The sequence below is a fragment of the Streptomyces asoensis genome (assembly GCF_016860545.1).
Classification (GTDB): domain Bacteria; phylum Actinomycetota; class Actinomycetes; order Streptomycetales; family Streptomycetaceae; genus Streptomyces; species Streptomyces asoensis.
The window spans coordinates 2221464-2276676 of sequence record NZ_BNEB01000003.1 but is presented as its reverse complement, the minus strand read 5'-3'; the positions used below and the strand labels follow the sequence as shown (position 1 = coordinate 2276676).

At 73.4% G+C, this 55213-nt stretch carries 55 protein-coding genes and 1 riboswitch (2 of these 56 only partly in view); of the genes, 24 read left to right on the top strand and 31 right to left on the bottom strand.

From position 1 onward, the window contains the following. From Saso_RS22900 to Saso_RS22865, 8 genes are all read right to left on the bottom strand, one after another. Positions 1–1004: the 5' portion of an acyl-CoA mutase large subunit family protein gene (locus Saso_RS22900; protein ID WP_189920408.1), read on the bottom strand. 577 nt of this gene lie to the left of the window's left edge; the window shows 1004 of its 1581 coding nt (coding positions 1–1004); the start codon lies at positions 1002–1004; the stop codon falls past the left edge of the window. Positions 1005–1507: 503 nt separating this feature from the next. Continuing rightward, positions 1508–2794 carry a hypothetical protein gene (locus tag Saso_RS22895; protein WP_189920410.1) on the bottom strand — a complete coding sequence of 429 codons (1287 nt, stop codon included), beginning with the start codon at positions 2792–2794 and terminating at the stop codon, positions 1508–1510. Beyond that, entirely contained in the window at positions 2794–3453 is a 660-nt protein-coding gene (locus Saso_RS22890) for an RNA polymerase sigma factor (protein ID WP_189920412.1), read from the bottom strand. The genes Saso_RS22895 and Saso_RS22890 overlap by 1 nt, the downstream gene beginning before the upstream one ends. 387 nt (positions 3454–3840) lie before the next feature. After that, entirely contained in the window at positions 3841–4773 is a 933-nt protein-coding gene (locus tag Saso_RS22885) for a hypothetical protein (RefSeq protein ID WP_189920413.1), read from the bottom strand. Positions 4774–4866: 93 nt separating this feature from the next. Continuing rightward, positions 4867–5499: an RNA polymerase sigma factor gene (locus tag Saso_RS22880; protein WP_189920415.1), complete on the bottom strand. Its 633-nt coding sequence runs from the start codon at positions 5497–5499 to the stop codon at positions 4867–4869. A 138-nt stretch (positions 5500–5637) separates the two neighbouring features. After that, complete coding sequence (locus tag Saso_RS22875; RefSeq protein ID WP_229901187.1) at positions 5638–6096, bottom strand: hypothetical protein; 459 nt, start codon at positions 6094–6096, stop codon at positions 5638–5640. 55 nt (positions 6097–6151) lie between these two features. Beyond that, positions 6152–6703 carry a hypothetical protein gene (locus Saso_RS22870; RefSeq protein ID WP_189920417.1) on the bottom strand — a complete coding sequence of 184 codons (552 nt, stop codon included), beginning with the start codon at positions 6701–6703 and terminating at the stop codon, positions 6152–6154. A 143-nt stretch (positions 6704–6846) separates the two neighbouring features. After that, entirely contained in the window at positions 6847–8520 is a 1674-nt protein-coding gene (locus Saso_RS22865; RefSeq protein WP_413790181.1) for a beta-N-acetylhexosaminidase, read from the bottom strand. Positions 8521–8715: 195 nt separating this feature from the next. On the opposite strand from Saso_RS22865, the gene Saso_RS22860 reads away from it, so the two are divergent. The 5 genes from Saso_RS22860 (at position 8716) to Saso_RS22840 (ending at position 12917) form a co-directional block, all read left to right on the top strand. Then, entirely contained in the window at positions 8716–9252 is a 537-nt protein-coding gene (locus Saso_RS22860; protein ID WP_307822244.1) for a 2-oxo-4-hydroxy-4-carboxy-5-ureidoimidazoline decarboxylase, read from the top strand. Between the two features lie 247 nt (positions 9253–9499). Further along, a complete protein-coding gene (gene sdhC, locus Saso_RS22855) occupies positions 9500–9880 on the top strand; it encodes a succinate dehydrogenase, cytochrome b556 subunit (protein WP_189920421.1) in 381 nt (126 codons plus the stop codon). Between the two features lie 5 nt (positions 9881–9885). Continuing rightward, positions 9886–10368: a succinate dehydrogenase hydrophobic membrane anchor subunit gene (locus Saso_RS22850; protein ID WP_189920423.1), complete on the top strand. Its 483-nt coding sequence runs from the start codon at positions 9886–9888 to the stop codon at positions 10366–10368. A gap of 33 nt (positions 10369–10401) precedes the next feature. After that, positions 10402–12156, top strand: coding sequence for a succinate dehydrogenase flavoprotein subunit (sdhA, locus tag Saso_RS22845; protein ID WP_189920425.1), 1755 nt, complete (start codon positions 10402–10404; stop codon positions 12154–12156). After that, positions 12156–12917 (top strand): succinate dehydrogenase iron-sulfur subunit, encoded by a 762-nt coding sequence (locus Saso_RS22840; RefSeq protein ID WP_189920427.1) that lies wholly within the window; start codon positions 12156–12158, stop codon positions 12915–12917. The genes sdhA and Saso_RS22840 overlap by 1 nt, the downstream gene beginning before the upstream one ends. A 76-nt stretch (positions 12918–12993) precedes the next feature. Here Saso_RS22840 and Saso_RS22835 read toward each other — a convergent pair whose 3' ends face one another. The 3 genes from Saso_RS22835 to Saso_RS22825 all read right to left on the bottom strand — a co-directional run bounded on the left by Saso_RS22835 (position 12994) and on the right by Saso_RS22825 (position 14471). Continuing rightward, positions 12994–13257 (bottom strand): TM2 domain-containing protein, encoded by a 264-nt coding sequence (locus Saso_RS22835; RefSeq protein ID WP_189920430.1) that lies wholly within the window; start codon positions 13255–13257, stop codon positions 12994–12996. A gap of 223 nt (positions 13258–13480) precedes the next feature. After that, complete coding sequence (locus Saso_RS22830) at positions 13481–13906, bottom strand: DUF2752 domain-containing protein (RefSeq protein WP_229901188.1); 426 nt, start codon at positions 13904–13906, stop codon at positions 13481–13483. Continuing rightward, the gene (locus Saso_RS22825) at positions 13899–14471 is read right to left on the bottom strand and encodes a TM2 domain-containing protein (protein ID WP_189920432.1); all 573 of its coding nucleotides are present in this window, start codon (positions 14469–14471) and stop codon (positions 13899–13901) included. Before Saso_RS22825 ends, Saso_RS22830 begins: the two co-directional genes overlap by 8 nt. A gap of 139 nt (positions 14472–14610) precedes the next feature. On the opposite strand from Saso_RS22825, the gene Saso_RS22820 reads away from it, so the two are divergent. From Saso_RS22820 to Saso_RS22805, 4 genes are all read left to right on the top strand, one after another. Continuing rightward, positions 14611–15048, top strand: coding sequence for a VOC family protein (locus tag Saso_RS22820; protein WP_189920434.1), 438 nt, complete (start codon positions 14611–14613; stop codon positions 15046–15048). A gap of 94 nt (positions 15049–15142) precedes the next feature. Beyond that, positions 15143–15559: a hypothetical protein gene (locus Saso_RS22815; RefSeq protein ID WP_189920436.1), complete on the top strand. Its 417-nt coding sequence runs from the start codon at positions 15143–15145 to the stop codon at positions 15557–15559. Continuing rightward, a complete protein-coding gene (locus Saso_RS22810; protein WP_372442467.1) occupies positions 15556–16074 on the top strand; it encodes a thiol-disulfide oxidoreductase DCC family protein in 519 nt (172 codons plus the stop codon). The genes Saso_RS22815 and Saso_RS22810 overlap by 4 nt, the downstream gene beginning before the upstream one ends. Positions 16075–16084: 10 nt before the next feature. Beyond that, positions 16085–16879, top strand: a complete 795-nt coding sequence (locus Saso_RS22805) for a TetR/AcrR family transcriptional regulator (RefSeq protein ID WP_189920438.1) — start codon at positions 16085–16087, stop codon at positions 16877–16879. 42 nt (positions 16880–16921) lie between these two features. On the opposite strand, the gene Saso_RS22800 is transcribed toward Saso_RS22805, so the two are convergent. Continuing rightward, on the bottom strand, positions 16922–19327 hold the full coding sequence (locus Saso_RS22800; protein WP_189920583.1) for an MMPL family transporter: 2406 nt from the start codon (positions 19325–19327) through the stop codon (positions 16922–16924). A gap of 166 nt (positions 19328–19493) precedes the next feature. Here Saso_RS22800 and Saso_RS22795 point away from each other — a divergent pair, with 166 nt between their 5' ends. Both Saso_RS22795 and Saso_RS22790 read left to right on the top strand, forming a co-directional pair. Beyond that, complete coding sequence (locus tag Saso_RS22795; protein ID WP_189920440.1) at positions 19494–20219, top strand: response regulator transcription factor; 726 nt, start codon at positions 19494–19496, stop codon at positions 20217–20219. Beyond that, positions 20216–21676 (top strand): sensor histidine kinase, encoded by a 1461-nt coding sequence (locus tag Saso_RS22790; protein ID WP_189920442.1) that lies wholly within the window; start codon positions 20216–20218, stop codon positions 21674–21676. The genes Saso_RS22795 and Saso_RS22790 overlap by 4 nt, the downstream gene beginning before the upstream one ends. Before the next feature lie 12 nt (positions 21677–21688). Here Saso_RS22790 and Saso_RS22785 read toward each other — a convergent pair whose 3' ends face one another. The 4 genes from Saso_RS22785 to Saso_RS22770 form a co-directional block, all read right to left on the bottom strand. Next, positions 21689–22120 carry an ATP-binding protein gene (locus Saso_RS22785; RefSeq protein ID WP_189920444.1) on the bottom strand — a complete coding sequence of 144 codons (432 nt, stop codon included), beginning with the start codon at positions 22118–22120 and terminating at the stop codon, positions 21689–21691. 119 nt (positions 22121–22239) lie between these two features. Then, positions 22240–23793, bottom strand: coding sequence for an ABC transporter substrate-binding protein (locus Saso_RS22780; RefSeq protein ID WP_189920446.1), 1554 nt, complete (start codon positions 23791–23793; stop codon positions 22240–22242). A 195-nt stretch (positions 23794–23988) separates the two neighbouring features. After that, positions 23989–25233 carry a metallophosphoesterase gene (locus tag Saso_RS22775; protein ID WP_189920448.1) on the bottom strand — a complete coding sequence of 415 codons (1245 nt, stop codon included), beginning with the start codon at positions 25231–25233 and terminating at the stop codon, positions 23989–23991. A 2-nt stretch (positions 25234–25235) separates the two neighbouring features. Continuing rightward, entirely contained in the window at positions 25236–25475 is a 240-nt protein-coding gene (locus tag Saso_RS22770; RefSeq protein ID WP_189920450.1) for an SCO4848 family membrane protein, read from the bottom strand. On the opposite strand from Saso_RS22770, the gene Saso_RS22765 reads away from it, so the two are divergent. Continuing rightward, on the top strand, positions 25414–26931 hold the full coding sequence (locus tag Saso_RS22765) for a D-alanyl-D-alanine carboxypeptidase (RefSeq protein WP_189920452.1): 1518 nt from the start codon (positions 25414–25416) through the stop codon (positions 26929–26931). The genes Saso_RS22770 and Saso_RS22765 overlap by 62 nt on opposite strands. On the opposite strand, the gene Saso_RS22760 is transcribed toward Saso_RS22765, so the two are convergent. From Saso_RS22760 to Saso_RS22750, 3 genes are all read right to left on the bottom strand, one after another. After that, complete coding sequence (locus Saso_RS22760; RefSeq protein ID WP_189920454.1) at positions 26885–27802, bottom strand: YihY/virulence factor BrkB family protein; 918 nt, start codon at positions 27800–27802, stop codon at positions 26885–26887. The two genes, Saso_RS22765 and Saso_RS22760, sit on opposite strands and share 47 nt — an antisense overlap. A gap of 118 nt (positions 27803–27920) precedes the next feature. Then, positions 27921–28874: a decaprenyl-phosphate phosphoribosyltransferase gene (locus Saso_RS22755; RefSeq protein ID WP_189920456.1), complete on the bottom strand. Its 954-nt coding sequence runs from the start codon at positions 28872–28874 to the stop codon at positions 27921–27923. Continuing rightward, positions 28867–29379, bottom strand: coding sequence for a phosphatase PAP2 family protein (locus Saso_RS22750; RefSeq protein ID WP_189920458.1), 513 nt, complete (start codon positions 29377–29379; stop codon positions 28867–28869). Before Saso_RS22750 ends, Saso_RS22755 begins: the two co-directional genes overlap by 8 nt. Before the next feature lie 132 nt (positions 29380–29511). On the opposite strand from Saso_RS22750, the gene Saso_RS22745 reads away from it, so the two are divergent. Beyond that, positions 29512–30897: an FAD-binding protein gene (locus Saso_RS22745; RefSeq protein WP_189920460.1), complete on the top strand. Its 1386-nt coding sequence runs from the start codon at positions 29512–29514 to the stop codon at positions 30895–30897. Further along, on the top strand, positions 30894–31649 hold the full coding sequence (locus Saso_RS22740) for a decaprenylphospho-beta-D-erythro-pentofuranosid-2-ulose 2-reductase (protein ID WP_189920462.1): 756 nt from the start codon (positions 30894–30896) through the stop codon (positions 31647–31649). Before Saso_RS22745 ends, Saso_RS22740 begins: the two co-directional genes overlap by 4 nt. A 27-nt stretch (positions 31650–31676) precedes the next feature. Here Saso_RS22740 and Saso_RS22735 read toward each other — a convergent pair whose 3' ends face one another. The 5 genes from Saso_RS22735 to Saso_RS22715 form a co-directional block, all read right to left on the bottom strand. Further along, a complete protein-coding gene (locus tag Saso_RS22735) occupies positions 31677–32255 on the bottom strand; it encodes a 2'-5' RNA ligase family protein (RefSeq protein WP_189920464.1) in 579 nt (192 codons plus the stop codon). A gap of 198 nt (positions 32256–32453) precedes the next feature. Further along, entirely contained in the window at positions 32454–33467 is a 1014-nt protein-coding gene (gene trpS, locus Saso_RS22730) for a tryptophan--tRNA ligase (RefSeq protein ID WP_189920466.1), read from the bottom strand. A 122-nt stretch (positions 33468–33589) separates the two neighbouring features. After that, entirely contained in the window at positions 33590–35044 is a 1455-nt protein-coding gene (locus Saso_RS22725; RefSeq protein ID WP_189920468.1) for a glycine hydroxymethyltransferase, read from the bottom strand. Between the two features lie 32 nt (positions 35045–35076). After that, positions 35077–35167: riboswitch (ZMP/ZTP riboswitch) on the bottom strand. Between the two features lie 125 nt (positions 35168–35292). Next, on the bottom strand, positions 35293–36480 hold the full coding sequence (locus tag Saso_RS22720; RefSeq protein ID WP_189920470.1) for a glutathionylspermidine synthase family protein: 1188 nt from the start codon (positions 36478–36480) through the stop codon (positions 35293–35295). 57 nt (positions 36481–36537) lie between these two features. After that, positions 36538–36900 (bottom strand): hypothetical protein, encoded by a 363-nt coding sequence (locus Saso_RS22715; protein ID WP_189920472.1) that lies wholly within the window; start codon positions 36898–36900, stop codon positions 36538–36540. A 131-nt stretch (positions 36901–37031) separates the two neighbouring features. Here Saso_RS22715 and Saso_RS22710 point away from each other — a divergent pair, with 131 nt between their 5' ends. Then, complete coding sequence (locus tag Saso_RS22710; protein ID WP_189920586.1) at positions 37032–37904, top strand: DMT family transporter; 873 nt, start codon at positions 37032–37034, stop codon at positions 37902–37904. Here Saso_RS22710 and Saso_RS22705 read toward each other — a convergent pair. Beyond that, positions 37885–38664 (bottom strand): DUF3050 domain-containing protein, encoded by a 780-nt coding sequence (locus Saso_RS22705; RefSeq protein WP_189920474.1) that lies wholly within the window; start codon positions 38662–38664, stop codon positions 37885–37887. The two genes, Saso_RS22710 and Saso_RS22705, sit on opposite strands and share 20 nt — an antisense overlap. A 226-nt stretch (positions 38665–38890) precedes the next feature. Between Saso_RS22705 and Saso_RS22700 the strand changes: the two genes are divergently transcribed. The 6 genes from Saso_RS22700 to Saso_RS22675 are packed head-to-tail and all read left to right on the top strand — an operon-like array spanning position 38891 to position 46953. Further along, complete coding sequence (locus tag Saso_RS22700) at positions 38891–39469, top strand: antibiotic biosynthesis monooxygenase (RefSeq protein WP_229901189.1); 579 nt, start codon at positions 38891–38893, stop codon at positions 39467–39469. Between the two features lie 31 nt (positions 39470–39500). Further along, the gene (locus Saso_RS22695) at positions 39501–41726 is read left to right on the top strand and encodes a chorismate-binding protein (RefSeq protein ID WP_203833539.1); all 2226 of its coding nucleotides are present in this window, start codon (positions 39501–39503) and stop codon (positions 41724–41726) included. After that, positions 41723–43357 (top strand): benzoate-CoA ligase family protein, encoded by a 1635-nt coding sequence (locus Saso_RS22690; RefSeq protein ID WP_189928699.1) that lies wholly within the window; start codon positions 41723–41725, stop codon positions 43355–43357. The genes Saso_RS22695 and Saso_RS22690 overlap by 4 nt, the downstream gene beginning before the upstream one ends. A gap of 35 nt (positions 43358–43392) precedes the next feature. Beyond that, on the top strand, positions 43393–44967 hold the full coding sequence (locus Saso_RS22685) for a class I adenylate-forming enzyme family protein (RefSeq protein ID WP_189928700.1): 1575 nt from the start codon (positions 43393–43395) through the stop codon (positions 44965–44967). Beyond that, positions 44964–46142: an FAD-dependent oxidoreductase gene (locus tag Saso_RS22680; RefSeq protein ID WP_189928701.1), complete on the top strand. Its 1179-nt coding sequence runs from the start codon at positions 44964–44966 to the stop codon at positions 46140–46142. The genes Saso_RS22685 and Saso_RS22680 overlap by 4 nt, the downstream gene beginning before the upstream one ends. A gap of 10 nt (positions 46143–46152) precedes the next feature. Continuing rightward, positions 46153–46953, top strand: coding sequence for an aminotransferase class IV (locus tag Saso_RS22675; protein ID WP_189928702.1), 801 nt, complete (start codon positions 46153–46155; stop codon positions 46951–46953). A 136-nt stretch (positions 46954–47089) separates the two neighbouring features. Here Saso_RS22675 and Saso_RS22670 read toward each other — a convergent pair whose 3' ends face one another. Continuing rightward, entirely contained in the window at positions 47090–47578 is a 489-nt protein-coding gene (locus tag Saso_RS22670; protein ID WP_189928703.1) for a carboxymuconolactone decarboxylase family protein, read from the bottom strand. A 41-nt stretch (positions 47579–47619) separates the two neighbouring features. After that, positions 47620–49038 carry a MocR-like pyridoxine biosynthesis transcription factor PdxR gene (gene pdxR, locus Saso_RS22665; RefSeq protein WP_189928704.1) on the bottom strand — a complete coding sequence of 473 codons (1419 nt, stop codon included), beginning with the start codon at positions 49036–49038 and terminating at the stop codon, positions 47620–47622. Between the two features lie 47 nt (positions 49039–49085). Here pdxR and Saso_RS22660 point away from each other — a divergent pair, with 47 nt between their 5' ends. From Saso_RS22660 to Saso_RS22650, 3 genes are read left to right on the top strand one after another with little or no spacing between them, the layout of a single operon-like run. Beyond that, positions 49086–49604, top strand: coding sequence for a carboxymuconolactone decarboxylase family protein (locus Saso_RS22660; RefSeq protein WP_189928705.1), 519 nt, complete (start codon positions 49086–49088; stop codon positions 49602–49604). Beyond that, positions 49601–50071, top strand: coding sequence for a carboxymuconolactone decarboxylase family protein (locus tag Saso_RS22655; protein ID WP_189928706.1), 471 nt, complete (start codon positions 49601–49603; stop codon positions 50069–50071). Before Saso_RS22660 ends, Saso_RS22655 begins: the two co-directional genes overlap by 4 nt. 14 nt (positions 50072–50085) lie before the next feature. Continuing rightward, positions 50086–50805 (top strand): isocitrate lyase/PEP mutase family protein, encoded by a 720-nt coding sequence (locus Saso_RS22650; protein WP_189928707.1) that lies wholly within the window; start codon positions 50086–50088, stop codon positions 50803–50805. Positions 50806–50814: 9 nt separating this feature from the next. Here Saso_RS22650 and Saso_RS22645 read toward each other — a convergent pair whose 3' ends face one another. The 4 genes in view from Saso_RS22645 to Saso_RS22630 are tightly spaced (at most 1 nt apart) and all read right to left on the bottom strand, a layout consistent with a single transcriptional unit that may run on beyond the window. Then, positions 50815–51771, bottom strand: coding sequence for an ABC transporter substrate-binding protein (locus tag Saso_RS22645; RefSeq protein ID WP_189928708.1), 957 nt, complete (start codon positions 51769–51771; stop codon positions 50815–50817). A gap of 1 nt (position 51772) precedes the next feature. Further along, positions 51773–53719, bottom strand: coding sequence for an ABC transporter permease (locus tag Saso_RS22640; protein ID WP_189928709.1), 1947 nt, complete (start codon positions 53717–53719; stop codon positions 51773–51775). Further along, on the bottom strand, positions 53719–54909 hold the full coding sequence (locus tag Saso_RS22635) for a quaternary amine ABC transporter ATP-binding protein (protein WP_189928710.1): 1191 nt from the start codon (positions 54907–54909) through the stop codon (positions 53719–53721). Before Saso_RS22635 ends, Saso_RS22640 begins: the two co-directional genes overlap by 1 nt. Then, a protein-coding gene (locus Saso_RS22630) for a GMC family oxidoreductase (protein WP_189928711.1) crosses the window boundary here: on the bottom strand, positions 54906–55213 show its final stretch. 1225 nt of this gene lie beyond the right edge of the window; the window shows 308 of its 1533 coding nt (coding positions 1226–1533); its start codon lies beyond the right edge, outside the window; it ends in the stop codon at positions 54906–54908. The genes Saso_RS22635 and Saso_RS22630 overlap by 4 nt, the downstream gene beginning before the upstream one ends.

The following is a 55213-nucleotide window of genomic DNA, read 5'->3' as shown; positions in this document are numbered from 1 at the left end:
GAGTTCGTGTGCAGGGACTGCGTGCCGCCCAGCACGGCCGCGAGCCCCTGGACCGCCACCCGGACCAGATTGACCTCGGGCTGCTGGGCCGTCAGCTGGACGCCCGCCGTCTGCGTGTGGAAGCGGAGCATCAGCGACTTGGGGTTCTTCGCGCCGAACTCCTCCTTCATCACCCGCGCCCAGATCCGGCGCGCGGCGCGGAACTTGGCGACCTCCTCCAGGATGGTCGTGCGGGCCACGAAGAAGAAGGACAGACGGGGCGCGAAGTCGTCCACGTCCATGCCGGCGGCGACCGCCGTACGAACGTACTCGATGCCGTCGGCCAGCGTGAAGGCGATCTCCTGCGCCGGGGAGGCACCCGCCTCGGCCATGTGGTAGCCGGAGATCGAGATCGTGTTCCACTTCGGGATCTCGGCCTTGCAGTACTTGAAGATGTCCGCGATCAGCCGGAGCGAGGGCTTCGGCGGGAAGATGTACGTGCCGCGGGCGATGTACTCCTTCAGCACGTCGTTCTGGATCGTGCCGGTCAGCCGGTCGGCCGGCACGCCCTGCTCCTCGCCGACCAGCTGGTACATCAGGAGCAGCAGGGCCGCGGGGGCGTTGATCGTCATCGACGTCGAGACCTTGTCCAGCGGGATCCCGCAGAACAGCACCCGCATGTCCTCGACCGAGTCGATGGCCACGCCCACCTTGCCGACCTCGCCGCTCGCGATCGGGGCGTCGGAGTCGTGGCCCATCTGGGTGGGCAGGTCGAAGGCGACCGACAGTCCCATCGTGCCGTTGGCGATCAGCTGCTGGTAGCGGGCGTTGGACTCCACCGCCGTGCCGAACCCCGCGTACTGGCGCATGGTCCAGGGGCGGCCGGTGTACATGGACGGATAGACGCCGCGGGTGAAGGGGTACTCGCCGGGCCGCCCCAGCCGCTCGGCCGGGTCCCAGCCCGCCAGGTCATCCGGCCCGTAGACCGGTTCGATGGGCAGTCCGGACTCCGACTCACGCGCCATTGGTGTGATGCCTCCCGCTGAGCAGTACCCGTTGCTTCGACCGACCGGACCGGACCGCCTGCCGGCCGTCCCGCCATACTCCCCGGTTACCCGCCGGTACGTGCCGGTCTTCCGACGGACTGTAGCGGCGCTCGGGCGAGCCGTGGGCGGTGCCGGGCTTTGACCTTCCTCACAGGGTCGGTGACCGGACGTCCGCGCGCTCCGCGACGCACCGGTGAGGCACGCGATGTCCTGGGCGGTGGGCCGGGAGGGGGCGTCGGCCACGGGTCCGCGCGCCGGGGGCGGGACACCCGGCGGGGCCGGGTTGCGGGAGGTTATGGGGCGCGAGCGGGACCGGGGGAACGTGTCCCGCCCGCGCCGAGCGCACGAGCCGAAGGTACGGGGGGAACCCCCGGCTGCATGCAAGGGCCGATGACCAGTCGGCTCACTACTTACTGCGCTCCGGCCGGTGAAAACGTCACACCCGGCGCGCAGAAAGTTTTCGGTACGTGCGAAACCGCAGGTCAGTGCCGGTGCGAGGACGAACCGCCGCCCGAGCCGCCGGACCCACCGGAGCCTCCCGGGCCGCCCGGACCACCGGACGCCCCGTGACCGCCCTGGTGACCGTGGCCGCCCGGCCGGCCGTGGGCGCCGCCCGGGTGACCCGCGCCGCCGGAGTGGCCCGCCCGGCCCGCGTGGCCCGAGCGCCCGGGCGCGATGCCCTGACGGCCGTCACCCGCTCCGCCGCCGTGACCGTCACCGTGTCCGCCGCCGTGTCCGCCGCGGCCACCGTCCTCGTCGTCGTCGGAACCGCCGCCCGACCCGCCCTTGTCGTCGGAGCCGCCCCGGTCGTCGGGGCCGCCGCCATGGCCCTGGCGCCCGTCCTGGTTCTGTCCGCCGCTCCCGCCGGGCCGGCCCGCCGTGCCGTTCGGAGTGCGGTCGTCCCCGCGGGAGTTGCCGTGGGGGGTGCCGTCGAGGACGCCCGCGCAGTACGCGGGCACCCGCCCCGGGCCGCCCGCGCGCTGCTCCAGCGTCCGGCGGCGCTCGGTGTCCAGTCCCCGGCCGGCGCTCAGGTCGCGGCAGGAGGAGGGCACGCCGGACGGCCAGGCGCCGCGGGCCCCGGGAACGGCCGCGGAGCCCTCGCCGGCGCTGCCCCCGCCGGTGTCGCCCCGCCCGGTGGCGCCCGTGCCGCCGGCCGGGGCCGAGGGGCCAGGACCGCCGCTCGGGGACTGCGGAGCGGGCGAGGCGGGGGAGTGGCCGTCCGTCGGCACGGCCGCGGGGACGGACGCCGCGGGACGGGCCGGGCCCGCGCCGTCGAACGGCGTCGGCAGGACACCCGTCGCGGCCGCGATCCCACCCACCATCCCGGCGGTCAGCGCGGCGGCCAGGCCCAGGCGCACCGGCCGGCTCCACCGGCGGCCGGTGGCCGGCGGGGTCCGGGCGCCGATCCGCACCAGCTGGGCTTCGTCGGCGTACACGACCGGGGGCGGGCCGGCGGCGGTCCCGTCCGCCTCACCGACGGCGGCGCCTGCCGTCGTGGGACGGGTGCGGCCCGCGGGACCGGTGGTGCGGGCGAGGTCGGCACGGTCGGCGTGGGCCTTGCGGAAGGCGGCCAGAGCCGCGGCCTCGCCGGGGAGTTCCTCGTCGGCGGGCAGGGGTCCGGCGGCCGAGGCGGCCAGCGCGCCGAGGGTCCGGGAGAGCCGCTCGGCCTCGTCCGCCGCCGGGCCGCCGACGGCCGTGTCCGGTGACTCACCGCGCAGCAGACGCTCCGCCGTTTCCCGGTCGAGCCACCTGTCCCGCTTGTCGGCCATCACATGTCCCTCTGCGTCCGCGCGTGCGTATGCGTCACACCGGCGGACGTCACCGCGCGCGAGCGCGCCGCGCGCTGAGGCGGCAGCGCGTCGAGCACGCCGGCCGTCTCGGGATCCTCGCCGAGCAGTTCGGCGAGCCTCTTCAGACCGCGGTGGGCGGCCGTCCGCACGGCACCGGGTCTCTTGCCGAGCGTCTCGGCGGCGGTCTTGGCGTCCAGTCCCATGACGACCCGCAGGACGACGGCCTCGGCCTGGTCCTGCGGCAGCCGGGCGATGAGGCCGAGGGTGCGGCCGGTGGCGAGCGCCTCGATGGCCTCGCCCGCGGTGTCCGACTCGGCGGCCCGGCCGGTCAGCTCGCTCTCGTCGCCGACGGTCGCCGGGCGGCGGCCCCGCATGCGGATGTGGTCCAGGGCGCGGTTGCGGGCGATCCTGGCGGCCCACCCCCGGAAGCGGTCCGCGTCGCCGCTGAACCGGTCCAGGTCGCGAGCTATCTGGAGCCAGGCCTCGGAGGACACGTCCTCGGCGTCGAGGTCGCCCACGAGCGTGCGGACGTACCCGAGCAGCCGCGGGTGCACCGCGCGGTACACGGTCCGGAACGCGGTCTCGTCCCCGTCCTGTGCCGCGAGCACCGCGGCTGTCAGCTCCGCGTCGTCCCCCACGTCGTGGTTCCTCGGTCGATGGTGCGCGGTCCGCGGACCGCAGGTCGGTGCGGTGGTCTGCCGCTTCGCCGTCCGGCGCGAAAGGCACGTTACGACCTGAAACAGCCGCACGTCCATGTCCGTAGAACATGCAACTAACTCGTGACGCGAGGGGGCGCGTCGTAGGTGTGACAGAAAACGCACTCATGGCGCTGTAGGGAGTACGGGCCGCCGCGCGGCCCGTGCCGCGCGACGGCCGGGGCCTCTCCTGTGGGGGGTGGCGGCCCCGGCCGTTGCCTTGGCGGCAAGCGTTCTCCGCCCCTCGGCCTCTCACCGGTACCGGCATCGCCCCTGCTCGGACGGCTTCCGGGGGCTCGCGCCCCGGCCCGCGCGACCGCCGCCCGCGCCCTAGTGGGCCCCGGCGGCCCCGCCGCTCTCCCGCGCCCCCGTCGAGCCCTGCGGCCCCGTTGCCGGACCGGCCGCGGGCCGGCCGGAGGCGCCGGGCGTCCTGGCGGGTTCGGGACTCTTGACGGCCTTCGGTGTCGTCCGCCCCTGCGGGTGCCCGTCGTCCCCGGCGCTCCGCGAGGCGCAGGCGCCCTTCCCGGTCCGCGCGGCGCCGCCGGTGTCCGCCGCCTCCCGTGCCGCGCAGTACGCCGGGACGTTCTCCTCGCCGCCCGCGGCGGTGACGAGCCGCCGCCAGGCCGTGGCCTCCATCGCCCTGCCCCGCCCCTCGACCTTCGCGTAGGCACGGCAGTGCGCCTCGGTGTCCTGGGCGCCCACGGGCCGGTCGGCGGAAGAGGGCCCGGGCGGGCTCACGGAAGGTCCGGCGGACCGGGACCCGGGCGCGCTCGTGGCCCCGGTCGCCGTCGCGGCCGTCGGCGCTTCGGGGCGGTCCGAGGCAGGGGCGCCGCCGTCGTGGCCGTCCCCGGCGGCGCCGACGGCGGCGAAGGCGGCCCCGCCGAGCGCGAGGCCCGCGACCAGCACGGACAGGGTCGTGCGCAGCGAACGGGCCGGCCGCGGCCCGGTCCGCGGCCGCCAGTCGTCCCTGCGGCGGGTACGGGCCCGGTGCGCGCCCGCGTCCCGGGCGGCCCGGAAGGCGGCGACGGCCAGGCGTTCGCCGTCGCTGCCGTCCGCGGCCGGCGGTACGGCGTCCGGGCCCTCGCCGGGCCCGTGCGGGTCCCCGGGGAGCAGCGCCCGGGCGAGCAGGGCCTCGATGCCCGGCGGCAGGGGCCGCGACGCCCGCGGAGCGCCGTCGCCACCCTCGGGGGCGGCCTCCGGGGGAAGGGGAGGGTGCTCACGCCGGCGGCTGTGGCCCGCGCCGTCGTCCAGCCGTTCACCCATTCCGTTTCCGCCTCTGTCCCGTCCGTCCGATCAGGCCGTCCGGCCTGGTGGCCGCGTCCGTCACTGATCCATACGGTCCACGGCCCGCGCCGTTCATATCGACTCCCCCAGCGTCCGGGAGCCGCCATCCGTCACACTCCCGCCCGCGCCCTCCTCCTCGAGCTGCCGGGCCAGGCGTCTCAGGCCCCGGTGCGCGGCGGTGCGGACGGCGCCGGGGCGCTTGCCGAGCACGCGGGCGGCGGCGGGCCCGTCCAGCCCGACGACCACCCGCAGCAGCACCGCCTCCGCCTGGTCGCGCGGCAGCCCGCGGACGAGTTCCAGGGCGCGTCCGGTGGAGAGCGACTCCAGTGCCTGGTCGTGCGTGCTGTGCGGAGCCGGCAGGTCGAGGACCAGGTCCTGGTCCAGCACCGCCGACCGGGGCCTGACCCGCAGCCGGCGCAGATGGTCCAGGGCCCGGTGCCGGGCGATGGTCGCCGTCCAGCCCCGGAACCCGGCGCCGTCGCCCTTGAACCGGCCGAGGTCCCGGGCGATCTCCAGCCAGGCGTCGGAGGCCACGTCCTCGGCGTCGTCGCCGACGATCCCGCGCAGGTAGCCGAGCAGTGCGGGCTGCACGATCCGGTACGCCACGGCGAACGCGGCCTCGTCGCCGTCCTGGGCCCGCGTCACGGCAGCGCCCAGTTCCCCGTCGTAGGCGTGCGCGCGCCGGGGTTCCCCTCCCTGGCCCAAGACTGTCCTCGTTCGTGCGGAGTTCGTTCCGGCGCGCGACTCCCCCGTCGGACACCGGGTCCGAAGCGGCCACGCCCCCACGGTCATCAGCGTCGGGCTCCACAGAAGTGTCACAGCGCGCCGCCGGGGGGCGTGCCGTTACCGGCGCGGCCCGCGCGTGGCGTCGCGGCACAGCAGCCGCAGGGAGCCGTGGCCGGCGAAGCAGCGGCGGGACTCGTCGAGGGGTTCCCAGAGGCGGCCGTCGGGGGTGCGCACCCAGTGGTCGCCGCCGGACCCCCACCACTCGGCGCCGGTCTCCCGGACGATCACCTCCCCGGCGTACGCGCCGAGTCCGCGCAGCGTGTCCGCCACGGCGGGGTACGGCGAGCCGTCGCGCCGCAGGTCCTCGATCGTCCGGTCGACGCGCCACAGGCTCTGCGGCGAGTGGTCGAGGTGGGCCCGGAGGGCGTCGGGCGCCGCGGCCACCGCCTCCGCCGCCCACCGCACGGGTTTCGCGGCGGCGGAGGGACGGGCGGGGCGGGCGGCTGGGTCGCTGTGCGGGGTCGTCCTGCGCGTCACACTCGAAAGAGCGAGGTCGACGGCGGGGGCGTCACTCATTTCCGGGGCCTTTCCGAGAACGGTGCAGGACCCACCCGTCTTCCCCGCACCCCCCTCACTTACGTCCACGGGCCCGCCGCGAGACCACCGCGCGCAGGACCCGGCGCCCCTCCGTCGTGATGTCGAGGGCCCGGCGCAGGCCGCCCGCGCCATGGCCGGCGAGGACCTCCAGGACGGAGATCTGGCGGCGCAGCTCGGCGGCCACGAGCGGCGGCATGCCCTCGGTGCGGCCCTCGCGGCGGGAGTCGACCGTGGAGGCGTCCTCGGCCGGGTCGAGAAGGCGGTGGATCTGGAGCGAGGCGACGGAGCAGGCGTCGGCCCACAGCCGTACGCCGGCGGCGGAGCGGTCGCCGGGGGCGGCGTCCAGCATCCGGCGGGCGAGGAGAGCGGCCTCGTCGTCCTCGGTGGCCCCGGCCAGCTTGCCGCGCGCCTGTTCCACCAGCCCGGCCCAGTCGGCCGCGTCGGAGTCAGCCGTGAGGTTCCCCCACAGCGGCCGCAGGATCTCGTCGTCACCCCCGAGGAGCGGTACGCACCGGTCCAAACAAGCCAGCCCGCTGGCAGCCAGTCCGCGTTCGTCGGCCTGAGCGATCAGTTCCACCAGGCTCATCCGCGCCTCCCTCGCCAGGGCACCGACCTTACGGAGCCCGCACTTCCCCTTACTGCGTGCGACGGGCCGGGAGTGTCACAGGAGGACTTTTTCGGCCAACTGCGGAGCGGGCGGGAGAGGCGTCCCGCGCGGCCCGCGGGGGCTCAGCCGAGCCGGTTCGCCAGCGCGGTGAACTGCGTCCAGGTCAGCGGCGGCGTGCCCGCGTCCCACAGCTTCTGGGAGGTGGCCCGCAGCGGCACGCGGATGCCGGCCGCGACCTGGGCCTGCGTCTGGGAGTTCGCGAGGTCGCACCACACCGACAGGGAGCCGCCCAGGATCTGGGCGTCGTACCGCGCGGCCACCGGGGTCGTGCCCCGCAGCACCCGCGGGGTCCACTGCTCGTAGATGCGCCGGCCGGTCGGGTAGGCGAAGTCGTTCGGCTCGCCGAGGACGTAGTAGAGGTACTCGTCGTTGTAGTTGAGCACCTTGCGTCCGGCGCTCAGGTACTCGGCCGGCGGGCGGGCGCCGATCTCCTTGCCGGTCCAGTAGGCGACCACGAGGTCGGAGGCCGGCTTGACCGAGGTGCCCCGGAAGAACCCGTCGTTCCACACCCGCATGGTGCGGTCGTGGGCGCGGACGGTGTCGGCGCGGTCGTTGAGCCAGCCGGTGGTGAGGTCGGCGACGCCCGCGCCGGAGCCGTACCGGGCGCGCGCGGCGGCCGCGAGCTGCGGGTAGGAGGTCGCCGGGCTGGACACCGTCAGGGCCTGGTACTCGTCGCCGCCGAGGTGCCAGTAGGCGCCGGGGAAGACGCCCGCGTACTCGTCCAGGAGGTCGTCGAGCAGGTTCGCGGAGGCGTTCTTGGAGATGTCGATCGCGCCGCGGGTGGCGACCCCGCTCGCGTTGCGCAGCTGAAGCTCGGGGTGGGCGGCGAGGACGGCGCCCAGGTGTCCGGGCGAGTCGATCTCGGGCACGACGGTGATGTGCCGGCTCGCCGCGAGGTCGACGATCTTCTTCACCTCGGCCTTGCTGAGGTGCTGGCGGGCGACGATCTCCGGGTGGCTGTCGGACTCGATGCGGAAGGACTGGTCGTCGGAGAAGTGCAGGCCGAGCTGGTTGTACTTGAGGTCGCCGAGTTCGCGCACCCGGTCCTCTATCCAGGCGGGGCTGAAGTACTTGCGCGCGATGTCCAGCGTGAACCCGCGCTGCGGCTTGGCCGGCTGGTCGCGCACGACGCCCTCCGGCGCCGTCCCGCCGCCGTGCACCTCCTGCTTGAGGGTGCGGGTCCCGTAGAACACGCCGGTATCGGTGGGCGCGCTGATGGTGACCCGCCCGCCGCGCACGGTCATGGTGTACGACTCCGGGTTCGCGCCCGCGTCGGCATTGAGCGCCAGACGCAGGTCCCCGGCGCGTACGTCGCTGCGCTGCCCGGCGTACGCGAGCCCCAGCTCTCCGGCTATCAGGCGGCCCTCGTCGGCGAGCGCCGGGGCGCCCACCACGACGCGGCGGGCGGACTGCGGCTTCCAGCCGGGGCCGCGTGCCGGGGTGTGGGCGCGGACGGCGGGGATGGTGCGGGGCGTGGTGGACAGGGCGTAGGACCGGGTGGGCGCGGGGGTCGCGGCCACGGCGGCGGAGGCGCCGCCGTCACCGGCCGCGGACGTCCCCCCGGCCTGCCGGGAGGCGGCGGACCCGGCGGGGGACGGATCGTCGTCGGAGGACGCCCACACACCGACTCCCGCTCCCAGCGCGGCGACCAGTCCGCCGGCCAGCAGGGCCCGCGTGACCACCTGCTGCTGCGGTTTCCTCTGCGGCGCCCGGCGCCGGTGCCTGTGCCTGCTCACTCCGCCAACCGTACGACCCCCGGCCGTCCGAAGCGCGCCGAGCCCGGTGTGACGCGGTCCACGACACATTCCGAAACTCTCTCGTTCGGGTGAAATTCAGGCATCGGTCGGACACGCCATGAGCACTCTCGATAACGTGACGACACACCCTTCACTGCATCCCCTGCCACATCACACGTGACGTGAGGATCCACGCTGCCTGCGCACCGTCTCTCCCCCCTCTCCGGCCGTCTCGCCATACCGGCGCAGACCCGGACCTCCCCCGCACCGCTGCTGGACGGCTTCAACACCGCCGCCGCCGAAGAGGCCCACCACACCCTCCTCGGCTGTCTCGGCAGCCTGCGCTGGGCCCGGCGCGTGGCCGACCACCGCCCCTATCCGACCCTCGACGCGCTGCTGGCCGCCTGCGACGAGGCCGCGTACGACCTGGGGCCGGACGATCTGACGGAGGCGCTGGCCACGGAGTCCCTCCCCGCGCTGCCGCAGGACGCGTACGGCGCGGCGCACATGGCGCTGAACGCGGCGCACGCGGCCTACGAGGCCCGCTTCGGACACGCGTTCGTCATCTGCCTCTCCGCCGTCCCCCCGGGCGAATCCCTCGACCACGTCCTGACGGGCATCCGGTCACGATTGACGAACGATCCCGAGGACGAACGGGTCGTCGCGGCGGAGGAACTGCGCAGGCTGGCCAAGGAGCGGCTGGCGCGCCTCCTCCAGGGCATCGCGGCCTGAACCGCGCGGCCGCACCGCGCCCCTGACCGGCGGCGACGCTCCCGAGGGCGGCGCATCACCGCACAAACCGCCCAGAAGCCGGGAACGCTAACCCAAACGCGTGCCACTTTGATCACACCGGTAGGCCCCCTGTAAGCAGCGGGCCGACGGCTCGATAGCATGCTGGGGGCCGGTGGACCGTACCCGGCCGGGCCCGTCCGACACCCAAGCCGGCAGGCCCCAATCCCCGCTCCCGGAGGGTTCTTCCGTGCCGGCTGGAACGCTGTACCGCGGCCGGGAAGGAATGTGGTCCTGGGTGGCTCATCGAGTCACCGGCGTCCTCATCTTCTTCTTCCTGTTCGTTCACGTGCTGGACACCGCGCTCGTGCGTGTCTCCCCCGAGGACTACGACAAGGTCGTAGCCACCTACAAGACCCCGCTCGTCGCGTGCCTGGAGTACGGCCTCGTGGCCGCGATCCTCTTCCACGCGCTCAACGGCCTGCGCGTCATCGCCGTCGACTTCTGGTCGAAGGGCCCGCGCTACCAGAAGCAGATGCTCTGGAGCGTCGTCGGCCTGTGGCTGGTGCTGATGCTCGGGGCGATCTACCCCGTCCTCGGCCACGCCGCTCGTGAACTGTTCGGGAGCTGAGACCGATGGCCACCACTGAAACCACCGCGGCCGGGATCGGCCCCGTCGAGGGCGGTTCCGTCTACGACGTCGACAACCCCGCGCCCCTCATCGAGGCCCCGCGCAAGCGGACCAAGAAGACCCCGAAGTCCACCCGTGGCAACTTCGAGATGGCCGCCTGGCTGTTCATGCGCCTGTCCGGCGTCGTGCTGGTCGTCCTGGTCCTGGGCCACCTGCTGATCCAGCTCGTGCTGGACGGCGGCGTCTCCAAGATCGGCTTCGCCTTCGTCGCCGGCCGCTGGGCCTCCCCGTTCTGGCAGGTCTGGGACCTGCTGATGCTGTGGCTCGCGATGCTGCACGGGGCGAACGGCCTGCGGACCGTCATCAACGACTACGCGGAGCGCGCGAACACCCGGCTGTGGCTGAAGGGCCTGCTCTACACCGCCACGGTGTTCACCATCCTGCTGGGCACGCTGGTGATCTTCACCTTCGACCCGAACATCCGCTAGGCGCACGGGACCGAGGGACTGAGAGAACCACTCATGAAGATCCATAAGTACGACACCGTCATCGTCGGCGCAGGTGGCGCCGGTATGCGCGCCGCGATCGAGTCGACGAAGCGCAGCCGCACCGCCGTGCTGACCAAGCTCTACCCCACCCGCTCCCACACGGGCGCCGCGCAGGGCGGCATGGCCGCCGCGCTGGCCAACGTGGAGGAGGACAACTGGGAGTGGCACACCTTCGACACGGTCAAGGGCGGTGACTACCTGGTCGACCAGGACGCCGCCGAGATCCTGGCGAAGGAGGCCATCGACTCCGTCCTCGACCTGGAGAAGATGGGCCTGCCGTTCAACCGGACGCCGAACGGCACCATCGACCAGCGCCGCTTCGGCGGTCACAGCCGCAACCACGGCGAGGCCCCGGTCCGCCGGTCCTGCTACGCGGCCGACCGCACCGGCCACATGATCCTCCAGACGCTGTACCAGAACTGCGTGAAAGAGGGCGTGGAGTTCTACAACGAGTTCTACGTCCTCGACCAGCTGATCACCGAGGTCGACGGGGTGAAGCGGTCCGCCGGCGTCGTCGCGTACGAGCTGGCGACCGGCGAGATCCACGTCTTCCAGGCGAAGGCCGTGATCTACGCCTCCGGCGGCACCGGCAAGTTCTTCAAGGTGACGTCGAACGCGCACACGCTGACGGGCGACGGCCAGGCGGCGGTCTACCGCCGCGGTCTGCCGCTGGAGGACATGGAGTTCTTCCAGTTCCACCCGACCGGCATCTGGCGCATGGGCATCCTGCTGACGGAGGGCGCCCGCGGTGAGGGCGGCATCCTGCGCAACAAGGACGGCGAGCGCTTCATGGAGAAGTACGCGCCGGTCATGAAGGACCTCGCGTCCCGTGACGTCGTCTCCCGCTCCATCTACACGGAGATCCGGGAGGGCCGCGGCTGCGGTCCCGAGGGCGACCACGTCTACCTCGACCTCACGCACCTCCCGCCGGAGCAGCTCGACGCCAAGCTCCCGGACATCACGGAGTTCGCGCGCACCTACCTCGGCATCGAGCCGTACACGGACCCGATCCCGATCCAGCCGACGGCCCACTACGCGATGGGCGGCATCCCGACCAACGTCGAGGGTGAGGTCCTCAGCGACAACACCACCGTCGTCCCGGGCCTGTACGCGGCCGGCGAGGTCGCCTGTGTCTCGGTGCACGGCGCCAACCGGCTGGGCACCAACTCGCTGCTCGACATCAACGTCTTCGGCAAGCGGGCCGGCCTCGCGGCCGCCGCCTACTCGCAGAAGGCGGAGTACGTCGAGCTGCCGGAGAACCCCGCGCAGCAGGTGGTCGACCAGGTGGAGCGCCTGCGCGCGTCCACCGGCACCGAGCGGGTGGCGGAACTGCGCCGCGAGCTCCAGGAGACCATGGACGCCAACGTCATGGTGTTCCGCACGGAGCAGACGATCAAGACGGCGGTCGAGAAGCTCGCCGAGCTGCGCGAGCGCTACAAGAACGTCGCGATCCAGGACAAGGGCAAGCGGTTCAACACGGACCTGCTGGAGGCCATCGAGCTGGGCAACCTGCTCGACCTGGCCGAGGTCATGGCGGTGTCGGCGCTGGCCCGCAAGGAGTCCCGCGGCGGCCACTACCGCGAGGACTACCCGAACCGAGACGACGTCAACTTCATGCGCCACACCATGGCGTACCGCGAGGTCGGCGACGACGGCACCGAGTCCATCCGTCTCGACTACAAGCCGGTCGTGCAGACCCGCTACCAGCCGATGGAGCGTAAGTACTGATGGCAACCCCCGTTCTGGACAAGGTCGAGGCGGAGTCCGCGGCCTCCCCGTACATCACGGTCACCTTCCGGGTCCGCCGGTTCAACCCGGAGGTCTCGGCGGAAGCCGTCTGGCAGGACTTCCAGCTGGAGATCGACCCGAAGGAGCGTGTACTCGACGGTCTTCACAAGATCAAGTGGGACGTCGACGGCACGCTGACCTTCCGGCGTTCCTGCGCGCACGGCATCTGCGGCTCCGACGCGATGCGGATCAACGGCAAGAACCGCCTCGCGTGCAAGACGCTGATCAAGGACATCAACCCCGAGAAGCCGATCACGGTCGAGCCCATCAAGGGCCTGACGGTCCTCAAGGACCTGGTCGTCGACATGGAGCCGTTCTTCCAGGCGTACCGGGACGTCATGCCCTTCCTCATCACGAAGGACACCAACGAGCCCACGCGCGAGCGCTTCCAGACCGCCGAGGACCGCGAGCGGTTCGACGACACGACGAAGTGCATCCTGTGCGCGGCCTGCACGTCGTCCTGCCCGGTGTTCTGGAACGACGGCCAGTACTTCGGTCCGGCCGCCATCGTGAACGCCCACCGCTTCATCTTCGACTCGCGCGACGAGGCCGGTGAGCAGCGTCTGGAGATCCTGAACGACAAGGACGGCGTGTGGCGCTGCCGCACCACGTTCAACTGCACGGACGCCTGCCCGCGTGGCATCGAGGTCACGAAGGCGATCCAGGAGGTGAAGCGGGCGCTCATCACGCGCCGCTTCTGACCCCCACGGTTCACGCAGTACGGCGAGGGCCCCGCTCCATCAGGAGCGGGGCCCTCGCCGTACTGCCGCGCCGGTGTCAGCCGCGCAGGACACGGCCCTGCTTGTCGGTGCGGTCGTTGCTGGTGAGGAACAGGATGCCGTCGATCAGCGCCCAGAAGCCGAGGCCACCGCAGGTCAGGAGCTGGGCGACGCCCACGCCGACGGAGCCGACGTAGAAGCGTCCGATGCCGAGGGTGCCCAGGAAGATCTGGAGGATACCGGCGACGATCTTGGACTTGTCGGAGTACGGACGACCCTGGGGGTCGACCCCGTAGGGGGCCTGCGGGGTGGGGACGGTCATGACAACTGCTCCTGGGGTGCTGCGTGAGACCGGGACGGCCTGCTCAGAAAAGGGATGCAGGAAGAACGCGACGCGCAGAACCCGCGCCGACCGCCGTCGACCGATCTCGACCCACGCCCCCGCACAGCTCCGCCGTGCCAGGACGTCCCCCCTGTGATGGTCAGCCTAGGTAAAACGGAGGGTAAAGAGGGAGTACGGATGATCCATCGTTCCTGATCCGTGATCAAAAGCCGTCGACCACGTTGCGGACCACCGACCAGGTCACCGCGACGGCGAGGACCGCCGCCACCCCGCGCGGCCCGAGCCGCGGATGCCAGGAACGGCCGTGCAGTCCGGCCCACGTCCAGCGGCCGAGGAGCACCAGCGCGAACGGCGAGACGAGCAGCAGGACCCGGTTGTCCAGCCAGGCCTGGGCGAAGTGACCGTGCATCAGGTCGTACACCATGCGGGTGCCGCCGCAGGCGGGGCAGAGCAGCCCCGTCAGGAGGCGGAAGGGGCACGCCGGGAGCCAGTGGCCGGGCTCGTGGGGGTCCGTGCGGTAGAGATGGGCGGAGCCGGCGGCACCGGCGGCGAGCACCGCGAGAGGGGCCGCCGCCGGGTGCCGCAGCAGGGCCGGAAGCCTCGCGGGGAGGCGCCCCGGCTCAGCCACGCAGGACCCGCCCGTCCGAGTCGGTCTTGCCGTCGCTCACCAGCAGGATGATGCCGTCGATCAGCGCCCAGATGCCGAGTCCGCCGCAGGTGAACAGCTGGGCGAGCCCGATGCCGACGTCGCCTATGTAGAACCGGCCGACACCGAAGCTGCCCAGGGTCAGCTGGAGCACGCCCGCGACGACCTTCGACTTCTCGGAGTAGGGCCGGCCGAAGGGGTCGTACCCGTAAGGGGCGTTCGGGTCGCCCGTGAAGGAGCCGGGGGGTATGTATCCGGGGGCGGCGTAGCCGGGGCCGGGATAACCGGGGCCCGGGTAACCGGGGCCGCCGGGGTAACCGGGCGGGGCGTAGCCCGGGTGCGGCGGCGGGCCGGACTGGGGGTAGCCGTAGGGGACACCCGACGGACCGGGCTGACCGGGCTGCCCGGCGTCGTACGGACCGCCGGGGCCGGCGGGGCCGGCGGTCGGGTACCCGTAACCGGGCTGCGGCGGCTGCGGCTGATGGGGCGCCTGGGGCTGCTGCGGCGGCTGCTGGGGCTGTTCGGGCTGCTGCGGTGTGTCGGACAAGACGTGTTCCCCCGAGGTCAGGTGATCTGATCATCCGTAGATGGGATGGGTGCAGGACATCTTGCAGGAGAAAAACAGCCACGCCGAGACCGGGGTGCCCCTGACCCGATTCCGGGCCCCGCACGCCTAGCCTGACGGTATGTCAGATGACCTGTCGTACGAGCTGCTCGGATTCGACAACGTACTGCTGCCCGTCGGTGATCTCGGCGAGGCCGCCGACTTCTACCGGCGGGCCGGGTTCACGGTGGCGCTGCGGTTCGACGAGGCCGGGATCGTCCTGCTGAAGGCCGGGGACGAGACGCCGGGGATCCTGCTGCGGCGGGAAGAGGCCCTGGGGCACCGGCCGCCGCCCTGGCCGTCCCCGCGGGTCTGGCTGGAGGTGCCGGACGCGCGCGCGGCGGCCCGGCGGCTGGCCGGGGCGGGCGTGGAGCCGCTGGACCCGCCGTTCTCCACGGCCACCGGCTGGACCGTCGAGATCGCCGACCCCTGGGGCAATGTCCTCGGGTTCACGGACTACCTGAAGCGGCCCGCGCTGGCACGGCGGCAGGGCGCCGGGGCGGCCGCGCCCAGCGGGTGAGCCCCGGCCGCCCCGACCAGTTGAACGTGTTCAAAACAAGCGCTACAGTCGCCTTCGACAGCGTTTTGAACGCGTTCAAGAAATGGTGGGGAACATGGACCGCACGGTCATCGCCTACGTCGTCTACCTGGTCGTCAGCATCGGTCTGACCGTCTGGGTGGCCAGGACCCTCAGCCACAACGGCCGGATCTTCCTCGCCGACGTGCTCCAGGGCGACGAGAAGCTCGCCGACGCCGTGAACCACCTCCTGGTGGTCGGCTTCTACCTGGTCAACCTCGGCTTCGTCGCCCTCTACCTGAGCGGCGACGACACCATCGAGGACACCCGCGGCATCTTCGAGGCCCTGTCGACCAAGCTGGGCGTGGTGCTGCTGGTGCTCGGGGCGATGCACCTGGCCAACGTGTACGTGCTCAACCGGATCCGGCGGCGCGGGGTCATGGAGCGGGAGCAGGTCCCCCCGGTCGCCCCGCAGGGCTGGACCGCCCCCTCGGCGCCCGCCCCCGGGGCGTGAGCGCCGTGCCCGCCGGCCGGGCCGCCGCCGGCCGGGACGCGCACCGCGTCCCGGTCCGCCGGCTCACCGTGCTCTACGACGCGGGATGCTCCCTGTGCGGGTTCCTGCGCGACTGGCTGGGACGGCAGCCGCAGCTGGTGCCGCTGGAGTTCGTGCCCGCCGGGTCCGCCCAGGCGGCCGCCCGCTTCCCCGGCCTCGACCACCGCGCGACCCTCGACGAGATCACCGTCGTCGGCGACCTCGGCCAGGTCTACCGGGGGGCGGCGGCCTGGATCGTCACCCTGTGGGCGCTGCGCGAGCACCGCCCGCTGTCCCACCGGCTGAGCACACCCGCCGGGGCGAGACTCGCCAGGGGAGCCGTGCTCGCCGCCGCCAAGTGGCGCGACGGGCAGGGGCGGACCGCCGGCTGGGGCGGGGGCGTCTACCACCGGGGCGACGGATGGTCGTACGACCCGCGGCAGGGCTGGAGCTACGACCCGCCCACCTGTGCCGACGGGACCTGCCCGACTGGCTAGGCTCCTGTACGTGTCCGCGAACAACGACGGTCCCGCCGAGGCCGATTCCCCGACCGGGTCCCATGAGGCCGCCTCCGCGACCGGAGGTCATGAGGTCCCCGCGTCCAAGTCCGAGCAGACCCGCGCGCTGATCCTGGAGACGGCGATGCGGCTGTTCCAGGAGCGCGGCTACGACAAGACCACCATGCGGGCCATCGCCCAGGAGGCCGGGGTATCGGTCGGCAACGCCTACTACTACTTCGCGGGCAAGGAGCACCTGATCCAGGGCTTCTACGACCGGCTGGCCGCCGAGCACCGCGAGGCCGTCCGGGACGTCCTGGCGCGGGAGACCGGCCTGGAGGCCCGGCTGGCGGGCGTGCTGCGGGTCTGGCTGGACGTGGCCGCGCCGTACCACGAGTTCGCGGTGCAGTTCTTCAAGAACGCCGCCGACCCGGACAGCCCGCTCAGCCCCTTCTCCGCGGAGTCGGAGCACGCCCGCAGGGAGGCCATCGCCGTCCACCAGGAGGTCCTCGAGGGGTCGAAGGCGAAGGTGCCGGAGGAACTGCGCGAGGTGCTGCCGGAGTTGATGTGGCTGTCCCAGATGGGACTCGTCATGTACTGGATCTACGACCGCACGCCGGGGCGCGAACGCAGCTACCGGCTGGCCGGGCGGGGCGCGCGCCTCACCGCGCGGGGTGTGGCGCTGGCCCGCTTCCGGGTCCTGCGGCCGCTCGTGCTCGAGGTGCACGACCTGTTCACGGACTTCCTGCCCGGCATGACCAACGCCCTCCCGGACCCCACCCGCGAACCCCGCAGGAAGAAGTGACCCCCCTGCCCCGGAGCGGGGCTCCGGGGCAGGGGGCCGGTCTCAGGTCACTTCCGCGGCCTCGTCCAGGTGCACGTCGTGGACGAGGGGCTCGGTCGCGACCGTGAGCTGCCGGGTGCGGTCCAGCAGCGGCGGTTCGGCCGTCGTGGTCAGCCGGTAGGTGCCCGGGGCCGGGACCGAGAGGATGTACGAGCCGTCGGCCAGGGAGGTCACCCGGTCGACCTCCCGGCCGTCCGGCGCCACCAGGGCGACCGTCGCGCCCTCGACCGGCTCGCCGCCCGTGCCGCGGACGAAGCCGTGGACGACCGAGGCCGGGCCCTCGCCCGCCGCGGCCGGGTGGGCCGCCTCCTCCTTGGGCTCGACCGCGAGGTGCGGCAGCCGCTTCTCCAGCCAGCCGGGCAGCCACCAGTTGGCGTCGCCCAGCAGGTGCATCGCGGCCGGCACGAGCGCCGTCCGCAGGATGAACGCGTCCAGCGCGACCGCGGCCGCGAGGCCGACGCCCGCCATCGCCGCACCCGAGTCGCCGCTGAGCACGAAGGCGAGGAAGACGCAGACCATGATGAGGGCGGCGGAGTTGATGACCCGGCTGGTCTCCGCGAGGCCGACCCGGACCGCTCGCGCGTTGTCCCTGGTGTGCACCCACTCCTCGTGCATCCGGCTGACCAGGAAGACCTGGTAGTCCATCGACAGGCCGAACAGCAGGGACAGCATGATGACCGGCAGGAAGGCGTTGATCGGCCCCTCCTTGCCCAGCCCGAGCAGGTCCAGGCCCCAGCCCCACTGGAAGACCGCGACGAGGACACCGAAGGAGGCCGCGGCCGCGACCAGGTTCATCACGGCCGCCGTCAGCGGCACCACCAGCGAGCGGAAGGCGACCAGGAGCAGCAGGAAGCCCAGGCCGATGATGGTGGCGATGAACAGGGGCAGCCGGTCGCCGGTGACGGTGGCGAAGTCCTTGGAGACCGCCGTGACCCCGCCGACGTGCGCCTCGGCCCCGGCCGCGGGGACGACGTCGTCGCGCAGCCGGTCGATCAGGGCGTCCGTCTCCTGCGACTGCGGCGAGGTCGTGGGCACGACCTGGATGACCGTGATCCCGCCTGCGGGCGGCAGCGCGGCGACCTGGGCGACGCCCGGCGTGTCCTCGATGCTGCGCGCCAGCGCGGTCGCGTCACCGCCGTCCACCACCACCTGGAGGGGCCCGTTGAAGCCCGGCCCGAATCCCTCGGCGAGCAGGTCGTAGGCCTTCCGCGTGGTCGTCGAGGCGTCGTCGTTGCCCTGGTCGGTGGCGCCGAGACGCAGCGACAGCACGGGGAGCGCGAGAACGGCCATGACGACCAGCGCGGCCGCGGCGATCGTGCGCGGACGGCGCTGCACGCCCTGCGACCAGCGGGCGGCGGGACCGCTGGTGCGCTCCGGCTCCGGTCCGGTGGCCGCCAGCCGGCGCCGCTGCTTGCGGCTCAGCACGCGCGCGCCGAGGAAGCCGAGCAGCGCGGGCAGCAGGGTCGTCGCCGCGAGGACGCTCAGGACCACCGTCAGCGAGGTGCCGATGACGACGCCGTCCAGGAAGCGCAGGTTGGTCACGAGCATGCCGGCGAGCGCGATGCACACCGTGCCGCCCGCGAACAGCACCGCGCGTCCGGAGGTGTTGAGGGCGGTGACCGCCGACTCCTCCGGGTCCAGGCCGCGCAGTACGCCCTTGCGGTGGCGGGTGACGATGAACAGGGCGTAGTCGATGCCGACGCCGAGGCCGATCAGCGAGGAGAGCAGCGGGGCCAGGTCCGGGATGTCGGTGACGTGGCTGAGCAGCTGGGTCGAGAACAGGCCCATGCCGACGCCGAAGACGGCCACGGCGAGGGGCAGCAGCATCGCGTACAGCGAGCCGAAGGCCAGGAACAGCACGACCGCCGCCGCCGCGAGTCCGACCATCTCGGCGAGGCCGGTGGGCGGTTCCTGCACCCGCTGGACGGCCTGGCCGCCCACCTCGACCTCCAGGCCCTCCCGTCCGGCGGCGTGCGCGGTGTCGACGACGTCCTGGACGAGTTCCTTCGGCACGGCGTTGGCCTGCTCGGTGAAGGTGATCTGGGCGTAGGCGATCCGCCCGTCGCCGCTGATCCGCGCCGCGCCGCCGCCGCCGGCGTACGGGCCGGCCACCCCGCCGACGCCCCTCATCTTCGCGATCTCGTCGAGCGCGGGCTGGATCCGGGACCGCACCGCCTCGTCCCGCACCGACCCCTCGTCGACCTTCCACACGACCGTGTCGGTGTCCCCCGCGCTCGCCGGGAACGCCTTCTCCATCAGGTCGTACGCCTTCTTGGAGTCCGTGTCGGGGAGGGAGAAGACGTTCGCGTAGTCCGTGCCCGCCGTCGAGGCCGAGAATCCCAGACCGAACAGCGCCCCCACCCAGAGCAACAGGACCACCAGCCGGTGCCGATAGCACCAGCGTGCCAATGCCGCCACGCTCCATCTCCTTCACCAGATCGTCGGTCCGTCCCCCGGGTCCTGTGCACCAGCATCGACGGCGCCCCGCGTGCGTGGTGCGCGGCACGCTCGACTCTCAAGGAACTCCAAAGCGCGAACCGACCCGGTCGCGGGCGCGGCCGCCGATACTGGGGGCATGACGACGGCTTCCGGCACCGTGCTGGTCGTGGAGGACGAACCGAGCATCGCGGACGTCCTCGCCATCGCCCTGCGCTATCACCGCTTCGAGGTCATGACCGCGGGCACGGTCCGTGAGGCGCTCGCCCTCGCCGACCGCACCGTCCCGCACGCCCGGACGGGCGCGCGCGAGGGGACGCCCATCGACGTGGCCCTGCTGGACGTGATGCTGCCGGACGGCGACGGCCGTGCCCTGGGGCGTGAACTGCGGGCGCGCAGGCCCGACCTGGCGCTGGTGTTCCTCACCGCGCGGGACGCGCCCGCCGAGATAGTCGGCGCGCTCGGCTTCGGCGACGACTACATCACCAAACCGTTCGACATCGACGTGGTCGTGGCCCGGGTCGGCGCCGTGCTGCGCCGCACCCGGCCCTCCGACGTCCTCGCGCGGCGGCCGCCACTGCGCTACGGCGACCTGGAGCTGGACGAGACGACGTACTGCGTGCACCGCGCGGGCCGCTCGGTCGAGCTGACCCCGACCGAGTACGCGCTGCTGCGCTTCCTGGTGCGCAACGGCGGCCGGATCGTGCCGAAGGAGCAACTGCTGCGTCATGTCTGGCAGTACGAGCACACTCCGCCGGAGTCGACGGTCGTCGAGACCTACATCAGCTATCTGCGGCGCAAGCTGGACGTCCTGGGACCGCCCGTGATCACCACGCGGCGCGGCGTCGGGTACGGCCTGGCGTGAGGCGGATCCACCGGCACGGCGTCCACTCCCTGCGCGCCAAGCTGACGGCGGCGAACGTGGCGCTGCTCGCGCTCGGCATCGTCCTGGCGACCGCCGTCAGTCTGATGGGGATGCGGCACTACCTGCTCGGCCAGGTGGACACCGGTCTGACCCGGATGCGCGACTCGGTGGGCAGCGCCCGCCTGACCCTGCGCCAGATCGACTCGCTGTCCGTGCTGAGCGTCGTCAGCGACCGCCTCGTCTCCCGGGTCCCGGACGGCGAGGACACCGGCACACGGCCGGCGCCGGACTCGATCTTCACCGCCGTGGACGGCCGGGGTGCGGCCCTCACCCTCTTCGGCGTCGAGCCCACCGGCGCGCAGCGCGGCCTCGCGGAGTCGGTGCACGATCCGGGCGCCCTCGCCGCCGACGCCGACCCGCACGACGTCAGCGTGCACGGCGACACCTACCGGGTGACCGCGGCCCGGCTTCCCGACGGCACGTACATCCTGCTGGCCACCTCCACGGAGGCCCTCCACCGGGGCATAGCCAAGGCCCTGAAGCTGGACCTCGCGGTCGGCACACTGCTGCTGGCGCTGCTCGCGTGTCTGACGCTGTTCAGCGTGCGGCGGCGGATGCGGCCGCTGGAGGACATGGTGGAGACGTCGTCGGCGATAGCGGAGGGCGATCTGACCCGGCGCGTGCCGTCGAGTCACCATCCGACCCAGGAGGTGGAGCAGTTGCGGCTCGCGCTGAACTCCATGCTCCACCAGGTGGAGACGGCGTACCGCACGCGCGAGCGCAGCGCGACGCAGCTGCGGCGCTTCGTTGCCGACGCCTCGCACGAGCTGCGCACCCCGCTCTCCGCGATCCGCGGCTATCTCCAGCTGTACGAGCAGGGGATGCTGGTGGAGCCGCAGGAGCGCCGGCGGGCCTGGGACCGGATGAACGGCGAGGTGGACCGGATGGGCCGGCTGGTGGACGAGCTGCTGATGCTGGCCCGTCTCGACCAGCGGCCCGAACTGCGGCTGCGGGGCGTCGACGTGAGTGCTCTGGTGCGGGACTCGGCGCAGGACCTGCGGGCGCAGCAGCCCGGGCGGCCGGTCACCGTGGAGGCCGAGGGGGCGGTGGTGGTGCGGGCCGACGAGTCGGGGCTGCGGCAGGTGCTGGGCAACCTGGTGGCCAACGTCCGTACCCACACGTCGGCCGAGGTGCCGGTGCGGCTCGGGGTGGAGCGGGTGGACGGGGTCGTCCGGCTGTCGGTGCGGGACGAGGGTCCGGGGCTGGCCGCGGAGGACGCGGCGCGGGTCTTCGACCGTTTCTTCCGGGCCGGCGGCGGCGCGGGCAGCGGTCTGGGGCTGGCGATCGTGCAGGGTGTCGTGGAGGCGCACGGCGGCGAGGTGGGGGTGCGGACGGCGCCGGGCGAGGGGCTCACCGTGACGGTGACCCTGCCGGTCCGCCCCGCGGAGCCGGCCTGAGGGCTCGCGCCCCTACGCGGTCGCCGTGAGCAGCGCCCACACCGTCTTGCCGTGCCTGCCCGCGCTCCACACGCCCCACGCGGTGGCGAGGTGCTCCACCAGGTGCAGGCCGCGGCCGTGTTCGTCCGTCTCCGCGACGTGGCGCGGCCGGGGTTCGAGCCTGCTCCCGTCGGACACCTCGATGAGGCAGGAGCCGTCGCCGAGGGCGGTGACGGCCACCTCGAACTCCCGCTCCGGGTGGGGCTCCCCCGGGTGCGCGGAGCCCGGCGCGGGGCCGTGGCGTACGACGTTGGTCGCCAGCTCGGACACCACGAGGACCGCGGCGCCGACCGCCGGGTCGTCGGGGCCGTGCCCCCAGGCGGCGAGATGGTCCCGTACCCGGCGCCGGGCGAGACCGACGGACGCCGGGTGCCGCGGCAGCCGGAAGGAGTTGCGTCTCAGCACGTCTGCTCCTCATCCCGGACACCCCTCCGTCACACGGTCCGCTCGGGGTGACTGCCCGGTGGGACGGGGGCGCATGCCGGCTCGCGGGGCCGGGCCCGCGAGCCGGGGTGATCGAGGACTCAGATCCAGTCGAGTTTCCACAGGCGGAAGACGCCGGTGCCGTCCGCCAGGAACTGGCCGCCGCCGACGTCCGCGCCGGTGACGACGTACTCCTTGCGCTGCCACAGCGGGACGACGGGCACGTCCTCGGCGATGACCTGCTGGAGCTTGCGGAAGTCGTCGGCGACCCGGCTGCGGTCGGCCAGCTGCCGGCTGCCGGCGATGTAGCCGTCGACGGTCTTGCTGCTGTAGCCGGTGTTCATGGTGGAGTCGGTGCCGACGAGCGGGCCCGCGAAGGTGTCCGGGTCGGGGTAGTCGGCGACCCAGCCGACGGCGTACGCGTCGAGCTTGCCGGTGGCCCAGCGCTTCTGGAAGTCGGTCCACTCGTATCCCTTGACGTCCACCCGGAACAGGCCGCTCGCCTCCAGCTGCCGTTTGAGTTCCTGGGCCTCGGCCGCCGCGGCGCCGCTGCCCAGGCCGTAGCCGTAGGTGAACTTCACGGGGAGGGTGACGCCCGCCGACTTCAGGAGCTTGCGCGCCTTGGCGGTGTCGCGCTGCGGGTAGCTGTCGAAGAACGAGGTGGTGTGGCCGGTGATGCCGGTCGGGACGAGCGAGTAGAGCGGCTCGACGGTTCCGTCGTACACGCTCGACGCCAGCTGTTCGCGGTCGACCAGCCAGGCCAGCGCCCGGCGGACGTCCGTGTCGTGCAGCGGGGAGCCGGGGCGGGTGTCGAAGTACAGGTTGCGGGTCTCGGAGCCCTCCGCCTCGTAGACCCGCCGGCCGGGGTCGCTGGTGTCGAGGGCGGCCAGGACGGCGGGCGGCAGCTGGCGGGTCGCGGCCTGGATGTCCTCGGCCTTCCAGGCCTTCTCCAGGGCCGCGGGGTCGGGGTAGTAGCGCAGCTCGACACGGGATCCGGTCGACACGGCGCCCCGGTAGCGGGAGTTGGGCGTCAGCTGGGCCTTCTTGCCCTTCACGTACGCGGTCAGCTCGTACGGGCCGGTGCCGTCGACCCGGCTGCCGGCGCGCAGCCCGTCCGCCGGGTAGCGGGTGTGGTCGACGATCGAGCCGGCTCCGGTGGCCACCTTGAACGGGAAGGTGGCGTCCGGCGACGACAGGTGGAAGGTGACGGTCAGGTTCCTGGCGTCCACCGACTTCAGGGTGGAGAACAGGGACGCGGGACCGACGTCCGCGTTGATCTTCTTGACCCGGTCGAAGGAGAACTTCACGTCCTCGGCGGTCACCTTGGCGCCGTCGGCGAAGGTGAGGTCGTCGCGCAGCTCGCAGAGGTACGTGGTGAGCCCGCCCTTCGCGAAGGAGCAGCTCCTCGCCGCGTCCGGCACGGGCGCGGCCCCGCCCGGCACGTACGTCAGCAGCGACTGGAAGACGTTGCTGAACAGCGCCCACGAGCCGGCGTCGTAGGCGCCCGCCGGATCGAGCGAGGTGACGGTGTCCGTGGTGCCGACGTCGATGGTCCCTCCGCCGCTGTCCTGCGACGGAAGCAACTGCCAGCCGCCCACCCCGGCGACCGCGAGAACGAGCAGCGTCACGAGAATCCGCATGCGAACAGATCGCATGGTGGTGTCCTGCCTCCCCAGGCCGCCGAACGGGCCCAGTCCACAGAAGAAGAAGTGCCGCCCCCCTGGCGGCGGGCTCACCTAACCACACGTGTTTCGCACGGGGGAAGAGACTCCGGGCGAGATGGGAAAGAACTTACCGATCCTGTGTTGCGGCCGCGTTTCACAGCCGCCCCAAAGGGTTTTGACTGACCGTCAGGCGTCGGTGGAGGCCAGTTCGACGACGGTGATGTCGGAGGGGGCGCCCACCCGGGTCGGCGGCCCCCAGGCGCCCGCGCCGCGCGACACGTAGAGCTGGGTGTCGCCGTAGCGCTCCAGTCCCGCGACGGTCGGGTTCGCGGCGGCCGCGAGGAGGCTGCCGGGCCACAGCTGGCCGCCGTGGGTGTGGCCGGAGAGCTGGAGGTCGACGCCGTGGCGCACGGCGTCGTGGATCTGGACGGGCTGGTGGGCCATCAGCACGCACGCGCGCGTGGTGTCGCGGTCGTCGAGCGCACGGGCGAAGTCGGGTCCGTGGCCCTCGCTCTCGCCCGCGATGTCGTTGACGCCGGCGAGGTCGAACCAGGGCAGCTCGGTACGGGCGTTCTCCAGGGGGTCCAGACCGAGCCGGCGCACCTCCTCGACCCACTGTTCGGCGCCGGAGAAGTACTCGTGGTTGCCGGTGACGAAGAAGCTGCCCTCCCGGGCCTTCAGCCCGGCGAGCGGGGCCGCCGCCGGGCCCAGGTCCTTGACGCTGCCGTCGACCAGGTCGCCGACGACGGCGATCAGGTCCGGCTGGGTCGCGTTGATCGTGTCGACGACCCGCTGGGCGAAGCCCCGGCCGAGGACCGGGCCCAGGTGGATGTCGCTGACGACCGCGATGCGGTAGCCGTGGGCGCGGCGCGGGAGTCTGGCCAGGGGCACCGTGACCCGCTTGACCCGGGGCCCGCGCAGCACCCCGTACGTCCCCTGCCCGACCGTCCCGACGGCGACCGCGGCCGCCGTGCCCGCCACGACCCGGGAGACGAAGAGCCGCCGCGAGGGGTCCGGCGGGGGCGGCGCGCCGTCCTCGGGGTCCGGCTGCCGCGGGGCGGGCGCCCCCGCCGGCACCGTCTCCGGCTCCGGCCGCGCCACGGGCGTGTCGGCGGCCGCCCGCTTGCGGAGGAAGCGGCGCAGCAGCGGGCGGACGGCCTCGCCCGCGAGCAGCGCCAGCAGGAGATAGACCGACAGGGCCATCCACAGGAAGCCCGGCCAGGCCAGCGTGCGCTGGAGCCAGAAGGGCGCCCCGGTGCGCTCGCCCACCAGGGCGGCGACCGCCAGGATCCAGCCGCCCGCGATGAGCACGGCACCGGCGCGGCGCACCCGTCCGGGGCCGCTGGTGGTGTCGCGGAACAGCCGCCGCCACAGGTAGACGTTCGCCGTGACGAGCACCGCCAGGGCGAGCAGCACGAAGACGATCACCACGGCTATGACGCCTGCCGCAGTGCGCGCAGACCACGCAACCCGATGACCCCGACGACCGTCCCCAAGAGGAAGGAGACGATCGCGAGCGTCAGGTGCACCCAGAAGTACGCCGTGGGGTCGCCGTCGTCGAACGCGAGTCCGCTGCTGTCCTTGATCAGGTTTTTGACGAAAGTGACCCAGATGATCCAGCTCCACACCCCGAAGGCGAGCAGGAACCAGGAGACGGGGCGGCTGAGCTTCATGGGTTCAGTATCACCGGCCGGTGTCCGGTTCCGTGACCGGGGTGGGGAGGGCGACGGGACTTCGCGTCGCGTGCCGGGTACGTTCTCCGTCGTGCCCGCACCCATGATGCAGACCGTCAGGCGATGCCTGCTGGTCACCTCCGCGACCCTCGCGTCCCTCGCGCTCACCGCGCCCGTCTCGCTCGCGGCGCCGAGCCCGTCCCCGTCCCCGGCGGCGTCGGGATCACCGACGGCGTCCGGCTCGCCGTCGGCCGCCGCGTCGAAGCCGGCGTCCCCGTCCGCCTCCTCGTCGGTCGCCCCGCCCGCGGGCATGTCGTCGGTGGGCGGCACGCGGCTCGGACAGGCCGGGACGCAGGTGGCCATCGCCGGGGGCGCGCCGGTGCTGCCCAAGGACCTCACCGCGCGGTCGTGGATCGTCGCGGACGCCGAGTCGGGGGACGTGCTCGCCGCGCACAACGCGCACTGGCGGCTTCCCCCGGCCAGCACCATGAAGATGCTCTTCGCCGACACGGTCCTGCCGAGGTTCCCCAAGGCCACCGTGCACAAGGTCGCGCCGACGGACCTGGCGGGCATGGGGTCGGGCTCCAGCCTGGTCGGGATAAAGGAGGGCGAGTCGTACACGGTCCACGATCTGTGGCTCGGGGTGTTCCTGCGCTCCGGCAACGACGCCGTGCACGTGCTGTCCGCGATGAACGGCGGTGTCACCGAGACCGTCCGGCAGATGAACGAGCACGCCGAGGAGCTCCAGGCGCTCGACACGCACGTGGTCTCCCCGGACGGCTACGACGCGCCCCGCCAGGTGTCCTCCGCGTACGACCTGACGCTGTTCGCCCGGTCGGGACTCCAGAAGGCGGACTTCCGGGAGTACTGCTCGACGGTGACCGCCAAGTTCCCCGGCGAGACGAGGAAGAACAAGAAGGGGAAGACGACCCGCGGGACCTTCGAGATCCAGAACACCAACCGGCTGCTCAGCGGCGACTACGACATCTCCCAGTACCCCGGCATCGCGGGCGTCAAGAACGGCAACACCACCAACGCGGGCGCCACGTTCACGGGTGTCGCCGAGCGCAACGGCAAGGTGCTGCTCGTCACGGTGATGAACCCGGAGAAGACCGACCACAACGAGGTCTACAAGGAGACCGCGGCCCTGCTGGACTGGGGCTTCCAGGCGGCCGGCAAGGTGACGCCGGTGGGTGAGCTGGTCGCGCCGAAGAACACCGCGCAGGCCAGCGCGCAGCCGGGCGCCAACCCGTCCTCGTCCGAGGGCTCGGGGCAGGCGGGCGGCGCCGGTGACGTGTCGGCGAAGCCGGTGGCGGGCGCCGTGACCGAGGACGGCTCGGGCGGGATGTGGATCGCGCTGGCCGTCGCCGGCGGCCTGCTGGTGCTGCTCGCGGGCGGCGGATACCTCGTCAACCGCCGCTGGCCGCTGCCGGACCTGGTACGACGTCGTCGCTGACGTCGAGGTCGCCGGGCTCGTCGGGGACGCTGCCGGTCGCCGTCCAGGCCGCGCAGTACAGGACCAGCTTCGCGGTGAAGTTGATCCACAGCAGCAGGGCGATGGGCACCCCGAACGCGCCGTACATGCTCTTCGCGGCGACGCCTTGGATGTAGCCGCTCAGCAGCAGTTTCAGCAGTTCGAAACCGATGGCCCCGATGAGCGCGGCGACGACGAGACGGCGGCGCGGCGGCTCCACGCCGGGCAGCAGCGTGAGGACGTACAGCAGGAGCAGGAAGTCGGCGAGGACGGCGACGGAGAACGCGGCGACGTGCAGCAGGACGGTGCCCCAGCCCTCCTTGTCGATGCCGGACCGGTCGGTGATCCAGCCGACCAGGGCCGAGGCGACGGTGGAGATGGCGAGGGTGAGCAGCACGGCGCCGCCGAAGCCGACGAGGACACCGGTGTCCTTGGCCTTGCGCAGCACGGGGTTCTCGTCGTCGTCGGGCCGCTCCCACACCGCGCGCAGGCAGTCGCGCATCTGGCCGACCCAGCCGATGCCGGTGAGCAGCAGCACCGCGCCGGCGATGAGGCCGACGGTGCCCGCGTTCTGGACCAGGCCGTTGATGTCCAGCTGGTCGGAGATGCCGGGGACCTGGTCGGCGATCTTCTCCTGGAGCTCGCGCTGCCGGGACTCGCCGAGGGTGGCGGCGACGACGGCCGCGGCCACGGTGATCAGCGGGAAGAGCGCGACGAAGCTGACGAAGGTCATGGCGGCGGCCAGCCGCGTCCACTTCACCCGGTCCAGCCGCTCGTACGACCGCCACGCGTGCGTGGCCATGAGGCGCGCGACCCACGGCCCGACGCCGGGAAGCTTCTTCAGCCAGTCCATGATCCGACTCTGCCCCTGTCCGGAGGAACGACGCGCGTGTCGCCGGCCGGGATGCCGGCGCTGCTCCCGCGCGCTCCCGGGGTACGGGTACCCCGTGAGCACGGTACGCGCGCGTGGTTCACCAGTTGGCCACCGCCAGCGCGTACATGGCGAGCCAGGCCAGGCCGATCAGGGCGAGGGCGCGGTCGCCCAGGACGACCTCCTCGGGCTCGCCCGCGGCGCCCCGGTCGGCGAAGACCGCGTACCGCAGGACCGCCAGGACGAACGCGACCACGGACAGCTGGCGCCAGGGCAGCAGGCTGGTGGGCGCGACACCGCCTTCCTCCAGGGCCCACAGGCAGTAGCCGAGCACGGCGACCCCGGCCGCCAGCTGCCAGACGAAGCGCAGGTAGCCGGTGGTGTACTCGGTGAGCAGCACGCGCGTGGCGCCCGCCGTGCCGGCCAGCTGGACGGCCTCGGAGTAGCGCTTGGCCGCGACCATGAACAGCGCGCCGAAGCCGGTGGTGATCAGGAACCAGCGCGACAGCGGGATGCCGAGGGCGAGCCCGCCCGCCGCCGCCCGCATCAGGAAGCCGGTCGTGACGACGACGAGGTCGACGACCAGGACGTGCTTGAGGGCCACGCAGTAGGCCAGTTGCATGCCGAGGTAGGCGGTGAGCAGGACGGCGACGGCGGGTGTGGTCAGCCGGAGCGCGGCGGCGGGCGCGAGGACCGCGAGGACGCCCGCGACCCCGTACGCGGCGGACACGGGGACCCGGCCCGAGGCGATCGGGCGGTGCCGTTTGGTGGGGTGGGCGCGGTCGGCCTCGGCGTCCCGTGCGTCGTTGACCAGGTAGACGGCGGCGGAGCAGGCGGTGAACAGGACGAACACGAGGACGAGCCGGCCGGCCGTGTGGGGGGAGAAGAGCCGGCCGGCCGCGGCCGGGGCGGCGACCACCAGGAGGTTCTTGACCCACTGCTTGGGGCGGGCGGTCCGCAGGAGACCGCCGGCGAGGGTGCCGGGGCGGCGGCTCGGGGGCCGGGGCGCCGGCGGGCGGTGGGTGCGCTGCCGGTGGAGCAGGGTCTCAGCCACGGCGGTGCCCCTCCCGCATCCAGCGCGCCCCCAGCCGCGCGGTGAGCGCCCCGAGGGCCGCGCCCGCCGCCACGTCGGAGGGATGGTGGACGCCGGCGACGAGACGGGAGAGGCACATCGCGGCGGCGAGCGGCGCGACGGCGTACGCCCCGAGCGTGCCGTAGGCGACGGCGGCGGCCGCCGCGGAGGTGGCGTGCGAGCTGGGGAAGGAGTGGCGTCCCAGGGTGGGCACGAGGGGTTCGACGCGGGTGGGGCGCGGGCGGCGGACGACGCGTTTGACCCCGCTGCTCACCGCGTGCGCGCCCGCGGTAAGCGCGGCGGCACGCAGCCAGGCAGCGCGCCGGGGACGGTCGGCGGCGGCTCCCAGGGCGCCCGCCGCGAGCCACAGGGCGCCGTGTTCGCCCGCCCGGGAGAGGGCGCGCACGGCGCGGGCGACGCGTGGGTCCGCGCCCCGGGCGCGCAGCGCCGTGAGGATCCGGTGGTCCAGATCGTCGAGTTCGTCCATGCGGACCCACTGTTCACGCCGTCGCCCCGGGAACACCGGCAATATTGAGCGACATCCCATTAATCACCCATTTCGGGGAGTGATGCATGTTTCAAAATAAATCGCCCATATAGAGGCGATACGGTCGCCCCCATGTCTGCCGAGACCACCTCCGAGACCGCCCCGGAGATCACCTCCGTCACGGGATGGGGGCGCACCGCCCCCTCCGCCGCGCGCCTGGTCCGCCCCCGGACCTACGCCGAGGCCGTCGCGGCGGTCCGGGACTGCGGCCCGCGCGGGGGCATCCCCCGGGGCCTGGGGCGGGCGTACGGGGACGCGGCGCAGAACGCCGGAGGGTCGGTCATCGACGTGACGGGCCTGGACCGGATCCATGTCGTCGACGCCGGCGCCGGAGTCGTCCTGTGCGACGCGGGCGTCTCCCTGCACCGGCTCATGCAGGTCCTGCTGCCGCTCGGCTGGTTCGTGCCCGTGACCCCGGGCACCCGCTACGTGACCGTCGGCGGCGCGATCGGCGCCGACATCCACGGCAAGAACCACCATGTGTCCGGGTCCTTCGCCCGTCATGTGCTGTCCTTCGAGCTGCTCACGGCGGACGGCACGATCCACACGGTCGACCAGGGCACCGACCTGTTCGACGCGACGACCGGCGGCATGGGCCTGACCGGCGTCGTGCTGACGGCCAGGATCCGCCTCCAGCCGGTCCGCACGTCCCTGATGTCCGTCGACACCGAGCGGGCCCGCGACCTCGACGACCTGATGGCCCGGCTGACCGCGACCGACCACCGCCACCGCTACTCGGTCGCCTGGATCGACCTGCTCGCGCGCGGCGCGGCCACCGGGCGCGCGGTCCTGACCCGCGGCGAGCACGCGACGCCGGCCGCGCTGCCCGCCCGGGCGCGCAGGGACCCGCTCGCCTTCCGCCCGTCCCGGCTGCCGGCCGCTCCCCCCTTCGTGCCGGGCGGCCTGCTCACCCGGACGACCGTAGGGCTGTTCAACGAGCTCTGGTACCGCAGGGCGCCGCGCGCGCGCAGCGGCGAACTCCAGAGCATCTCCGCCTTCTTCCACCCGCTCGACGGCGTCCCGCACTGGAACCGCGTCTACGGCCGCGACGGCTTCGTGCAGTACCAGTTCGTCGTCGGGTACGGCCAGGAGGACACCCTGCGCAGGATCGTGCAGCGGCTGGCCGACCGCCGCTGCCCGTCCTTCCTCGCCGTCCTCAAACGGTTCGGGGACGCCGACCCCGGGTGGCTCTCCTTCCCGCGTCCGGGCTGGACCCTCGCCCTGGACATCCCCGCCGGGCTGCCGGGCCTCGGCGCCTTCCTCGACGAACTCGACGAGGAGGTGGCCGCGGCGGGCGGCCGCGTCTCCCTCGCCAAGGACTCCCGGCTGCGCCCCGAACTGCTCGGCGCGATGTACCCGCGCCTCGACGACTTCCGCGCGCTGCGCGCGGAGCTGGACCCGCGCGGGGTGTTCGTGTCGGACCTCGCCCGCCGGCTCAACTTCCAGGAGTCACCATGAAGGACGCCTTCGGCCTCCCCCAGTCCCTGCTCGTCCTCGGCGGCACGTCCGAGATCGCGCTGGCCACCGCGCGCCGGCTGATCGCCCGCCGCACCCGCACGGTGTGGCTGGCCGGGCGCCCGTCGCCCGCCCTGGAATCCGCGGCGGCACAGCTGCGCACCCTGGGGGCGGACGTGCACACCGTCGCCTTCGACGCGCTCGACCCGGGGTCCCACGAGGCGGTCCTCGGCAAGGTCTTCGCGGAGGGCGACGTCGATCTGGTGCTGCTGGCCTTCGGGGTCCTCGGCGACCAGGCGAACGACGAACGCGATCCGTCGGCGGCGGTGCGGGTCGCGCAGACCAACTACACGGGGGCGGTGTCGGCCGGGCTGGTCGCCGCGCGCGGCCTCCAGACCCAGGGACACGGCTCCCTGGTCGTCCTGTCCTCGGTGGCCGGCGAGCGGGCCCGCCGCTCGAACTTCATCTACGGCTCCAGCAAGGCGGGCCTCGACGCCTTCGCGCAGGGCCTGGGCGACGCGCTGCACGGCACGGGCGTCCACGTCATGGTCGTGCGGCCCGGGTTCGTCCGCACCCGGATGACCGAAGGACGGGAGGAGGCGCCGCTGGCGACCACGCCGGAGGCGGTCGCCACGGCCGTGGAACTGGGGCTGCGCCGCCGCTCGGGGACCGTGTGGGTGCCGGGGGTGCTGCGGCTGGTGATGGCGGCCGTGCGGCACACCCCGCGCGCCCTGCTGCGCCGGCTGCCGGTCTAGGGGCGCGGGCCCGCGGGACGGTGGGCGCTAGCGCGCGGGCAGGGAGCCCCGGCCGACGCGGGCCGTCTGCGGGGGCACGACCGCGCCCCCGAACGCGAAGTCGCGCAGTTTGCGCCAGACGCCGTCGGCGCCCTGCTCGGCGAGGGCGAAACCGGTGCAGGACCAGCCGGCCTCGTAGTGGGCGAGCTCCTCGAAGGCCCGGTCCATCGCCGCCTCGTCGATGCCGTGCGCGACGGTGACGTGCGGGTGGTAGGGGAAGAGCAGCTCGCGGGTCAGCGGCCCGGAGGCGGACCGGATCCGCTGCTGGAGCCAGGCGCAGTTCTCGGCGCCCTGGACGACCCGCAGGTAGACCACCGGCGACATGGGCCGGAAGGTGCCGGTGCCCGACAGCCTCATCGGGAAGGGCCGGCCGGCCGCGGCGACCGCGGTGAGGTGCGCCTCGACGCCCGGCAGCGCCTGCGCCCCGACCTCGGTCGGCGGCAGCAGCGTGACGTGCGTGGGGATGCCGTGAGCCGCGGCGTCGCCGAAGCCCGCGCGCCGCTCCTGGAGCAGGCTGCCGTGAGGCTCCGGGACCGCGATCGAGACGCCGATCGTTACGGTCCCCACGTCTTCTCCTTCGTCATGTCGTCCTGGCGGGGTGTGTTGCCGGGTTCGTACTCAGACGTACGGCTATCGACTGTACGGCCACGGCTGTGCTCTGGGCAGGCGCAGGGGAAGTGATGTGCAGCGCTCTGTTCCCGGGAACAGGTGTGCGGCGCGCCCCGGATGCCTCCGCGCGCCGCCCCGTGTGCTTCCGCGCGCCGCTCAGTGCTTCGCGGGCAGGAAGCCCACCCGCTCGTACGTCCGCGAGAGCGTCTCCGCGGCGACGGCACGCGCCTTCTCCGCGCCCTTGGCCAGGATCGAGTCCAGCGTCTCGGGGTCGTCCAGGTACTGCTGGGTGCGGTCCCGGAAGGGCGTCACGAAGTCGACGACGATCTCGGCGAGGTCCGTCTTGAGCGCGCCGTAGAGCTTGCCCTCGTAGCTCTGCTCCACCTCCGCGACGCTCTTGCCGGTCAGCGTCGAGTAGATGCTGAGCAGGTTGCTCACACCGGGCTTGTTCTCGGTGTCGTAGCGGATCACCGTGTCGGTGTCCGTGACCGCGCTGCGGACCTTCTTGGCGGTGGTCCTCGGCTCGTCGAGCAGGTTGATGAGCCCCTTCGGCGTGGACGCCGACTTGCTCATCTTGATCGACGGGTCCTGGAGGTCGTAGATCTTCGCCGTCTCCTTGGGGATGTACGGCTTCGGGACCCGGAAGGTCTCGCCGAAGCGCCCGTTGAAGCGCTCGGCGAGGTCACGGGTGAGCTCGATGTGCTGGCGCTGGTCCTCGCCGACCGGCACCTCGTCGGCCTGGTACAGCAGGATGTCCGCGACCTGGAGGATCGGGTAGGTGAACAGGCCCACGGAGGCGCGGTCGGCGCCCTGGCGGGCGGACTTGTCCTTGAACTGGGTCATCCGGCTGGCCTCGCCGAAACCGGTGAGGCAGTTCATGACCCAGGCGAGCTGGGCGTGCTCGGGGACGTGGCTCTGGACGAAGAGCGTGCAGCGCTCCGGGTCGAGACCGGCGGCCAGCAGCTGCGCGGCGGCCAGCCGCGTGTTGGCGCTGAGCTCCTTCGGGTCCTGCGGGACCGTGATCGCGTGCAGGTCGACGACCATGTAGAACGCGTCGTGGGTCTCCTGGAGCGCCACCCACTGGCGGACGGCACCGAGGTAGTTGCCGAGGTGGAACGAGCCAGCCGTGGGCTGGATTCCGGAGAGCACGCGGGGTCGGTCATTCGCCATGCGCCCCATTCTCGCAGAGGCAGGGGGGTGGTCCCGGTGTGCGGCGGACCGCGCGCCGGGAGGTCCCCGCGCACCGGCGGCGGGGCCGCGCCCGGCGGCGGCCCCGCGCCCGGGGGAGAACCTCAGCCGAGGTCGATCTCCGGGTACAGCGGGAAGCCCGCGACCAGGTCGGTCGCCCGCCGGGAGATCTCGTCGGCCACCTTCGCGTCCAGCACGTGGGACGCCTTGCTGGGGGCGCCCGACTTGGTCGTGCCCTGCTCCGTGGTGGTCAGGACCCGGTCGATCAGGGCGGCCACCTCGTCCATCTCGGCCGTACCCAGCCCGCGGGTGGTGAGCGCCGGGGTGCCGATGCGGATGCCGGAGGTGTACCAGGCGCCGTTGGGGTCGGCGGGGATGGCGTTGCGGTTGGTGACGATGCCCGAGTCGAGCAGGGCCGCCTCGGCCTGCCGTCCGGTGAGCCCGTAGGAGGAGGCGACGTCGATCAGGTTCAGGTGGTTGTCCGTGCCGCCGGTCACCAGGGTCGCGCCGCGCCGGGTGAGGCCCTCGGCCAGCGCGCGGGAGTTGTCGACGATCCGCCGGGCGTAGTCCTGGAAGGACGGCTGCCTGGCCTCGGCCAGGGCGACGGCCTTGGCGGCCATGACGTGCGGGAGCGGCCCGCCGAGGACCATCGGGCAGCCGCGGTCGACCTGGTCCTTGAGGGAGTCGTCGCACAAAACCATGCCGCCGCGCGGGCCGCGCAGGGACTTGTGGGTGGTGGTCGTGACGATCTGCGCGTGCGGGACCGGGTCGAAGTCGCCGGTCAGGACCTTGCCCGCGACCAGGCCCGCGAAGTGCGCCATGTCGACCATGAGGGTCGCGCCGACCTCGTCGGCGATCTCGCGCATGATCCGGAAGTTCACCAGCCGCGGGTACGCCGAGTAGCCGGCCACGATGATCAGCGGCTTGAAGTCGCGGGCCGAGACGCGCAGGGCCTCGTAGTCGATCAGGCCCGTGGCCGGGTCGGTGCCGTAGGAGCGCTGGTCGAACATCTTGCCCGAGATGTTCGGGCGGAAGCCGTGGGTCAGGTGGCCGCCCGCGTCCAGGGACATGCCCAGCATGCGCTGGTTGCCGAAGGCCCGGCGCAGTGCGGCCCAGTCGGCCTCGGAGAGGTCGTTGACCTGGCGGACGCCCGCCTCGGCGAGCGCCGGGACCTCGACGCGGTCGGCGAGCACCGACCAGAAGGCGACGAGGTTGGCGTCGATGCCGGAGTGCGGCTGGACGTAGGCGTGCCGGGCGCCGAAGAGCTCGCGGGCGTGCTCGGCGGCCAGCGACTCGACGGTGTCCACGTTGCGGCAGCCCGCGTAGAAGCGGCGTCCGATGGTGCCCTCGGCGTACTTGTCGCTGAACCAGTTGCCCATCGCGAGGAGGGTGGCGGGCGAGGCGTAGTTCTCCGAGGCGATCAGCTTGAGCATCTCGCGCTGGTCGTGGACCTCCTGGCCGATGGCGTCGGCGACGCGCGGCTCGACGGCGCGGATCACGTCGAGCGCGGCACGGAAGGCGGTGGACTCGGTGGAAAGGGGTGCGGAATTCTCGGGCATCGGGGACCTCCGGACGTGGCGTTCGGCGTGTTCGGTTCGGCCCAGGCGCACGGCACTCTTGCTGCTCACGAGCCGCTCCCCGATGGTCCGTCCCATCCCAGCGCGCCAGTCACGACCCGCTCGCCAGCCTACCGGGCACCCCCGGATCCCGAGGCCCCGCGTCCACCATGCGAGCGAAGGGCCCGGGCCGCGCGGGGCCGCGCCCGGGACGGCTCCGGGCAGCTCCGGACGGCTCCGGGCGGAGGCCGTCAGAGGATCACGTGGGGCAGGAAGCGGGCGTACTCGTCGGTGACCAGGCCGCCGGACTCGCGGATGCCGAGGCCCGCCGGCTCGTCCTCCACCACCCACGCGCCGAGGACGACATGGTTGCCGTCGAACGCCGGCAGGGGCGCCAACTGCTGGTAGCAGCACGGCTCGTCGGTGCGCGGGACGGCGGCGGAGCCCGGCTCGTGCAGGGTGACGCCGGCGCCCTCGCGGCCCAGCAGCGGCTTGGCGACCCAGCCGGTGGTGTCCGCCAGTTCGCGGGGGCCGTCGAGGTAGGCGGGGAGGAGGCTGGGGTGTCCGGGGTACAGCTCCCACAGGACCGCCAGCAGGGCCTTGTTGCTGAGGAGCATCTTCCAGGCCGGTTCGATCCACATCGTGCTGCCGGTGCCGCCGCCGTTGTCCAGGCTGTCCAGGACGTGGTCGGCGAAGCGGTCGGTGGTCAGCCACTCCCAGGGGTAGAGCTTGAAGCAGGAGCGGATGAAGCGCAGGCGGTTGTCGACGAAGCGGCCGGAGAGCGTGTCCCAGCCGATCTCCTCCATGGAGATCCAGTCGGTGTCCAGGCCGGCCTGCTCGGCGGTCTCCTTGAGGTAGGCGACGGTCATGAGGTCCTCGCCCAGTTCGTCCTGCGAGGAGTGGGCGAAGTGCAGCGGGCTGCCGGGCGGCAGGAGGGCGGCCTGCCGCTTCCAGGCGGCGACCAGCCGTTCGTGCAGGGAGTTCCACTGGTCCGCGCCGGGGAAGCGGTCCTCCATCCAGAACCACTGGGGGGAGGCCGCCTCCACGAGCGAGGTGGGGGTGTCGGCGTTGTACTCCAGCAGCTTCGCCGGGCCCGTGCCGTCGTAACGCAGGTCGAAGCGGCCGTAGACGGAGGGGAGTTCGGCCCTGCGGTGCCAGGCCTCGGTGACGGCCGCGGCGACCCGCGGGTCGGTGATGCCGAGGTCGGCGAGGCGGTCGGACCCGACCAGGTGGGCGGCCGCCGCCAGGCACATGGTGTGCAGTTCCTCGACGGTCTCCTCCAGGGCCTCGACCTCGTCGAGGGTGAAGGAGTAGTACGCGCTCTCGTCCCAGTAGGGGCGCAGGCTGCCGTCGGCGTGGCGGGTGAGGGGGTAGATCAGTCCCTGTTCCTCGACGGTCCGCTGCCAGCCGGGGCGGGGTTCGACGGTGTGGCGTCGCATGGGTGCCGGTGTCCTGTTCAGCCGCTCGGTCGTCGGGTCGCTCGGGCGCGCTGCCGCTCAGCCGCCGGAGCCGCCCTTGTGGCCGCCGTCACCGTCACCGCCGAAGCCGCCGCGGCTGACACCGCTGCCCCCGCTGCCGCCCGAACCGCCGGACCCCTTGCCGGGCTTGTTCAGGGAGCCGCCGTCGACCCAGGAGCCGCTCTTGCTGCCGCCGTAGTACCAGGCGCCCTTCGCCGTGGTCCCGCCGGACTTGCAGTTCTTGTCGGCGACCACCTTGTAGCCCTTGGCGCGGGTGTAGCTGTCCCGGTCCACGCAGCGCTTGTCGGGGTCGGAGGAGCAGGCGGTCAGCGCGGCCGCGAGCACCCCCATGCCGCCCAGTACGACCGTGCCCGAGCGAAGTCTGCGACGCGTGTCCGCCATGGTTTCCGTCTCCCCGTTGTCACACCGCCCCTACGGCGATTTCCGGCCGTCAGCCTAGACACCGTGCCGAGTCCGGCCGAAGGGGGCCCGCCCACCGGCCGTTCCCCTACAGTCCTTTCGTGCTCTTCGGAATGGTGTGCGCCCTCGGCGCGGCGGTCTGCTTCGGTACCGCGACGGTGTTGCAGGCGGTGGCGGCGCGGGCCGCCGCCGGCGGGAGCGGCGGGGACGCGGCGCTGCTGCTGAGGGCGGTGCGCCAGTGGCGGTATCTGGCGGGGCTCGGGCTGGACGGGCTGGGGTTCGTGTTCCAGATCGTCGCGCTGCGGTCGGTGCCGATCTACGCCGTGGGGGCGGCGCTCGCCTCCAGCCTGGCGGTGACGGCGGTGGTCGCGGCACGGCTGCTGCGGGTGCGGCTGAGCCGGACCGAGTGGGCGGCCGTGGGGGTGGTGTGCGCCGGGCTGGCCATGCTGGGGCTGGCGGCGGGCACGGAGGGCGAGGAGAGCGGGCCCGCGGCGCTGCCGTGGGTGATGCTCGGCGCGGCGGGCGGTGTGCTGCTGATGTGGGTCGCGGGCAAGGGCCTGACCGGGCGGAGCCGGGCGCTGGTGCTGGGCCTGGGCGCCGGGTTCGGGTTCGGGGTGGTGGAGGTGACGGTGCGGTTGATCGACTCGCTCGATCCGCCGGACCTGCTCACCGATCCGGCGCTGTACGCCCTGCTGCTGGGCGGCGGTGCCGCGTTCCTGCTGCTGACGTCGGCCCTCCAGCGTGGGTCGGTGACGACGGCCACGGCGGGAATGGTGATCGGGGAGACGATCGGGCCGGCGCTGGTGGGCGTGGTGTGGCTGGGCGACCGGACCCGGGAGGGGCTCGGCTGGCTGGCCGTGCTGGGGTTCGCCGTCGCCGTGGCGGGAGCGCTGGCACTGGCCCGGTTCGGCGAGGCGCCCGGGACCCCCGCGGTCGCGGAGCCGGAGCCCGCGCCGGAGCCGCCGGTCAGGCCATCGCCTCGGTGATGCCGTCCCAGAGCCGGATCCTGGCCTCCAGGGCGAGGGTCGCCGTCTCGACCGCCTCCCGCCAGCGGGTGTCGTCGTCGCCGCACAGGTCGGCCACCATCTGCATGGCCATGGGGGTGTGTTCCTCGCCGTCGACCTCGATGTGGCGGGCGAGGTAGTCGCGGAAGAGCGGGAACCGGTCGGCGCCCTCCTTCCTGATCACCTGGTCGAACATGTCCGGGATGAGGTCCTCCCGGGAGAAGGCGAAGGCCGCGGCCCGGCAGTGCAGGGGCCGGCCGGCGATGATGTCGAAGGTCGTGCGCACGAACGCGGCGGCGGGCGCGGGGACCTGGGCGACCCGCAGCGCCGAGGGCACGTCGTGGCCCTCGGCGACCAGCGCGACGAAGGTGTCGATCCGGGCCGTGGCGGCGCCCGCCTCGTCCATGCCCGCGCGGTACAGCTCGAAGTGGCTGGTGAAGCCGCCGTTCAGTGCGTCGCTCTCCTCGACGAGCACGATGTCGTTGATGAGCCGTCGGCCCACTCCCGAGCCGCGCGGCACCCAGGGGACGTCGACGCAGGTGAGGTCCCGCTGGAGCGACTTGAGCAGGGACATGAAGTCCCAGACCGCGAACACGTGGTGGGTCATGAAGGTCGCGAGGTCCTCGCGGCTGCCCATCCGCCGGTAGATCGGGTGGGCGGTCACTTCTTTCCGGATCTGCTCGATCTCCGAACGGGCCCTGTCGATTCCCTCGTGCTTCATGTTCCAGTCGTACCGGGACATGACTCTCCTTTGTCCGGGAAATATGCGGGGCTCGATCGTGCACTTCCGGCGAGCCGCCAGCAAGCGCTTCCAGGAATTCCCGGAAAGTTACCCGGAGTACCCCTCCTTTAAAGACGGCGAGACCACGGAAAATCTGACGAAAAGCCGCGATCGGGACACCGGGAGACAGTTGTAGAACTTTGAAGAAACTGTGAACGCAAGCGCTCTCCGTTGCGTACTCGACGGCGTGACCAGTAATCCCGTCACCGTCACCACCGCCTATCGAGTGGTGCCGGGCCGCGAGGCCGACTTCCATTCCTGGGGGTGGGCGATGCTGGGCGCGAGCGCACGGCAGCCCGGCTTCCTGGGAGGCGGTGTACTGGTCGACGGAGAGGCGGAATGGCATGTGGTCTATCGCTTCACCACCGAGGGCACGGCCCGGGCCTGGGAGGACTCGGCCGCCCGGCGGGAGTGGTCCGGCCGGACGCTCGGCATCGCCCGGGAGACGGACCGCAGAAGCATGCGGGGCTCCAAGGCCTGGTTCGACTCCCAGGCCCCGGCACCGCGGCCGCCGGCCCCGCCGTCGAAATGGAAACTGTGGTTCGTGAATATGAGCGCGGTTTTTCCACCGGTGCTCCTGTTCAATCTGATTGCGCTCCCCTATCTCGGGGGACTGAATCCGATTGTGCGCACGCTGCTGCTCTGTCTCTGCGTGACGGCGCTCGTCACGTGGATTCTCATGCCCCGGCTCCAGCGCTTCTTCAAGAAATGGCTGTATCCACCGCTCCAGGCGCTGCGCGGACGGCACAAGAGACGGACCGCCTAGAACCCGAGAACGACCCTAGGGAGGTGGGCGGGTGAAGACCCTGCTCATCGACAATCACGACTCGTACACGTACAACCTGTTCCAGTTGATCGCCGAGGTCAACGGCGAGGAACCGGTGGTGATCCTCAACGACACCCCCGCGGACGCCGTTCCCGATCTCGCGGCCTTCGACAACGTCGTCGTGTCACCCGGGCCCGGGCACCCGTCGAAGCCGCGTGACTTCGGCATCAGCGCGGCGGTACTGGCCGGCTCCCCCGTACCGGTGCTCGGCGTGTGCCTCGGCCACCAGGGCATCGCCCAGGGCGAGGGAGGCCGGGTGGTCCCCGCCCCGGAGCCCCGGCACGGGCATCTGTCGGCCGTCCGCCACGACGGACGGGACCTCTTCCAGGGCCTGCCGCAGCACTTCACCGCGGTGCGCTACCACTCGCTGGCCGTGCGCGAGCCGCTGCCCGCCGCCCTGGAGGCCACCGCCTGGGCGGAGGACGGTGTCCTGATGGGGCTGCGGCACCGTGAACGGCCGCTGTGGGGCGTCCAGTTCCACCCGGAGTCGGTGCTCACCGAGTACGGCCACCGGATGCTGGTGAACTTCCGCAACCTCACGGCCGAGCGGGCCCGCAAGCCCCGCTCCAAGAACACCGCGGTCACACCGGCCGCCGCGGCGATACCGGGCCCGGCGGTGATCGTGCCCCGTCCGCGCCGCGCCGAGGGCCCCGCCCACCGGCTGCACACCCGCCGTCTCGCGGGCGCGATCGACACGGAGGCCGCCTTCACGCGCCTGTACGCCGACTCGCCGCGCGCGTTCTGGCTGGACAGCTCACGGGTCGAGCGGGGGCTCTCCCGCTTCTCGTTCCTCGGCGACGACAGCGGTCCGCTGGCCGAGTTCGTCCGGTACGACGTCGAGTCCGGACGCTGCGAGATCGAGCGGGCGGGACGGCCGCCGCGCAAGGTCCGGGCGAGCGTCTTCGACTACCTGAAGCGCCGGCTGGCCAACCGCCGCGTCGACGCCACCGGCCTGCCCTTCGACTTCACCGGCGGCTACGTCGGCTACTTCGGCTACGAGACGAAGGCCGACTGCGGCTCCCCCAACCGGCACCGCGCGACCACCCCGGACGCCTGCTGGCTGTTCGCCGACCGGCTGATCGCGGTGGACCACGAGAAGGGCTTCACCTACGCCGTCTGCCTGGCCGAGGACACCCCGCAGGCGACCGCCGAGGCCACCGACTGGCTGGAGAGCACGCTGGGCCGGATCGCCTCCCTGCCGACCGAGCCCGACCGGCCGCGCCCGGCGCGGGCCGCGACGGACGGGCCGGGGAGCGCGGCGCCGGGCGCGGGCCCGGCCGGAGCCGGCGAAAGGGCCGGCGAAGGGGCCGGCGGGGGCGGGTCCGCCGGGGTCGAACCCTGGCTGGTGCGGGACCGGGCCACCTACCTCGCCGACATCGAGGCCTGCAAGCGTGAGCTCGCCGCGGGCACCAGCTACGAGATCTGCCTGACCGACGCGGCGGCTTTACCCGCTCCGGACGACGCGTACGGCTTCTACCGGGTGCTGCGCCGCGTCAACCCCGCGCCCTACGCCGCCTTCCTGCGCTTCGGTGACCTCGACGTGGCCGGCTCCTCGCCCGAGCGGTTCCTGCGGATCACCCGGGACGGCGTCGCCGAGGCCAAGCCGATCAAGGGGACCGCGCCGCGCGGGGCCGGCCCGGCCGAGGACGCCCGGCTCCGGGACGCGCTGGCGGCGGACGCCAAGACCCGCGCGGAGAACCTGATGATCGTCGACCTGCTCCGCAACGACCTGGGGCAGGTCTGCCGGACCGGCACCGTGCGGGTGTCCCGGCTGATGGCGACCGAGACGTACGCGACCGTGCACCAGCTCGTCTCCACGGTCGAGGGCCGGCTGCGCGAGGACACCGACGCGGTGGACTGCGTACGCGCCTGCTTCCCCGGCGGGTCGATGACCGGGGCCCCGAAGCAGCGCACGCTGGAGATCATCGACGGGCTGGAGACCGAGGCGCGCGGTGTGTACGCCGGTGCCCTCGGATACCTGGGGTGCAGCGGCGGCGCCGACCTCAACATCGTCATCCGGACCGCCGTCCTGGCCGACGGGGTGCTGCGGATGGGGGCCGGGGGCGCGATCGTCCTGGACTCCGACCCCGTCGCCGAGTACGACGAGATGCTGCTGAAGACGGCCGCCCAGATGCGGGCCCTGCGCGAGCACACCGCGGCGCGGGCGACGACACCCGGCGAGAGGGTCACCCGATGACCGCCGCGCGCTCCACGACGACGTCACCGTCCGCCCCGGCGCCCCTGTCCGCGACGGCCCCGCCGGCCGCTGCCGTCCCGTCTCCCCCGGTGACGTCCGGCGCCGCCGTGCCCCGCGGGGAGGCGGCCGGACCCGGCAATCTCGCCGCGCAGCTCGCCGACCTCGCCGAGCGGCGCGGGTGGGGCGGCCGGGCCGCGTTCCACCAGGGGCACCAGGTGTGGACCCACGCGCAGGTGCACGCCCTCGCGGCGCGCGCCGCCGGGGTGTTCGCGCAGCACGGGGTCCGGGCCGGCGACCGGGTGCTGCTGGCGCTGCCCGACGGGATCGCGTGGGTGACGGCCTTCCTCGGGGCGGCACGGCTCGGTGCCGTCGCCGTCCTGGTCAATCCCGAACTGCCCCCGCCCGAGCACGCGTTCATGGCCGAGGACACCGAAGCGGCGCTGTGTGTGACCGGACCGGGCCTGGAGGACCGCTTCGCCGACCGGGCCCGCCTCGGCGCCGACCAGCTCCTCGCGCTCGCCCCGGTCACCGCACCGGCCGCCGCCCACCCGGTGGACGCGCACGCACCGCTGTACGTGCAGTACACCTCCGGGACCACGGGTCGTCCGAAGGGGGTCGTGCACACCCACGGCGACCCGAAGACGTACCACGACCTCATCGGGCGGCGGCTGCTCGGGATCACCGAGGACGACGTCACCCTGTCGGTGTCGAAGCTGTACTTCGCCTACGGGTTCGGCAACGCCTTCGTCTTCCCGCTCTTCTCCGGCTCCAGCGCCGTGCTGGTGGACCGCCGCCCGACCCCCGCCGCCGTCGACGAACTCGTCGCCCGGCACCGGGTGAGCCTGCTCTACTCGGTGCCGTCGGCCTACGCGGCGCTGGTCGCCGACCGGGGCGACGGCCACGCGGCCTGCTTCGCCTCGGTGCGCGCCGCGGTGTCGGCGGGCGAGGGCCTGCCGGACGGGCTCGGCGCACGGATCACCGAGCTGCTCGGGGCGCCCGTGCTGGAGCAGATCGGTTCCACCGAGGCCGGTCACGCCTTCTGCGCCAACAGTCTCGGCCACGACCACCCGGGCACCGTCGGGCGTCCCGTGCCGGGGTTCGAGGTGGAGCTGCGCGACCGGTCGGGGCGGCCGGTGCCCGACGGCGCCGAGGGGGAACTGTGGGTGCGCGGGCCGACGGTGACGCCCGGCTATCTCAACCGGCCCGCCGAGACGCGGCGCACGCTGGTCGGCGGCTGGCTCGCCACCCATGACCGGGCGCGCCGCGAACCGGACGGCGCCTACCGGCACCTGGGCCGCACGGACGACATGGAGATGGTCGGCGGGATCACCGTCTCCCCCCTGGAGGTGGAGGCCGTCCTGCGCACCCACCCGGCCGTCCGCGAGGTGGCGGTGGCCGCGGTCCCCGACCACCGGGGCGCCACCCGTCTGCGGGCCTTCGTCGTCCCGGACCGCCCGGCCGCTCCCCGGGGCGGCACGGGCCTGACCGGCCTCGAGGACGAGCTCCTCGTTCTCCTGCGGGAGCGGCTCGCCGCGTTCAAGGTGCCGCGGAGCGTCAGCTTCGTCGGGTCACTGCCCCGTACCTCCACCGGCAAGCTCCGCCGCCACCTGGTCCGCCGGGGCGCGTGGTGACCGTGTCCGGGTCCCCGTCCGAAAGGAACAGCCGTATGCCGCAGCACTCCCTGCTCGCCGACCGCGGGTTCTACCTGGGTCCGTTGTTCCGGCGGGCCGCCGACCGGCACGGAGCCGTCTTCGTCACCCTGGACCGGCCGCTCGACACCCATCCCGCGCTCGGCGTCGACCTCGACTACGCGATGCTGGCCGATGTGGTCGAGGACCTGTCGGGGCGGCTGTGGGCGGCCGGGGTGAGGCCCTCGGAACAGGTGGCCGTGCACAAGACGGACAACGTCGACATCGTGCTGCTGACCTGCGCGCTCTCCCGTATCGGCGCGGTACCGGTGCTGCTCTCCCCCGGTCTGGCGGGCCCGGTCGTCGGGCAGTTGCTGGACCGGCTGCGCGAGCCGTGGCTGGTCACCGACCGCGCCAAGCTGGACGGCCCGCTGAAGGAGGCCGGCGTCACCGCCGGGGTGCGCCGGGTGCTCTGCGTCGACGACGCGCCGGGCGCCGTGCGGCTGGCGGAGTACGCCGGCGCCGAGCCGCCCGCGCCGGTGCGGCTGCATCCCCGCGAGCCCGCCCTGATCACCCACAGCTCGGGCACCACCGGTGTCCCCAAGCTGGCGGTGCACTGTCCGAACACCATGTGGAACCGTCTCGTCCCGCAGCAGGCGATGGGCCGGCCGACCCGCGGGGAGACGGCCGCGCTGCACATGTCGTTCGTGCACTCGCGCTTCTACCACCTGCTCGGGGTCCTGCTGCGCTTCGGCAGCCCGCTCGTGCTGATCACCGACCCGGATCCGGCGGCCGTGGGTCCGCTGCTGGCCCGCCACCGCCCCGGCATCGTCGAGACGCACCCCAACACCTTCGTGCTGTGGGAGGAGCTGGCCGACGCGCCCGGCGCCCCGCTGTCCCGGGTGAAGTCGTACGGTTCCACGTTCGACGCGATCCACCCGCGCACCGTGCGGCGGCTGCTGGGCGCCTCGCGGCGGCGGGCGCCCTGGCTGATCCAGCTGTACGGGCAGAGCGAGACCGGGCCCGTCGCGTTCCGGTGGTTCACGCGGCGCAGCGCCGGACGGGCGGACGGCCGCCGGGTGGGGACCGCGATCCCCGGCTTCACCCGGATCCGGATCACCGACGCCGAGGGCAGGCCGGTCGCGCCCGGGACCCCGGGGCGGATCGAGGCCCGGACCAGGGGCCGCATCCTCACCTACCTCGGCGCCCGGGAGCAGTACGAGCGCCAGCTCGGCGGCGGCTGGTGGCAGATGGGCGACATGGGCTGCATGAGCAGGTTCGGGGCGCTGCGGCTGATCGACCGCGAGGTGGACCGGATCGACACCGTGCACAGCAACCTGGCCGTCGAGGACACGCTGATGGAGCGGCTGGAGGAGCTCCGTGAGGTGGTCATCGTGGCCGGCGCCGACCGGGAGCCGGTGCCGGTGGTGTGCGTGCGGGGTGAGCTGCCGTTGGACCCGGAGCGCTGGCGGGCGGCCACCGCCGATCTGCCCGCGATGGCCGAGCCGCGTCAGTGGCGGTTCGAGGACCTGCCGATGACGGCGACCTGGAAGGTGAAGCGGGTGGAGATCAGCCGCCTGCTGGCCGGGACCCGAGAGAGCGTGCGCGCGTGATCGAGGTGATCGTGGTGGGCGCGGGCCCGGTCGGCCTGTCGGCCGCGCTGGCGCTGCGGGCGCGCGGGCTGCCGGTCGTGCTTCTGGAGGCCGACCGCGAGGACCGCGAACGGCCGGGCAGCCGGGCCCTGTTCGTGCACCGGGAGAGCCTGCGGCTGCTCGACGCGATGTCGCCGGGGCTGGCCGCCGAGATCACGGCGTACGGAAGGACCTGGCACACCCGGCGCACCCTCTACCGGGGCCGTGAGGTGTACGCGCGGACCTTCCCGCCCCCTTCGGGGCTGCCGCCGTTCACGAGCCTGCGCCAGCTGGACACCGAGCGCTTCCTGCGCGCCGCGTGCGCGCGGGCCGGCGTGGAGTTCGTCTGGGACGCGCCGGTCTCGGACGTGCGCACGTCCGCGTCGGGTGTCTCGCTCACCGGCGCGGACGGGCGGGAGTGGGAGGCCCGGTACGTCGTCGCCGCCGACGGTGCCCGCTCGGCCGTCCGGGGCGCGCTGGGCATCCCCATGGAGGGGGTGCGCGGCGAGGGTTTTCACGTCGTCGTCGACGTGGCGGACGTGCCGGGCGCCGAGCTGCCGCTGGAGCGGGTCTTCCACTACGAGCATCCGGGGGTCGGGGGCCGCAGCGTGATGCGGGTGCCGTTCACCGGCGGTTTCCAAGTGGACCTCCAGTGCCGCGACGACGACCCCGAGGAGGCGTACGGCACCGAGGACGCCGTGCGCGGGTGGCTGCCCGCGGTGGTGGGCGACGGGTACGCCGACCGGATCCTGTGGGTGTCGACGTACCGATTCCTGCGCAAGGTCGCGGCCTCGTTCACCGATCCGCACGGTCGGGTGCTGCTGGCCGGTGAGGCGGCGCACCTGTTCCCGCCGTTCGGCGCGCGCGGCATGAACAGCGGGATCGCGGACGCGGACCGGGCCGCGCGGGCCGTGGCGGACGGGACACCGCGGGCGGTGACCGCCTTCGCGGACGCACGGCGGGCGGCGGGGCTGCACAACAGCGAGGCCGCGGGGATCGCCCTGGACCATCTGCGGCCGCGCCGCCGGGCCGTCCGGCTGAGGCAGCGGGCGGCGGCCGCCCTCGCGCCGGTGCTGCCCTCGTGCGGTTCATGGCTGGAGCACGCGCCGTACGGGCCCCGGGGCGGGGCTCCGGCGGCGGCCGGCGGAAAGTACTGAGGAGGACCGAGTGGGTGCACAACCGACCCTCGCCGAGGGTCTGTCGGCGTGGGCGCCCGGTCGCGGGCTGGTCGCGGTCACGGGTTCCCCGGCGGACGGGCCGCTGCTGGTCGCGGACTCGTGGCTGGTCGGCGAGGGGCGGGTGCGCGGGTACGGTCTGCACCGGGAGCGGTTCCTGGGCTCCTGTGCGCAGGCCGGCGGGGGTCCGGGGCCGCGCGGGCTCGTCGCATTCTGGCAGGACGTGACCGCGGCGCTGCCGCGCACCGGGCAGTGGTTCCCCCGGGTCGAACTCGTCGCCGGTTCGCTGCGGTTGCGGTTGCGGCCCGCCCCGCCGCTGGGCACGGAGGTCCGGCTCTGGTCGGTGGGCCGGCCGGACGGGCGCACGGCGGCCCGCCGCAAGGGCCCGGACCTGGAGCTCCTGGCCGGGGTGCGCGGCCGGGCGGTCGAGGCGGGGGCGCAGGACGCGGTGCTGGTCGGGCCGTCCGGGGAAGTGCTGGAGTCGGCCACCGCGAGCGTGCTGTGGTGGGAGGACGACACCCTGTGTCTGCCGCCGCCCCGGCTGCCCGTCCTGCCGGGGGTGACCGTCGCCCTCGTACGGGAGCGGGCCGAGCGTCTCGGCATCCCGGTCGCCGCGCGCGAACGGACCCTGTCCGAGCTGGACGGCCGCGAGGTGTGGCTGGTGAACGCGCTGCACGGCATCCGGCCGGTGACCGGCTGGACCGGGGGGACGATGACCGCCGGCCCCGCGGTGCGGGCGGCCCGGTGGCGCGAGTGGCTGGACGACCTGTCGGAGCCGCTGCCGGATTTCTAGCCGCGCGCGGAATACCGGGGCGCGTTCGGAATCCATAAAGGAAAAGGGCACCGGCGGATATCGCCGGCGCCCGTATTCGCCGCGCCCTTTCCGGAATTCTCCGGAAAGGGCGGAGATTTTCCGGTGCCCGATCCGGCTACTGCTTCGGGGCCGGCTGATGGGCCCCCGGGACCATGCGCGTCGCGATCGCGATGCGGTTGTACGCGTTGATGACGGTGGCCGCCCAGATCAGCGCCGCCAGCTGCGCCTCGTCGAAGACCTCCGCAGCCTGCGCGTACACCGCGTCCGGGACGTGCCCGTCGCGCACCAGGGTCACCGCCTCGGTCAACTCCAGTGCGGCGCGCTCCCGTCCGGTGAAGAAGGGCGTCTCCCGCCAGGCGTCGAGCGCGTAGATCCGCTGCTCGGTCTCGCCCTGCGCGCGGGCGTCCTTGGTGTGCATGTCGAGGCAGAACGCGCAGCCGTTGAGCTGGGAGGCGCGGATCCTGACCAGTTCGAGTATCTCGGGTTCGACCTTGGCGTCCCGGGCGGCGGAAACGGCGGCGGCGTGCAGGGAACCCATCGCGGCCGAAACTTCGGGGGTCGTCTTCTTGAGCGCCACACGGGACACGGAATTGCTGTCAGTCATGGGGGTGACTCTATCCGGGAATTCCGTCCGGCAAAAGGAATTCAGGAAGCGTTCTCCCGGTCGGACAGCGCTTCGCGCAATGCCGTACACAGGGCGTCCAGCGCGCCGGCCCAGGCGTGGTCCGGCGGGGTGCCGTAGCCGACGACCAGGGCGTCGGGCGGCTCGTCGACCGCGTCGGGGTGGCGGTAGCGCCGGGTGAGGCCGTCGAGGGCCAGGCCCTGCCGGGCGGCCGCCCGCACCACCGCGTCCTGGGTCCCGGGCGGCAGCCGCAGGACGGCGTGCAGGCCTGCCGCGATACCGGTGACGCGGATCCCGGGGGCACGGGCGGCGAGGGCAGCGACCAGCGCGTCACGGCGCCTGCGGTAGCGCAGCCGGGCCGCCCGGACGTGCCGGTCGTAGGCACCCGAGGTGATGAACTCCGCCAGGGTCAGCTGGTCCAGGGCCCCGCAGGTGTCCACCCCGCCCTTGGCGGCCGCCACCTCCCCCACCACGTCCGGCGGCAGTACCATCCAGCCGAGGCGCAGCCCGGGGGCCAGCGACTTGCTGGCCGTGCCGAGGTACACGACGTGGTCCGGGCCGAGCCCCTGGAGGGCGCCGACGGGCTGGCGGTCGTAGCGGAACTCGCCGTCGTAGTCGTCCTCCAGGACCAGCCCGCCGGTGTGGCGGGCCCAGTCCACGACGGCCGCGCGGCGGTCGTGGCGCAGCGGCACGCCCATCGGGAACTGGTGGGCGGGGGTCAGCAGGACCGCCCCGGCGTCCTTCAGCGGCCCCGGGTCGGCGCCCTGTCCGTCGACGGGCAGCGGGGTCGTGGCGAGACCGGCCGCCGTCAGCAGCAGCCGGTGCTCGTCCAGGCCGTACGACTCGACGGCGATCGTGCGGGTTCCCCGGGCCCGCAGCACGGTGGTGAGCAGCTTCAGGCCGTGCGCGAACCCCCCGCAGATCACCAGGTGTCCGGGGTCGGCGCGCACTCCGCGGGTCCGGGCGAGGTAGCCGGCGAGGGCGGTGCGCAGTTCGGTCCGGCCGCGGGGATCGCCGTACCCGAGGGCGTCCGAGGGGGCCGCCGTGAGGGCGCGGCGGGCCGCCCTGAGCCACTCGGCGCGCGGGAAGGAACCGAGGTCGGGGGTGCCGGGGCGCAGGTCGTAGGCGGGCCGGGGACGCTCCGGGCGGTGCGGCCGGACGCCCGGCGGCGGGACCTGCCGGCCCTCGGCGACCCGGGTGCCGGAACCCTGGCGGGCGGTGAGCCAGCCCTCGGCGACGAGGTCGGCGTACGCCTCGGCGACCGTGTTGCGGGCGATGCCGAGGTCGGCGGCGAGCGAGCGCGAGGAGGGGAGCCTGGCGCCGGAGGGCAGCCGGCCGCCGCGGACGGCCTCGCGCAGGGCGTCCGTCAGGCCCCGGCGCAGCCGCGGTCCGGTGGGTTCCAGGTGCAGGTCGACGCCGAAAGTGGCCCAGGATCTCGCCATGGAAATGGACCATACTCCTGGGCTGCCCCGCTCCTAGGGTCGAGACCATGACGACGCACGCGCCCCTCACGGCCACCGACGAACAGGTTCCGTACGCCCCCGCCCACACGCCCCGGCTGAACTGGTCCGAGCACGCACCCGAGGTGTTCCAGGCGATGCTCCGGCTCGACGCCGCCGCCCGCCGCGGTCTCGACCCCAAGCTGGTCGAACTGGTGCGGATCCGCGCCTCGCAGCTCAACCGCTGCGCGCTCTGCGTCGACCTGCACAGCAAGGACGCGCTCGCGGCGGGCGAGAGCGTCGAGCGGATCGTCCAGCTCAGCGCCTGGGAGGAGTCGGAGCACTTCTACACCGGGCGGGAACTCGCGGCGCTGGCCCTGACGGAGGCCGTGACCGTACTGACGGAGGGCTTCGTGCCCGACGAGGTGTACGAGCGGGCCGCCGGGCACTTCGAGGAGGCCGAGCTGGCGCAGCTGATCGCCGCGATCACGGTGATCAACGCGTGGAACCGGTTCGGCGTGACCTGCCGGCTGGTGCCGGGGCACTACCGGGCGAAGGCGCGCGCATGAGCCGCACGGACCTCCTCGACCGCGAGGTCGCCCGGGCCATGTCGGAGCTCAGCGCGGCCGCGAAGCGCGGACTGGGCGACCCCGCGCTCGCCGAACTCGTCGTGATCCGCGCCTCCCAGCTCAACCACTGCGCCTTCTGTCTCGACATGCACCTCGCGATCGCCCGCGACCACGGGGTGAGTCGGCGGCAGCTGGATCTGCTGAGCGCGTGGGAGGAGGCGGGGGACGTCTACGACGAGCGGGAGCGTGCCGCGCTCGCGCTGACGGAGGCGGTGACCGTCCTGACCGGGGGCACCCGGGCGTCCGCCTCCGGGGGAGGCTTCGTGCCGGACGCGGTGTACGAGCGGGCCGCCGAGCACTTCGACGCACCGCGGCTGGCCCATCTCGTCGCGCTGATCACCGCCATCAACAGCTGGAACCGGGTGATGGTGGCACGCCGTGTCCCGCCGGGCGGTCGCACACCGTGAGCGCGGCGGACGTCATGAGCAAGGCGGACCTCTTCCGCGCCCTGCACCACGGCCGGCTGCCCGGCGATCCCCTGGTGCTGCCCGGCCCGTGGGACGCGGCCGCCGCCCGGGTCTTCGAGGAGGCCGGGTTCCCGGCGCTGGCGACGCCGAGCGCGGGGGTCGCCGCCTCGCTCGGGTACGCGGACGGGCGGACCCCGGCCGGCGAGATGTTCGCGGCGGTCGCCCGGATCGTCCGGGCGGTGGACGTGCCGGTGTCGGCGGACGTCGAGGGCGGGTACGGGCTGGCGCCGCGGGAGCTGGTGGAGCGGCTGCTGGAGACCGGCGCGGTCGGCTGCAACCTGGAGGACTCGGTGGACGGTGTCCTGCGGGACCCGCACGAGCAGGCCGACCGGCTCGCCGGGGTGCGGGAGGCGGCGGGCGGCCGGCTCTTCGTCAACGCGCGCGTCGACACCTTCGCGCACGGCGACGGCGATCCCTCGGACGCGATCGCGCGGGCGGCCGCCTATGTCGCCGCCGGCGCCGACTGCGTCTACCCGATCGGCGCCCCGCCCACGGTCCTGCCGCTGCTGCGGGCCGGGATCGCCGGTCCGCTCAACGCGGGCGGCCGGGTGGACGGCGAGGGCCCCTCGCCCGCCGTGCTCGGCGGACTCGGGGCCACCCGGGTCACGTTCGGGCCGGGCTTCCAGCGGTTCGCGGCGGCCGCCCTGCGGGCGGTCGGCGCCGAGCTGCTGTAGCGCCGGCGCTCAGGACAGCCACGCCTTCCAGGTCGACGCGTGGCTGTCCACCCACTTCTTCGCGGCTTCCTGCGGGGTGAGCTTCTGGTCGGCGATCATGAGAGCCACGTCGTTCTGGTCCTCGGTCGTCCACTTGAACCTCTTCAGGAAGGCCGCCGCCCGCCCGCCGTCCTTGGCGAAGTCCGCGTTGAGGTACTTCTGGAGCGGGGTGTGCGGATAGGCGCAGGCGACCTTGTCCGGCTCCGCGTCGCAGCCCTCCTTGTAGGCGGGCAGCTTCACCTCGGTCATCGGGACCTTCTCGAACAGCCACTGCGGGGCGTACCAGTAGGTGAGGAAGGGCTTCTTCTCCTTGGCGAACTGCCTCATCTGGGTGATCTGGGCCGCCTCGGAACCGGCGAAGACGACCTGGTAGTCCAGCTTCAGGTTCTTCACCAGGGCCTTGTCGTTGGTGACGTAGGACGGCGAACCGTCCATGAGCTGGCCCTTGCCGCCGCTCTCCGCGGTGCGGAACTGCTCGGCGTACTTGTTCAGGTTCTTCCAGTCGGTGACGTCCGGGTGCTGCTCGGCGAAGTACGTCGGGACGAACCAGCCGATGTGCCCGGTGACGCCGAGATCGCCGCCGCGGGCGATCGTCGCCTTGTCGTCGACGTAGCGCTTCTCCTGGTCGGGGTGGCCCCAGTCCTCCAGGATCGCGTCGACCCGGCCCTGGCTGAGCGCGTCCCAGGCGGGTACCTCGTCGACCTGCACGGTGTCGACGCGGTAGCCGAGCTCGTGCTCCAGCAGGTACTGGGCGACGGCCACGTTGGCCTGCGCGCCCACCCAGGACTGGACGGACAGGGTGACCGTCTTCGCGCCCCGGGCGTTGGCGAAGGGCGAGGCCTGCTTGGTCATGTCGGCGGCGCCGCAGCCGGTGAGCAGCAGGAGCGCCGATGCCCCGGCGGTGAGGGCAGTGGTACGCAGTCGCATGTCACGCTCCCTTCTTCACGCGCCGGTCGGCGGGCTGGGTGACCCGGTCGAGCATCAGACCGAGGCAGACGATCGCGGCGCCGGCCACCAGTCCGGTGGCGAGGTCGCCCTGGGCGAGGCCGAAGACGGCGTCGTAGCCGAGCGCCCCTCCGCCGACCAGGCCGCCGATGATGACGACGGCGAGGACGAGGACCACGCCCTGGTTCACCGCGAGCAGCAGCGCGGGCCGGGCCAGCGGCAGCTGGACCTGGCGCAGTTGCTGGGTGCCGGTCGCGCCGAGGGAGCGGGCCGACTCCATCGCCGCCGCGTCGACCTGCCGCAGGCCCTGCGCGGTGATGCGGACGACGGCGGGCAGCGCGTAGACGACGGCCGCCGCGACGGCGGGGGCGCGGCCGACGCCGAACAGGGCGACGACCGGGATCAGGTAGACGAACTGCGGCATCGTCTGGCACACGTCCAGGACCGGGCGCAGCAGCCGTTCGAAACGGTCGTTGCGGGCGGCGGCGATCCCGGTCGCGAACCCGAGGACCAGGGTGACGGCGACGGCGGCCAGCACCTGGGACAGGGTGTCCAGGGAGGGTTCCCACACGCCGAGCACCCCGGTGGCGGCCAGCGCGAGGACGGCGGTCAGCGCGGTCCGCCAGGTGCCGATCGGCCAGGCGATCGCGGCGACCAGCAGCAGGACAGCCCACCAGGGCAGGCCCTGGAGTCCGGCCCGGACGGGATCGAGGACCCAGGTGGTGAAGTGACCTGCCCAGTCGGCGGTGCCGCCGATGACCGGGACCCCGGAGTAGAGGTGGTCGGTCATCCAGCCGACGGCGTCATTGACCGGCGGGGCGATGGACACCGTCCAGCCGCCGGGCCAGTCGAGCCGGCCCACCGCGCGCCCGGCGAGGGCCACGGCGACGGCCGCGCCCGCGGCCCAGGCCCAGGCGGCGCGGTGGCCGCCCGGTTCGCCGTCGCCGCTGTTCCCGGCGGCGGCCGTGACCCGGTCCAGGACGACGGCGAGCAGCACGATGGGGATACCCGCGGCGAGGGCCGCGCCCACGTCGACCGAGGCCAGCGCCTGGTAGACGCGGTCACCGAGGCCACCGGCGCCGATCACCGACGCGATGACCGCCATCGACAGCGCCATCATGATCGTCTGGTTGAGGCCGAGGAGGAGTTCCCTGCGGGCCAGCGGGATCCGGGCGGTGAGCAGGCGCTGGCGCGCGGTCGCGCCCAGCGACTCCACGGCCTCCAGGACCTCCTTGTCGGCGCCGCGCAGGCCGAGCGCGGTGAGCCGGGCCATGGGCGGGGCGGCGTAGACGACGGTGGCCAGGACGGCCGCCGGGACGCCGATGCCGAAGACGAGGACGACCGGGAGCAGGTAGGCGAAGGCGGGCAGCACCTGCATGGTGTCGAGGACCGGGCGCAGGGCACGGTCCATGCGCGCGGAGAGGCCGCCGGCCAGGCCGAGCAGCGCGCCCACGACGACGGACGCCAGGACGGCCACGACCATCAGGGCGAGGGTCTGCATGGTCGGCACCCACATGCCGAGCAGTCCGCAGGCGAGGAACGCAGCCGCGGTGCCGAGCGCGAGCCGTGTCCCGGCGACGCGCCAGGCGACCAGCGCGGCCGCCGCGGTGACTCCGGCCCAGCCCGCGCCGAGCAGCACCAGGTAGACGGCGCGCACCGCGAGGACGACGCCGTTGCTGAGGTAGCCGAAGAAGTAGGTGAACAGGGGGTTGCTGTCGCGGTTGTCGATGATCCAGTCGCTGGCGCCGGTGAGCGGTCCGGTCAGGTCGACGGTGAGGGCGTGCGGCCAGGTGCCCCCGCCCCAGCGGACGACGGCCGGCGGCACGAGGACCGCGGCGACGAGGGCGAGCAGCAGGAGCTTGCGTACCGTCCGGTTGCGCAGGACGGCGGGGAGGGCGGCCCGGGGGGCGGACGTGGTCAGCGTGGCCATCAGACCGCCTCCTTGCGGGGCTCCGTCCCGACCGCGAGGGGTCCGGACTCCCGTCCGTGCGGGCCGGCCGCGGGCCCGGTCTGCGCGGGGGCACCGGGACGGGGCACGGCCGGGGCGGGTTCGGTGCCGGCGACGACGCCGAGCAGCCGCTCGTGGTCGACGACGCCCAGGCACCGGCCCGCGTCCATGACCCGGGCCGGGGCGCCCGCCCGGGCGACGGCCTCGATCGCCTGGGACACGGTGGCCCCGGGGGACACGGCCGGGCCGCCGCCCGCCTCCTCGGCGGTCGCGGGCCGCATCGCCGTGCGCACGGTCATGACCTGCTCGCGGGGGACGTCGCGGACGAACTCGCGGACGTAGTCGTCGGCCGGGGAGCCGACGATCTCCTCGGGGGTGCCGAGCTGCACCACCCGTCCGTCGCGCATCAGGGCGATGCGGTCGCCGAGCTTCAGCGCCTCGCTGAGGTCGTGCGTGATGAAGACCATCGTGCGGCCCTCCTCGCGGTGCAGCCGGACCACCTCCTCCTGCATGTCGCGCCGGATGAGCGGGTCGAGCGCGCTGAACGGCTCGTCGAAGAGGAGGACCTCGGGGTCCACGGCCAGCGCGCGTGCCAGGCCCACGCGCTGGCGCTGACCGCCGGAGAGCTGGCCGGGCCTGCGCTGCTCCATGCCCGCCAGGCCGACCTTGTCGACGACCTCCTTCGCGCGCTCGCGCCGCTCGGCGCGGCCCATGCCCTGGATCTCCAGGCCGTAGGCCACGTTGTCGAGGACCGTGCGGTGCGGGAGGAGGCCGAAGTGCTGGAAGACCATCGCGGCACGGTGCCTGCGCAGTTCGCGCAGCCGGGCGCGGTCCATCGCGCGGACGTCCTCGCCGTCGACGACGATCGTGCCGGCCGTCGGCTCGATCAGCCGGGTCAGACAGCGCACCAGGGTGGACTTGCCGGAGCCGGACAGACCCATCACGACGAAGACCTCGCCCTTGCGGACGTCGAAGGAGACGTCCCGGACGGCGGCGGTGCAGCCGGTGCGGGCGCGCAGTTCGGCGGGGTCGAGGGCGGTCAGCTCCGGGTCGGCCGGGACGCGCCCGGCCTTGGGTCCGAAGACCTTCCAGAGGCCGTCCACCGAGAAGACGGGGGCGTCGGCGCCGGTGTCGGCGGTGGGCGGTTTACGTGTGGCGGGCGTGGGAGTCATCGCGCACCACCTCCGATCAGGTCCACGGCTTTCTCCCCGACCATCAGCACCCCGATCATCGGGTTCACGGCGGTCATCGTCGGGAAGACGGATGCGTCGGCGATGCGCAGGCCGTCCAGGCCCCGCACCTTCAACTGGGGGTCGACCACCGCGAGTTCGTCGTCGGCGGCGCCCATGCGGCAGGTGCCCGCCGGGTGGTACACGGTGTGCGCGACCCGGCGCGCGTACTCACTGAGTTCCTCGTCGCCCGTGATGTCCGGGCCGGGGGCCACCTCGCGCTTGAGCCAGCCGGCGAGCGGCTCGG

What these genes read in the sequence shown, in the direction of transcription:
- sdhA (WP_189920425.1), top strand. Translation starts at nt 10,402, where the DNA reads ATGAAGATCCATAAGTACGACACCGTCATCGTCGGCGCAGGTGGCGCC.
- Saso_RS22670 (WP_189928703.1), bottom strand. Translation starts at nt 47,578, where the DNA reads ATGACTGACAGCAATTCCGTGTCCCGTGTGGCGCTCAAGAAGACGACC.
- Saso_RS22710 (WP_189920586.1), top strand. Translation starts at nt 37,032, where the DNA reads ATGGTGTGCGCCCTCGGCGCGGCGGTCTGCTTCGGTACCGCGACGGTG.
- Saso_RS22715 (WP_189920472.1), bottom strand. Translation starts at nt 36,900, where the DNA reads ATGGCGGACACGCGTCGCAGACTTCGCTCGGGCACGGTCGTACTGGGC.
- Saso_RS22635 (WP_189928710.1), bottom strand. Translation starts at nt 54,909, where the DNA reads ATGACTCCCACGCCCGCCACACGTAAACCGCCCACCGCCGACACCGGC.
- Saso_RS22840 (WP_189920427.1), top strand. Translation starts at nt 12,156, where the DNA reads ATGGCAACCCCCGTTCTGGACAAGGTCGAGGCGGAGTCCGCGGCCTCC.
- Saso_RS22835 (WP_189920430.1), bottom strand. Translation starts at nt 13,257, where the DNA reads ATGACCGTCCCCACCCCGCAGGCCCCCTACGGGGTCGACCCCCAGGGT.
- Saso_RS22815 (WP_189920436.1), top strand. Translation starts at nt 15,143, where the DNA reads ATGGACCGCACGGTCATCGCCTACGTCGTCTACCTGGTCGTCAGCATC.
- Saso_RS22780 (WP_189920446.1), bottom strand. Translation starts at nt 23,793, where the DNA reads ATGCGATCTGTTCGCATGCGGATTCTCGTGACGCTGCTCGTTCTCGCG.
- Saso_RS22650 (WP_189928707.1), top strand. Translation starts at nt 50,086, where the DNA reads ATGAGCAAGGCGGACCTCTTCCGCGCCCTGCACCACGGCCGGCTGCCC.
- Saso_RS22640 (WP_189928709.1), bottom strand. Translation starts at nt 53,719, where the DNA reads ATGGCCACGCTGACCACGTCCGCCCCCCGGGCCGCCCTCCCCGCCGTC.
- Saso_RS22765 (WP_189920452.1), top strand. Translation starts at nt 25,414, where the DNA reads ATGATCCAGCTCCACACCCCGAAGGCGAGCAGGAACCAGGAGACGGGG.
- Saso_RS22745 (WP_189920460.1), top strand. Translation starts at nt 29,512, where the DNA reads ATGTCTGCCGAGACCACCTCCGAGACCGCCCCGGAGATCACCTCCGTC.
- Saso_RS22870 (WP_189920417.1), bottom strand. Translation starts at nt 6,703, where the DNA reads ATGAGCCTGGTGGAACTGATCGCTCAGGCCGACGAACGCGGACTGGCT.
- Saso_RS22685 (WP_189928700.1), top strand. Translation starts at nt 43,393, where the DNA reads ATGCCGCAGCACTCCCTGCTCGCCGACCGCGGGTTCTACCTGGGTCCG.
- Saso_RS22660 (WP_189928705.1), top strand. Translation starts at nt 49,086, where the DNA reads ATGACGACGCACGCGCCCCTCACGGCCACCGACGAACAGGTTCCGTAC.
- Saso_RS22875 (WP_229901187.1), bottom strand. Translation starts at nt 6,096, where the DNA reads ATGAGTGACGCCCCCGCCGTCGACCTCGCTCTTTCGAGTGTGACGCGC.
- Saso_RS22760 (WP_189920454.1), bottom strand. Translation starts at nt 27,802, where the DNA reads ATGGACTGGCTGAAGAAGCTTCCCGGCGTCGGGCCGTGGGTCGCGCGC.
- Saso_RS22725 (WP_189920468.1), bottom strand. Translation starts at nt 35,044, where the DNA reads ATGCCCGAGAATTCCGCACCCCTTTCCACCGAGTCCACCGCCTTCCGT.
- trpS (WP_189920466.1), bottom strand. Translation starts at nt 33,467, where the DNA reads ATGGCGAATGACCGACCCCGCGTGCTCTCCGGAATCCAGCCCACGGCT.
- Saso_RS22885 (WP_189920413.1), bottom strand. Translation starts at nt 4,773, where the DNA reads ATGGGTGAACGGCTGGACGACGGCGCGGGCCACAGCCGCCGGCGTGAG.
- pdxR (WP_189928704.1), bottom strand. Translation starts at nt 49,038, where the DNA reads ATGGCGAGATCCTGGGCCACTTTCGGCGTCGACCTGCACCTGGAACCC.
- Saso_RS22645 (WP_189928708.1), bottom strand. Translation starts at nt 51,771, where the DNA reads ATGCGACTGCGTACCACTGCCCTCACCGCCGGGGCATCGGCGCTCCTG.
- Saso_RS22740 (WP_189920462.1), top strand. Translation starts at nt 30,894, where the DNA reads ATGAAGGACGCCTTCGGCCTCCCCCAGTCCCTGCTCGTCCTCGGCGGC.
- Saso_RS22895 (WP_189920410.1), bottom strand. Translation starts at nt 2,794, where the DNA reads ATGGCCGACAAGCGGGACAGGTGGCTCGACCGGGAAACGGCGGAGCGT.
- Saso_RS22750 (WP_189920458.1), bottom strand. Translation starts at nt 29,379, where the DNA reads ATGGACGAACTCGACGATCTGGACCACCGGATCCTCACGGCGCTGCGC.
- Saso_RS22720 (WP_189920470.1), bottom strand. Translation starts at nt 36,480, where the DNA reads ATGCGACGCCACACCGTCGAACCCCGCCCCGGCTGGCAGCGGACCGTC.
- Saso_RS22770 (WP_189920450.1), bottom strand. Translation starts at nt 25,475, where the DNA reads ATGAAGCTCAGCCGCCCCGTCTCCTGGTTCCTGCTCGCCTTCGGGGTG.
- Saso_RS22655 (WP_189928706.1), top strand. Translation starts at nt 49,601, where the DNA reads ATGAGCCGCACGGACCTCCTCGACCGCGAGGTCGCCCGGGCCATGTCG.
- Saso_RS22850 (WP_189920423.1), top strand. Translation starts at nt 9,886, where the DNA reads ATGGCCACCACTGAAACCACCGCGGCCGGGATCGGCCCCGTCGAGGGC.
- Saso_RS22820 (WP_189920434.1), top strand. Translation starts at nt 14,611, where the DNA reads ATGTCAGATGACCTGTCGTACGAGCTGCTCGGATTCGACAACGTACTG.
- Saso_RS22705 (WP_189920474.1), bottom strand. Translation starts at nt 38,664, where the DNA reads ATGTCCCGGTACGACTGGAACATGAAGCACGAGGGAATCGACAGGGCC.
- Saso_RS22690 (WP_189928699.1), top strand. Translation starts at nt 41,723, where the DNA reads ATGACCGCCGCGCGCTCCACGACGACGTCACCGTCCGCCCCGGCGCCC.
- Saso_RS22795 (WP_189920440.1), top strand. Translation starts at nt 19,494, where the DNA reads ATGACGACGGCTTCCGGCACCGTGCTGGTCGTGGAGGACGAACCGAGC.